Origin of the sequence: Paraburkholderia sp. UYCP14C, assembly GCF_004197395.1 — a bacterium.
In the GTDB taxonomy this organism is placed as follows: domain Bacteria; phylum Pseudomonadota; class Gammaproteobacteria; order Burkholderiales; family Burkholderiaceae; genus Paraburkholderia.
On record NZ_SELS01000055.1, the window covers coordinates 1 to 57,671 of the forward strand.

Annotated in this window: 46 protein-coding genes and 1 pseudogene (1 of these 47 running past the window's edge); 15 read left to right on the forward strand and 32 right to left on the reverse strand. The window is 66.2% G+C overall.

Features of this window, described 5'->3' with window-relative positions; genetic code table 11:
- Window positions 1-296: 296 nt before the first annotated feature.
- From EVC45_RS47090 to EVC45_RS34250, 12 genes and pseudogenes are all read right to left on the reverse strand, one after another.
- Entirely contained in the window at window positions 297-434 is a 138-nt protein-coding gene (locus EVC45_RS47090) for a hypothetical protein (protein ID WP_248295364.1), read from the reverse strand.
- A gap of 37 nt (window positions 435-471) precedes the next feature.
- A pseudogene (locus tag EVC45_RS34200) lies at window positions 472-2,850 on the reverse strand (ATP-binding protein).
- A 326-nt stretch (window positions 2,851-3,176) separates the two neighbouring features.
- The gene (locus EVC45_RS34205; protein WP_129962575.1) at window positions 3,177-4,343 is read right to left on the reverse strand and encodes a glycosyltransferase family 4 protein; all 1,167 of its coding nucleotides are present in this window, start codon (window positions 4,341-4,343) and stop codon (window positions 3,177-3,179) included.
- A 90-nt stretch (window positions 4,344-4,433) separates the two neighbouring features.
- Window positions 4,434-5,663, reverse strand: a complete 1,230-nt coding sequence (locus EVC45_RS34210; RefSeq protein ID WP_129962576.1) for a glycosyltransferase family 4 protein — start codon at window positions 5,661-5,663, stop codon at window positions 4,434-4,436.
- Complete coding sequence (locus tag EVC45_RS34215; RefSeq protein WP_129962577.1) at window positions 5,660-7,162, reverse strand: glucose-6-phosphate isomerase; 1,503 nt, start codon at window positions 7,160-7,162, stop codon at window positions 5,660-5,662. The genes EVC45_RS34210 and EVC45_RS34215 overlap by 4 nt, the downstream gene beginning before the upstream one ends.
- A gap of 3 nt (window positions 7,163-7,165) precedes the next feature.
- A complete protein-coding gene (locus EVC45_RS34220) occupies window positions 7,166-8,374 on the reverse strand; it encodes a glycosyltransferase family 4 protein (RefSeq protein WP_129962578.1) in 1,209 nt (402 codons plus the stop codon).
- A 49-nt stretch (window positions 8,375-8,423) separates the two neighbouring features.
- Window positions 8,424-9,347, reverse strand: coding sequence for a glycosyltransferase family 2 protein (locus EVC45_RS34225; protein WP_129962579.1), 924 nt, complete (start codon window positions 9,345-9,347; stop codon window positions 8,424-8,426).
- 56 nt (window positions 9,348-9,403) lie between these two features.
- The gene (locus EVC45_RS34230) at window positions 9,404-11,602 is read right to left on the reverse strand and encodes a polysaccharide biosynthesis tyrosine autokinase (protein WP_129962619.1); all 2,199 of its coding nucleotides are present in this window, start codon (window positions 11,600-11,602) and stop codon (window positions 9,404-9,406) included.
- A 136-nt stretch (window positions 11,603-11,738) separates the two neighbouring features.
- Window positions 11,739-12,944 carry a polysaccharide biosynthesis/export family protein gene (locus EVC45_RS34235; RefSeq protein WP_129962580.1) on the reverse strand — a complete coding sequence of 402 codons (1,206 nt, stop codon included), beginning with the start codon at window positions 12,942-12,944 and terminating at the stop codon, window positions 11,739-11,741.
- Entirely contained in the window at window positions 12,938-13,393 is a 456-nt protein-coding gene (locus EVC45_RS34240; protein WP_129962581.1) for a low molecular weight phosphotyrosine protein phosphatase, read from the reverse strand. Before EVC45_RS34240 ends, EVC45_RS34235 begins: the two co-directional genes overlap by 7 nt.
- Before the next feature lie 33 nt (window positions 13,394-13,426).
- Window positions 13,427-14,902, reverse strand: a complete 1,476-nt coding sequence (locus tag EVC45_RS34245; protein ID WP_129962582.1) for a UDP-glucose/GDP-mannose dehydrogenase family protein — start codon at window positions 14,900-14,902, stop codon at window positions 13,427-13,429.
- An 80-nt stretch (window positions 14,903-14,982) separates the two neighbouring features.
- Window positions 14,983-16,380: an undecaprenyl-phosphate glucose phosphotransferase gene (locus EVC45_RS34250; RefSeq protein WP_129962583.1), complete on the reverse strand. Its 1,398-nt coding sequence runs from the start codon at window positions 16,378-16,380 to the stop codon at window positions 14,983-14,985.
- Between the two features lie 608 nt (window positions 16,381-16,988).
- On the opposite strand from EVC45_RS34250, the gene EVC45_RS34255 reads away from it, so the two are divergent.
- On the forward strand, window positions 16,989-18,560 hold the full coding sequence (locus tag EVC45_RS34255) for a mannose-1-phosphate guanylyltransferase/mannose-6-phosphate isomerase (protein WP_373683105.1): 1,572 nt from the start codon (window positions 16,989-16,991) through the stop codon (window positions 18,558-18,560).
- A 69-nt stretch (window positions 18,561-18,629) separates the two neighbouring features.
- Here the strand turns inward: EVC45_RS34255 and EVC45_RS34260 are convergent, their stop codons facing one another.
- Complete coding sequence (locus EVC45_RS34260) at window positions 18,630-19,832, reverse strand: transposase (RefSeq protein WP_129962584.1); 1,203 nt, start codon at window positions 19,830-19,832, stop codon at window positions 18,630-18,632.
- A gap of 580 nt (window positions 19,833-20,412) precedes the next feature.
- Window positions 20,413-20,712 (reverse strand): YciI-like protein, encoded by a 300-nt coding sequence (locus EVC45_RS34265; RefSeq protein WP_129962585.1) that lies wholly within the window; start codon window positions 20,710-20,712, stop codon window positions 20,413-20,415.
- Window positions 20,713-21,163: 451 nt separating this feature from the next.
- Here EVC45_RS34265 and EVC45_RS34270 point away from each other — a divergent pair, with 451 nt between their 5' ends.
- The 3 genes from EVC45_RS34270 to EVC45_RS34280 all read left to right on the forward strand — a co-directional run bounded on the left by EVC45_RS34270 (window position 21,164) and on the right by EVC45_RS34280 (window position 23,124).
- The gene (locus EVC45_RS34270; RefSeq protein ID WP_129962586.1) at window positions 21,164-21,463 is read left to right on the forward strand and encodes a PsiF family protein; all 300 of its coding nucleotides are present in this window, start codon (window positions 21,164-21,166) and stop codon (window positions 21,461-21,463) included.
- Between the two features lie 236 nt (window positions 21,464-21,699).
- The gene (locus tag EVC45_RS34275; protein WP_129962587.1) at window positions 21,700-22,149 is read left to right on the forward strand and encodes a hypothetical protein; all 450 of its coding nucleotides are present in this window, start codon (window positions 21,700-21,702) and stop codon (window positions 22,147-22,149) included.
- A gap of 387 nt (window positions 22,150-22,536) precedes the next feature.
- Complete coding sequence (locus EVC45_RS34280) at window positions 22,537-23,124, forward strand: YSC84-related protein (protein WP_129962588.1); 588 nt, start codon at window positions 22,537-22,539, stop codon at window positions 23,122-23,124.
- Between the two features lie 245 nt (window positions 23,125-23,369).
- On the opposite strand, the gene EVC45_RS34285 is transcribed toward EVC45_RS34280, so the two are convergent.
- From EVC45_RS34285 to mltG, 10 genes are all read right to left on the reverse strand, one after another.
- Window positions 23,370-24,437: a glycosyltransferase family 4 protein gene (locus EVC45_RS34285; RefSeq protein WP_129962589.1), complete on the reverse strand. Its 1,068-nt coding sequence runs from the start codon at window positions 24,435-24,437 to the stop codon at window positions 23,370-23,372.
- Between the two features lie 224 nt (window positions 24,438-24,661).
- Entirely contained in the window at window positions 24,662-26,074 is a 1,413-nt protein-coding gene (otsA, locus tag EVC45_RS34290; RefSeq protein ID WP_129962590.1) for an alpha,alpha-trehalose-phosphate synthase (UDP-forming), read from the reverse strand.
- 202 nt (window positions 26,075-26,276) lie between these two features.
- On the reverse strand, window positions 26,277-27,500 hold the full coding sequence (locus EVC45_RS34295) for a mechanosensitive ion channel family protein (protein WP_129962591.1): 1,224 nt from the start codon (window positions 27,498-27,500) through the stop codon (window positions 26,277-26,279).
- A gap of 159 nt (window positions 27,501-27,659) precedes the next feature.
- A complete protein-coding gene (locus EVC45_RS34300) occupies window positions 27,660-28,016 on the reverse strand; it encodes a Rap1a/Tai family immunity protein (protein WP_090804794.1) in 357 nt (118 codons plus the stop codon).
- A 222-nt stretch (window positions 28,017-28,238) separates the two neighbouring features.
- Window positions 28,239-28,970, reverse strand: a complete 732-nt coding sequence (locus EVC45_RS34305) for an ankyrin repeat domain-containing protein (RefSeq protein ID WP_129962592.1) — start codon at window positions 28,968-28,970, stop codon at window positions 28,239-28,241.
- A gap of 52 nt (window positions 28,971-29,022) precedes the next feature.
- Complete coding sequence (locus tag EVC45_RS34310) at window positions 29,023-29,829, reverse strand: TatD family hydrolase (protein WP_129962593.1); 807 nt, start codon at window positions 29,827-29,829, stop codon at window positions 29,023-29,025.
- Between the two features lie 107 nt (window positions 29,830-29,936).
- The gene (locus EVC45_RS34315; protein ID WP_129962594.1) at window positions 29,937-30,452 is read right to left on the reverse strand and encodes a GNAT family N-acetyltransferase; all 516 of its coding nucleotides are present in this window, start codon (window positions 30,450-30,452) and stop codon (window positions 29,937-29,939) included.
- A gap of 49 nt (window positions 30,453-30,501) precedes the next feature.
- The gene (locus tag EVC45_RS34320; RefSeq protein ID WP_129962595.1) at window positions 30,502-31,545 is read right to left on the reverse strand and encodes a DNA polymerase III subunit delta'; all 1,044 of its coding nucleotides are present in this window, start codon (window positions 31,543-31,545) and stop codon (window positions 30,502-30,504) included.
- Window positions 31,546-31,640: 95 nt separating this feature from the next.
- Window positions 31,641-32,261, reverse strand: coding sequence for a dTMP kinase (gene tmk / locus EVC45_RS34325; RefSeq protein ID WP_129962596.1), 621 nt, complete (start codon window positions 32,259-32,261; stop codon window positions 31,641-31,643).
- Window positions 32,261-33,271, reverse strand: coding sequence for an endolytic transglycosylase MltG (gene mltG, locus EVC45_RS34330; protein ID WP_129962597.1), 1,011 nt, complete (start codon window positions 33,269-33,271; stop codon window positions 32,261-32,263). Before mltG ends, tmk begins: the two co-directional genes overlap by 1 nt.
- A 78-nt stretch (window positions 33,272-33,349) precedes the next feature.
- Here mltG and EVC45_RS34335 point away from each other — a divergent pair, with 78 nt between their 5' ends.
- Complete coding sequence (locus EVC45_RS34335; protein WP_129962598.1) at window positions 33,350-34,417, forward strand: folate-binding protein YgfZ; 1,068 nt, start codon at window positions 33,350-33,352, stop codon at window positions 34,415-34,417.
- 158 nt (window positions 34,418-34,575) lie between these two features.
- The gene (locus tag EVC45_RS34340; RefSeq protein WP_129962599.1) at window positions 34,576-35,448 is read left to right on the forward strand and encodes an NRDE family protein; all 873 of its coding nucleotides are present in this window, start codon (window positions 34,576-34,578) and stop codon (window positions 35,446-35,448) included.
- Between the two features lie 76 nt (window positions 35,449-35,524).
- On the opposite strand, the gene EVC45_RS34345 is transcribed toward EVC45_RS34340, so the two are convergent.
- From EVC45_RS34345 to EVC45_RS34360, 4 genes are all read right to left on the reverse strand, one after another.
- Entirely contained in the window at window positions 35,525-36,484 is a 960-nt protein-coding gene (locus EVC45_RS34345) for an alpha/beta hydrolase (protein WP_129962600.1), read from the reverse strand.
- A gap of 95 nt (window positions 36,485-36,579) precedes the next feature.
- Window positions 36,580-37,461 (reverse strand): SDR family oxidoreductase, encoded by an 882-nt coding sequence (locus tag EVC45_RS34350; protein ID WP_129962601.1) that lies wholly within the window; start codon window positions 37,459-37,461, stop codon window positions 36,580-36,582.
- A 52-nt stretch (window positions 37,462-37,513) separates the two neighbouring features.
- A complete protein-coding gene (locus EVC45_RS34355) occupies window positions 37,514-38,512 on the reverse strand; it encodes an NADP-dependent oxidoreductase (RefSeq protein ID WP_129962602.1) in 999 nt (332 codons plus the stop codon).
- Between the two features lie 83 nt (window positions 38,513-38,595).
- Window positions 38,596-39,081 carry a PaaI family thioesterase gene (locus EVC45_RS34360; protein ID WP_129962621.1) on the reverse strand — a complete coding sequence of 162 codons (486 nt, stop codon included), beginning with the start codon at window positions 39,079-39,081 and terminating at the stop codon, window positions 38,596-38,598.
- Window positions 39,082-39,317: 236 nt separating this feature from the next.
- On the opposite strand from EVC45_RS34360, the gene EVC45_RS34365 reads away from it, so the two are divergent.
- Complete coding sequence (locus tag EVC45_RS34365; RefSeq protein WP_129962603.1) at window positions 39,318-39,842, forward strand: LEA type 2 family protein; 525 nt, start codon at window positions 39,318-39,320, stop codon at window positions 39,840-39,842.
- A gap of 95 nt (window positions 39,843-39,937) precedes the next feature.
- Here the strand turns inward: EVC45_RS34365 and EVC45_RS34370 are convergent, their stop codons facing one another.
- The 3 genes from EVC45_RS34370 to EVC45_RS34380 form a co-directional block, all read right to left on the reverse strand.
- Window positions 39,938-41,116 (reverse strand): acetyl-CoA C-acyltransferase, encoded by a 1,179-nt coding sequence (locus tag EVC45_RS34370; protein ID WP_129962604.1) that lies wholly within the window; start codon window positions 41,114-41,116, stop codon window positions 39,938-39,940.
- A 147-nt stretch (window positions 41,117-41,263) separates the two neighbouring features.
- The gene (locus EVC45_RS34375; RefSeq protein ID WP_129962605.1) at window positions 41,264-43,354 is read right to left on the reverse strand and encodes a 3-hydroxyacyl-CoA dehydrogenase NAD-binding domain-containing protein; all 2,091 of its coding nucleotides are present in this window, start codon (window positions 43,352-43,354) and stop codon (window positions 41,264-41,266) included.
- A gap of 169 nt (window positions 43,355-43,523) precedes the next feature.
- The gene (locus tag EVC45_RS34380) at window positions 43,524-45,194 is read right to left on the reverse strand and encodes a 3-(methylthio)propionyl-CoA ligase (RefSeq protein WP_129962606.1); all 1,671 of its coding nucleotides are present in this window, start codon (window positions 45,192-45,194) and stop codon (window positions 43,524-43,526) included.
- 211 nt (window positions 45,195-45,405) lie between these two features.
- On the opposite strand from EVC45_RS34380, the gene EVC45_RS34385 reads away from it, so the two are divergent.
- The 5 genes from EVC45_RS34385 to EVC45_RS34405 all read left to right on the forward strand — a co-directional run bounded on the left by EVC45_RS34385 (window position 45,406) and on the right by EVC45_RS34405 (window position 49,254).
- Window positions 45,406-46,962: a YdiU family protein gene (locus EVC45_RS34385; protein WP_129962607.1), complete on the forward strand. Its 1,557-nt coding sequence runs from the start codon at window positions 45,406-45,408 to the stop codon at window positions 46,960-46,962.
- Between the two features lie 61 nt (window positions 46,963-47,023).
- On the forward strand, window positions 47,024-47,446 hold the full coding sequence (msrB, locus tag EVC45_RS34390) for a peptide-methionine (R)-S-oxide reductase MsrB (RefSeq protein ID WP_129962608.1): 423 nt from the start codon (window positions 47,024-47,026) through the stop codon (window positions 47,444-47,446).
- Between the two features lie 174 nt (window positions 47,447-47,620).
- Entirely contained in the window at window positions 47,621-48,151 is a 531-nt protein-coding gene (locus tag EVC45_RS34395; protein ID WP_085481354.1) for a septation protein A, read from the forward strand.
- Between the two features lies 1 nt (window position 48,152).
- Window positions 48,153-48,464, forward strand: coding sequence for a BolA family transcriptional regulator (locus EVC45_RS34400; RefSeq protein ID WP_129962609.1), 312 nt, complete (start codon window positions 48,153-48,155; stop codon window positions 48,462-48,464).
- 10 nt (window positions 48,465-48,474) lie between these two features.
- Window positions 48,475-49,254 carry a peptidylprolyl isomerase gene (locus tag EVC45_RS34405; RefSeq protein WP_129962610.1) on the forward strand — a complete coding sequence of 260 codons (780 nt, stop codon included), beginning with the start codon at window positions 48,475-48,477 and terminating at the stop codon, window positions 49,252-49,254.
- A 174-nt stretch (window positions 49,255-49,428) separates the two neighbouring features.
- Here EVC45_RS34405 and purL read toward each other — a convergent pair whose 3' ends face one another.
- Complete coding sequence (gene purL, locus EVC45_RS34410) at window positions 49,429-53,511, reverse strand: phosphoribosylformylglycinamidine synthase (protein WP_129962611.1); 4,083 nt, start codon at window positions 53,509-53,511, stop codon at window positions 49,429-49,431.
- 313 nt (window positions 53,512-53,824) lie between these two features.
- On the opposite strand from purL, the gene EVC45_RS34415 reads away from it, so the two are divergent.
- The 3 genes from EVC45_RS34415 to pgi all read left to right on the forward strand — a co-directional run.
- The gene (locus EVC45_RS34415) at window positions 53,825-55,120 is read left to right on the forward strand and encodes an FAD-dependent oxidoreductase (protein ID WP_129962612.1); all 1,296 of its coding nucleotides are present in this window, start codon (window positions 53,825-53,827) and stop codon (window positions 55,118-55,120) included.
- A 178-nt stretch (window positions 55,121-55,298) separates the two neighbouring features.
- The gene (locus EVC45_RS34420; RefSeq protein ID WP_129962613.1) at window positions 55,299-56,951 is read left to right on the forward strand and encodes an NAD(P)H-hydrate dehydratase; all 1,653 of its coding nucleotides are present in this window, start codon (window positions 55,299-55,301) and stop codon (window positions 56,949-56,951) included.
- A gap of 346 nt (window positions 56,952-57,297) precedes the next feature.
- On the forward strand, window positions 57,298-57,671 hold the 5' end (the start) of the coding sequence (gene pgi / locus EVC45_RS34425; RefSeq protein ID WP_129962614.1) for a glucose-6-phosphate isomerase. 1,249 nt of this gene lie beyond the right edge of the window; the window shows 374 of its 1,623 coding nt (coding positions 1-374); its start codon is at window positions 57,298-57,300; the stop codon falls past the right edge of the window.

Genomic DNA, 57,671 nt, shown 5'->3' on the forward strand with positions numbered 1-57,671 from the left:
CCGACGCATAATCCGCTCGTCCTGCCTGGGGGAATTTAGCCGCCCGCAAGTGGAGGAGTTTGAACTGCCCATCGGGGGGTGAGCGTCTTCAGACGGGCCGCCTCGTGCGCGATCCGCGTCGCCTGCTGCAGCCATTCGTCGCTGCGGGCGTTCGCGGCGTCGAGCGACGCCTGCAACGTGTCGCGATCGTGCGCGCACTGCTCGGCCTGCGCGCGCAGATCGGCGAGCGTCGCCTCCAGCGCGGTGCGCTCGCTGCTGGCCTGCTCAGCGAGTCGGACCGCCGCGTCGAGTTGCTGCTAGACGGTGTGCCGCGCGAGCGCATCGACACGCTGCGCTTCTGCGCCGGCGCGAAGCTTGCGGCGATAAACGATGCCGGTGGCGAATGCGCAGACGATACCGCCAACCCCTGCCGCCAGAAGATAACTTTCAAGCACGACCTGCTCCCATCGCTTCGTTCAATCCGTCGGGCCGTCAGCCCGCTACCGCATCCGCGTCACGCTCGCGCGCTGCCTCGGCGGACGCGTCGAGACTGTCCACCGCCCAGTCCTCGGGGAACGACACGACGGTCTGGAAGCGGCGATACTCCGCGCCGCGACGATCGTCGGTGAAACGCAATTCGATGCGGCCATGCTCGCGCCGCACGAAATCGCGCACGGCGTCCATGCCGACGCCGCGGCCCGAAATCTCGCTGACGCTCTGCGCGGTCGAGAAGCCCGAACGGAAGATCAACTCCGCAATCGCTTCGTCGCTGTGCGCGGCATCCGCGTCGATCCAGCCGCGTTCGATCGCGGCGGCACGGATTTTCGCGAGCGCGAGACCGCGGCCGTCGTCGCTGATGGTGATCTGCAGTGCGTGATGGTCGACGCCCACTTCCAGCTCGATCACGCCGGCCGCGTCCTTGCCGTTCGCGACACGCTCGGCGGCAGGCTCGATGCCGTGGTCGACCGAATTGCGCAGCAGGTGCGTGAACACATTGCGCAGCGTATGGCTGACCTCGCTGCGCACGCGGTAGCCGTTGTTGTCGATGCTGACGACCGGCGCTGCCTTGCCGAGTTCGGCCGCTAGAGACGGCAGCGATTCGAACACGCCCGCGAGCGCTTCGTAGATCGACTCGGTACCCAGCAGACGCAGCTCCCGCTGCAACGATTCGCGCATCGACACGAGTGCGTCCCGGTCGGCCGGATCGGCGCTTTCGAGCAGGTCCAACTGCTTCTGGATCAACTCGCGATCGACCATCAGGTAGCGATCCACCGCGCCGCTCTGGCCCGGGCCCTTGCGGCCGAGGCTCACCTCGTTGATCGTCGCGTAGGTTTCGAGCGCGGCCTTCACGCGCTGCAGATCCTCGATCAGAAGCTGCTGGTCCCACGTCTCGCTGTTGTCCGCACGGCGCAACGCGTCGTAGCGCTGCTCGGTTTCGTGGACGATGCCGGTCAGATGCTGAAGGCTGTAGGTGCGCGCATTGCCCTTGACGGTGTGCATGTTGCGGAACAGCTCGGCGACAGCTTCGTGGCTCGGCTCGTGATGCTGACGGATGATGCGTTCGTTCTCGCTGATGAAGCCCGTCGCGCTTTCGACGAAGTGATGGAACTTCTCCTGACTCACCGCGAGAATCTCGCCGATCATTTCCAGCCGGCGCTTCTGTTCGCCGGCCTCGGCCGCGAGCGCGCGCAGTTCGGTCACATCGCGCACGCACAGCATCAGACGCAGCACGACGTCGTGTTCGTCGGTGATGGCCGACCAGCTCAGGTCGAGCGTCTTCACGCGGCCATCGGCCATCGGCTTCGCGATCTCGTTGACGAGCAGGTGCTGATTGAACTCGAAGTTCATGCTGTCTTCACCGATACATGCCTGCAGCGCGGCTTCGATCTGCGAGAGCTCGTCGCTGTTGATATCGGTGCCGCCGAACACGAGATCGAGCAACGGACGGCCCGCGATCTCCTAGGTCTCGAAGATGGCTTCGAGATAGGCGGAGTACTCCGGATGCACGACCACGCCTTCGACCACCGTCAGAATGCCCTGCTGCATGTTTTGCAGCATCGCCTGGATATCGGCGGTCTTCTGCTTCAACTGCAGCGAGCTTTGCTGGATCTTCTCGATCATGCCGTTGAACGCGACGATCGAATGGCCGATCTCGTCCATGCGGCCGACCGGCACGCGGCGCGTGAAGTCCTGGCTCGCCGCGATCTCGCTCATCTCCACCTGCATGCGGCTCAGCGGACTGGTGATCTGGCGATACAGCAGCGCGCTGATCAACAGCAGCACGACGATGGCCGCGCCGGTCGCGGCGCCGATCGCCGTCGTCGTGGTGGCGAGCGCGCTGTTCAGGTCGTCGATCGCGGCGTCCTTCTGACGGTTCTTTTCGATCCGCAGCGTCTCGACGATGCCTTCGAGTTCGTCGCGGTATTGCGCGACGTTCGCGAACAGATACGCCTGCGCCAGATCGTTCTTGCCGTCGGCCTTCATCTTCGCGGTGTCGTTGACCGCGTTGAAATAATTCGCGAGGCTCTCGCGCGCCTGGCTCACGAGACCGGTTTGGGCCTGGCCTTGCGCGGCCTTAGCCTGCACGTCGAGCGCCGCCTGCAGCGACGCTTCCTTGCTCTTCAGCAGGTCTTGCGCCTGCGAGACCATGTTCGCGTCGGGCGCGTAGACGAGCGTCATCATCGCGAGCTGAACGTCCTTGAGCTGCGACACGAGGTCCGCCGACGCGAGCGCGCTCGGCACCACGCCTTGGGTCACCTGCCTGACGTTGGCGGCGCTGTTGCGGGTCTGAAGCACGGCGTATCCACCAATGGCGGATAGCGCGACGAGCATCAGAATGACGAGTAGCGTGATGCGGTGACGGATGGTCATCTGAGAATCCCCGAGGTCTGAAAATACAAGGTCCCCGCTTTGAGCGGGACGCCCGTGTGTTTTTGTGCTTTCGGGCGCGGGGATTATCGTCGCGAATGTGTGACGTAAACGTGACGGAAAGGACACCAGTCGCCACGTTTTGAGGATTTGAAAAATATCGCCGAAAAATTCCGGCTAAGGGCTGATCCGGGCTCAAGTTCAACAGAAACGTGCCGTTATTTACGGCCTATTTTTTCTGAAGCCCTGCGGCGGCATGAACACGAGGCCTGGACGCAAGGGTCCGTGCCTCGCTTTTTTTTATCCGATTGAAGCGCCGCCGTGGTGCCTCAATGCAGCGCGTCCCCCGCAATCGCCTCGGCATAGACCGCCGCGACCCGCTTCGCGATCACCGCATTATCGAAGTGCTCACGCGCATAGCGGCGGCATGCGTCCGCATCGGGCAGCTTCAGCGTGCCGTTCAGCGCGCCGGCGAGACCCGCGGCGATCGCCTGAGCGCCGGTCTCCGGCAACACCAGATCGGGCGACAGGCCCGCCACCGCCTCCGGCAATCCGCCGACCGGCGTCACCAGCACCGGCGTGCCGGATGCCAGCGATTCGACCGTGATGAGCCCGAAACCCTCCAGCGCGACGGTCGGCACGACGCTGATATTGGCCGCGCGATACAGCGCCGCCAGATGCTGATCGGGCACGAAGCCGAGCAGCTTCACGTTGTGCTCGAGCCCCGCGTCGGCGATGCGCGCCTGCAGTTCGCTTTCGAGCCGGCCCTTACCCGCGATCAGCAGCAGCACGTCGGGCGAGGTGCGTTTCACCAGCTTCACCGCATCGATCAGATCTTCGAGGCCCATGCGCCGCACCAGCCTTCGCACCGCCAGCACGATCGGCCGATCCTGCGGCAATTGCAGACGCAGACGTGCCTCGGCCTGCGTGATCGGCAGATTGAACTGCTCGACGTCGACGCAGCCCGGCACCACGCGCACGCGCTCCGGCGAGATGCCGTAGCGCGCCGTCAGAATCTTGCCGAACGCGTCGGACAGCACGATCAGCCGCGATGAACGCGCGTACACCGACTGCTCCAGATAACGCTTCGCGCGCTGGCCGAGCGAATCGGCGCCTTCGACGTGGCTCTCATCGGCCCACGGTCCCTGAAAATGCGACACCTGCGGAATGCCGCGCGTCACGTCGAGGCCCGGAAACGTATAGAGCGCGAAGTGCGACGAAATCACGTCGGGCCGCGACGCGCGGATTTCCTGCCGCAGCGCGCGGCGTGCCGCCATCAGCCGCAGCGGCAGCGATTGCGCGGCGGAGCCGAAGCCGTTGATCGCACCGTTGGTATCGGCCGCGACTTTCGGCGAGCCGGCGACCACGCCGCGCACCGCGACGCCCGCGCCGGGCAATGCGCCGACCAGTGAGTAATACATGCGGTCGAGGCCGCCCGCGCGTTCGGGAAACCAGTGCATCCCGATCTGCAGTGATTTGATTGAGCCAGTCGTCATGATGGTGTGCCCCTGTGTGGTGCTGCGTGTTGCTGTGTGTTGCTTGCGGTGAGTTGCCGTGTCGATGCGTGGATCGCGCGCTCAGCGCGTTCATTCCACGCTCTCTTGTCCGGCCAGATGGTTCAGCGTCAACGCATCGTTCTGCGCGACGACGCCGGCTTCCGTCTTGCTGCGGCGGCGGTTTTCCTGCTGCCCGGCCAGTTGCCGGTACAGCGCGATGTATTGCGCGGCCATGCGCGCCCAGCCGAAGCCGGTTGCCAGCTCGCTCGCGGCCTGGCCCATCGCGCGGCGCGCGGTGTCGTCGCCGGCAAGTTGCGCGACCGCGCCGGCGAGCGCCTGCGGGTCGTCGGGATCGTCGAGCACGATGCCGCACTCGGGCGTGATGATCTCGGCGCCGCCCGCGGTGCGCGCGGTCACGACGGGCAGCCCCGCGGCCATCGCTTCGAGCAGCGACAGACTCATCGCTTCGTAGCGCGACGGGAACACGAACGCGTCGACCGAATGCATCAGCACCGGCATTTCCTTCACGAGCCCGAGAAAATGCACGCGATGCGCGATGCCGAGCGCCTTCGCCTCGTCCGGATACGGACTGCCCGGCAAAAAGCCGGCCACCGCGATCTGCACGTGCTCGGGCAGATGCTTCAACGCGGCGAGCACGGTGCCGAGATTCTTGCGCGGCGTGCGCAGATCGCCGACGAACAGCAGCAGGAACGCAGCGCCCGGCAAGCCGAACTTCGCCCGATCGCCGCTCGCGGCCGCGAAGCCCTGGGTGTCGACGCCGTTGTAGATCACGTCCACGCGATTGCGCGGCGTGAGGCCGATCGCGCGGATTTCGTCGGCGACCTTCTGCGACACCGCGGTGATCACCTTCGAGCGCCGGTATGCCCAGCGCTCCAGCAACGCGTTGCAGCGCGTATAGACCGACTGGTAAGCGGACCACACGCCCTTCGTCAGGCCGAACGGGTAGTACTTGCTCGCGTACCAGCCGCTATGGACGAAATGCGAGGTATTGACGTCGGCGCGCATCCACGTGATGAAGCCGTTCACGTGCAGCACGTCGTAGTCGCGGCGATGCGCGCGCAGCCACAGCGCGCTCTTGAGTGCGAACACTTGCTGGCGCAGCAGATTGGTCGGCCACCAGCGGCCGATCTTCACCGGCGCCCAGCGCACGTGCGGATGCGCGAGCAGCTCCGGCGCCACGTGCGACGCGACCAGCGTCACGCGGATGTTCTCGTCGAGCGCCGCGCGCGCGATCTCGTGATTGACGCGCCCCTGGCCGTCGTTATGGCGCACTACATGCGTGACAATGGCGACTCTCAATCCGTGCCTCCGTGGGTAAATAGCGTGCGTCTGCGGTTCATTTTTTCGTAGTGGACCGCGGAAAGAATCGAAAAGGCGCTCATGAAGAGCAGCAGGCCGCCGGTGCCGACCAGCGAGTTCGTGAATACGAGCATCGCGAAGGTCGCGAGACACAGGCTCAGGCACGCGGAGACGAACTTGTCGTCGCGCAGCCTGAACGATGCGAGCACCGCGCGCATCAGCAGCCACACGATGCCGGACATGTACAGCAACGTGCCGGGCCAGCCGAGCACGAACGGAATGTTCATCACGCCGCTGTCGAAGTTGCCGTACTGGCCGAGCTGGCCGCCGTCGTTCGAGAGCTTCGTCGAGGTGCCGGTCGCGCCCATGCCCTCGCCCGACACGTCGGTAAACGCGGTCTTCGCGAAGGTCGCGTAGAACTCGTTACGGGCCGCGTAGCTCTGGTCGTCGTGCAGATTGACGATCGTGTTCAGCCGCGCCTGCATCCGCTCGGCCACCGGGCCGACCGCGAGCAGCGGCACGCAGAAGCCGGCCAGCAGCACCGCGCTCGCGACGATGCGCACGCGCACCTTGTTGTTCGACTTCACCAGTTGAATCAGCAGCGCGATGACCCAGCCGCCCCACGTCGAGCGCACGAGGCTGAGCGCAAACGAGAAGAAGCCGAGGCCGGCGGCGATCCAGCGCACGCGGTGCTGCGCGGCCATCACGTAAACCATCGCGCCCATCATCGCGAACGCGAACGGGCCCGACGAATTCATCGTGCTGAACACGCGCACGCCCATCGGCACCGGGTCGCCCTGCGAGTTCATCTGCGAGCCGAGCATCCACAGCGCGTCCCACGGCGGCATGATGAAAAACTGGATCAGGCCGTAGCCGCCCATCACCAGCATGCCCCAGATGAACGTGTTGATGATCGTGTCGCGGTACTGCGGATACTGGCGCGTGTGCGCCATGATGTGAAAGCCGATCAGGATCGGATAGAGCCAGTTCGCGAGGTCGTAGGTGGCCGCGAGCGGGCCGCTCGACATCACGCCGATCAGGAACGCGTAGACAAGGCCGAGCAGGATCAGCAGCACGGGCAAACCGCGCCGCTGCGCGAGCAGCCGGTAGTAGCGCAGCAGCGACAGCCCGCTGATCATCGTGACCGCGAGCGGCGCGACCTGGATCAGGCTGGTCGGCGTGAACGCGCCCTTCGACCAGTCGGCGAGACGCCGCACTTCAGGGCTCAGGAACCACAGCCACCACATGAAGCCGATGTAACGCGCCGGGCTCCTGAAGTACAGCCACAGGCCCGTCAGGATCGCGAGCACCGGAAACGCGAGCGTGAGCACCGTGCCCTGGTGCGCGACGATCAGCACCGCGGTGATCAGCCACAGCAACAGCGGCGGCAGCCATTCCCGCGGGCCCCCGGACAGCAGCCCGCTTGCGGCGTTTTTTGCGCGGCCGGCGTTGGCCGCGCCGTTCGGCGGCAGTGGGTTCGCGCGTGGAATCGTCGACATCGCTTACAGGCCTCCGCGCGATTCGCGCGCGGGTGCGCCGCGTTGAGCTTCACGCGGCTGCGTGGCGCGAGCCGGAGCGTGCGTGGCGGCTTGCGCGGGCGTAGCCGGGTAGGCGCTCGCGCTCGCCTGTCCCCGCGCGCTGAGCATCTCGCGGGTGATCCGCACGTGCTGCATCGCGTAGTGCTGCGTGGTCAGATCGCGCGCGAGCAGACCCGCTGCCGCTGCCTGCGCCTGGCGCAGCGCCTCGTGCGGAGCGGCGGCGAGCCGATCGACCGCGTCGCGCAGCGCCTGCGGATCGAACGGCGGCACGTAGGCGGCTTCGTCGGCGGGAAAATAATCGCGCAGCGCGCCGACGTCGGTCGCAATCATCGGCTTGCCGACCGCCGCCGCTTCGAGCATCACGGTGATGCCCGACGCGTGCGAGTTCGGCCGCAGCGGTACGACGATCACGTCGGCCCAGTCGTACAGTTCGTGCTGCTTCCTGATGCCCGAGAACAGCGCGATCTCCACATTCGACGCGCGCAGCGACGCCGGAATACGCCGCCGCGTCGCGAGCTTCACCGTGTAGCGCGGATCGTTGCCGAACGCCTTGATCAGCGTCTCCCAGTCGCGGTCGCGATCGTTGCCGATCGCCGCGATGCGCAGCGGCGTGCGCGGCGTCCACTGCGTCGGCGGGACGACCGGGAAGTCGCGGGTGTTCACGCCGTACAGCAGCGGCGTCGCGTCGCGCTGAAAATAGTCCCGGCACAATTCGGCGTTTTCGCTCGCGAGCGTGGTCAGCCGATCCGCGCGCGTCATCAGCTTGCGATACAGCCAGCTGCGCACGATGCCGTACGACGGCCACTTGTCGAGCAGCCACACGCTTTGCGCGAGCAGCAGCGGCGACGCGCCCGGCCCGCCCTTGCGCCCGCACAGCAGCAGCATCAGCGCGGCGGACAGCCACTCCTGCTCGGTATGCGTCCAGATCACGTCCGAGCGCAGCATCTCCGCGCGATTGCGCCACGTATGGATGAAATCGAAGCCGAGCGCGGCCTTCAGCGCGCGCCGCACGAGCCGCACGGGCCGGCTTTCGCGCGCGTCCTGCGAATAGCTCAGCGCGAATGCTTCGGACTGCGCATGGTGATAACCGTACAGGCAGCCGATATCGTCGCCCTTGCGATAAAAGCGCGGATCGGCGCCGTAAAACAGATGAACGTGAACCTTCGTACTCATGCGGGCACTCCGCTCTGCCGGTGGAAAGAGGCCTCGTGGCGCATACGCGTCACGACAACGCGCGCCGCGCTTCGTGCGCGCCGCCGCGCACCGCGCGCCAGCGCGACAGCTTCAGCGGCGCCTGTTTCGACAACAGCGCGAGCGCCGCGTGCGTGAGGCCCGGATAAAGCCGCGTGCCGACCAGCGTCCACCACCACCACGCGGTTTCACGGCGCAGCGGCGGCAACTGGTCGCGCAGGATCAGATGGAAGTTGAACGCTGCGTTGCGCAGCGCGGCCATCGTCTGCGCGTCGCGTTTGTCGTCGTCGAAACGTTCGGCGGGGAAATGATCGACCGCGACCTGCGGGTCGTAGACGAGCTTCCAGCCGGCGTTCTTGACCGCGAGGCTGAACGCCATGTCGTTGTGCACCTGCGCGCCCGCGCCGCGCAGACGCGCGTCGAAGCGGATCGTGCGCACCGCGTCGCGCCGGTAGCTCATGTTGGCGCCCTTCAGGATGTCGACCTCGCGCGCGGCACCGACGCCCAGATGATGATTGCCGATGATCCTGCCGTGCGCGGTTACCTTGCCGACCAGCGGCCGCTCGCCGTCGAGCACGCGGCCTTTTTCGTGCACCCAGTCGCGCCCGCCCAGCGCACCGAGGCGCGCATCGGCTTCGAACGCGGCCGCGATGCGCTCGACCCAGTCGGGGCGCGGCGCGGCGTCGTCGTCGGTGATCGCGATCACGTCGCCGCTCGCGGCGTCGAGCCCGCGATTCAGCGCCGCGACCTGGCCGGGTATGTCCACCGGCGCGATCACGAGCGGCAGCCGGCCGCGCGCGGATGGATCGCGTAGGCACGCATGGGTCGCGTCGTCATCGACGCGTGCGACCACGATCACTTCGTCGGGCGCGCGCGCTTGCCGCTCGAGCGCGGCGAGGCAGCGCGCGAGATCGGCCGGGCGGCGATAAGTCGGTACCAGTACGGTCACTTTCATCGTGATGTCCTCTATTCCTGTCGTGCACGAGCCGGTGCTGGAGTTCGTGGCCCGGCTCACGTGCTCAGGTATTCCTGGGTCGCCGCGTAGCCGCGGTCGTAGCCGACCCGCGCGCGCGCCGGCATGCCGTTGAAGATGCCGCCCTGCACGTGCACGCCGGCTGCGCGCAGGCGCTTCAGCGCATCGGCCAGCTCGACCTCGCTGTGCATGCCCGAGCGCATCACGAAGAACGTCGAGCCCGCGTACGCGCCGATGATCGACGCATCGGTCACCGCGAGCACCGGCGGCGTGTCGATCAGGATCACGTCGTAGCGTTTCGCGAGGCCGTCGAGGTACTGCGGCAGACGCGGCGACATCAGCAGCTCCGACGGATTCGGCGGACGGCGGCCGCACGAGATGAAGCTGAGGCCCTCGATGCTCGAACCGCGAATCGCGTCTTCCAGCGAGATCTGGCCGCTCAGCAACTCGGACAGCCCGTTCTCCTGCACGCCGCCCACCTGCCGTTCGAGCGCGCCGCGCCGCATGTCGCCGTCGATCAGCAGCACGCGCTTGCCCGAATGCGCGAGCAGCATCGCGAGGTTCACGCTGAGGAAGCTCTTGCCGACACCGGCCATCGGGCCCGTCAGCATCACGATGCGGTTGCGCGCATCCATCAGCGTGAACTGCATCGCGGTGCGCAGGCTGCGCAGACTTTCGATCGTCACGTCCTTCGGCCGCGCATTCGCGAGTACCGGACGCAGCCGTTCGCCGCCGCGCACGTAGCTGTTTTCGAGCTGCACCTGCTCGGCGCTTTGCGGCACGAGGCCGAACACCGGCAGATGGAACGCGCGCTCGACGTGATCGGGGTCGTCGATGCCCTTGAACAGATTGCGGCGCAGGAACACGAAACCGGCGCCCGCGATCAGCCCCAGAATCACGGCCGCCGAGATGATCAGCATCTTCTTCGGCTTGACCGGCGCGCCGGGGCGCAGCGCGGCGTCGACGATATGCACGTTGCCGCCCGTGCCCGCCTTCTGCACCGACAGCTCCTGCACGCGATTGAGCAGCAGCACGTAGATGTCTTCGGCGACCTTCGCGTCGCGCTGCAACTGCACGGCCTTCACTTCGGTCGCCGGCAGATCGCGGAAACGGTCCGCGTATTTGGTGCGCTGCGCCTGCAGCTCGGCCATCTGCTGACGCGCGGCGACGAGCGTCGGATGGTCGTCGCCGTAGCGCTCTTCGAGCTGCGTCATCTGCAGCCGCAACGCGGCGATCTGCTGCTCGTATTGCACGCTGCCTTCGAGGTAGACCTTCGCCTCGTCGCTCGCGTTGATCGAGCCGGACTGACGCTGATAGGCGGTCAGCGCGGCCTCCGCGCGTTCGAGGTCGGACTTCAGGCGCGGCTCCTCGCTCTTCAGGAAATCGAGCATCTTGCTCGCGTCGGCCTGCTTGTTCGACACGTGCTGGCGCAGATACGACTGCGCGAGCGCATTGGCGACGAGCGCCGCATGCTCCGGGCTCTTGTCCTCCAGCGAGATCTGGATCACGCCGGTCTGCTTGCCCTGCTCCTGCACCGTGATCGCCGACTGGAACGCGGTGATCGCGTCGAGGTCGTTCGAGCGCACGATCGTGAACTCCTGGCCGGGACGCGCGACCAGCTTGTTGACGAGCATCGTCACGCCGCCGCCCTGCACCTGCTGGCCGACCTGGCCGCGCAGCAGCAGCGAGCCGTTCGGCGCGAACAGCTCATAGTGCTCCGCGTCGATCACGCGCAGCAGCAGCTTCTCGCCTTCGAGCGACGGACTCACGTCGATCGAATCGACGTCGACGTTCTCCCCGCCCCATGCGTACGACGTGAGTCCCAGCCACGCTCGCGCGGGCTGGCCCGGCGTCGCGACGCGCGCGGCGATGTTGCCGAGCAGCGGGATCGTCTTCGGCGTGACGCTGAAGTTCAGCTTCAGCTGCTGCACGACCGGCCCGACCACGCCGCGGCTCTTGATGATTTCGATTTCCGCGTCGGTCTGCGGCGACGTCGAGCCGCTGGTGATCGCGGCGCCGGTCTGCGTCTGCGTGAGCGCCTGCGACATGCTGTCGGACTGCTCGACGCGCACGTGCGCATCGGCCGAATAAGTCGGCTTGGCGAGGTAGCAGTACGCGACCGCCATCGCGACGATGATCGCGGTAATCGCGAGCAGCCACCAGATGTCGTCGAGGATCACCTGCACCAGTTGTCCGAGGACGACGTCTTCTTCTTCGGTCTTGATCGGACCAGCCATGTGTGGAGAGAGTTGATTGCTCACTGTTCCATCCCGTGTCGTTGGCTTCGGCTTGCGCGTCAGCGGTACTTCTGCTTTCGTTGCTCGTCCCGCGTCGCCCGGACAACGGCGGCGCGGGACGCTACAGCTCAAACGCTCAGCGCGTCAGCTGCTTCAGATAGAACAGCGTCTGCACGGTCGGCAGCACCTGCTCCAGCACGCGATTGAACGTGGTCGACGCGGCGGTGCCCACGTACACGACGTCGAGCGGCTGCAACTGGAACTGCGAGGACAGCATGATCGAGTCCGGCTGCGTCATGTCGAGGCGGAACACCTCAGGCGTGGTCGGATGCTCGCGCATGCCGCGCATCACGTAGATCTGGCGCGGATTGGCGTCGGTGTTGAGGATGCCGCCCCCTTGCGTGAGCGCGTCGGCGATCGTCATGCGGCCGCGCACGATCGGCACCTGGATCGGCGTCTTCACTTCGCCCATCACGAAGATGCGGCTGTCGGTGCGGTCCGGCACGTTGACCACGTCGCCGTTCTGCAGCATCACGTCCTGCGTGGTGTCGCCCTGATCGAGCATGCGATCGGCGTCGAGCACGTAGAGCTTGTGGTTGCGCGTGAGGCGCACGCGCTGGATGTCGGCGTTCGGGTTGGTGCCGCCCGAGCGCGTGATCGCGTCGACCAGCGTCAGCGGCACGTCGCTCACCGCGAGCGGTCCCGGCTGCTTCACTTCGCCGGTGACCTGCACCTTCTGGCTGCGATACGACAGCACGCGGACATCGACCTGCGGATTGCGGATATAAGGCACGAGGCGCGAGGCGAGCTGATCGCGCACCTCGGTCGTGGTCTTGCCCGCGGCCTGGATGCGGCCGACGAACGGGAAGAAGATCGTGCCGTCGGCGGCGATGGTCTGGCCGTACGGATCGGCCTGGCCCGGCAGCGCCGCCGTATACGGCTGCTGCAACGCGCCCGCGATCGTCTGCGTGGTATTGCCGCCCGAGGACAAGGTACTGCCCTGCGGCGTGGTCAGCTCGGGGTGATCCCACACGGTGATGCCGAGGATGTCCTGCGGCGCGAGGTGGTACACGTAATGCGACGCATCCGGCAGCGCCGACGGCGGCAGCGGCTGGGTCTTGGCGGCGGCGGCTTGTGCCTGCGCCATGATCAGGTTGCCGTCGATCAGATGGACCGGATAGGTTTCGCTCGGCGCCTGATCGTTGTCTTTGAGCCTCGAGGTGTCGAGATAATTGCCCGGTGCGGTCGCGCAGGCCGACAGAAAGGACGTCAGCGCAAGGGTGGCGACGAGCTTCGCGCGCAAGCTCGCGAATGAGTTTTCGATGCGGGGTTTCTTCAGCATATTTTGTTCAGCCATCCCATGACCAGATGTTCGATGAGCACGAGACTCTCCCTGTATTCGTCTTCCGCGCCGCCGTGCGGATCGGCGACGTCGGAATCGGCTTCCCACTTGCCGAGCGGATAGACCTTGCCGCGCGCGGACGGATCGAGCGCCTCGACCTTGCTCACCTGAGCGCGCTCGCTCACCAGTACGAGATCGGCCGCGCGCACCAGCGAGCGGTCGAGGCGTCGCGCGTGGTGGATGCCGGCGGCGACGCCGCGCTCTTCGAGCAGGCGCCGCATCACCGGGTCCATGCCGTGGCCGTTCACCGCGCGAATGCCCGCCGAATGAAACGCGATCGGTGCGGTGCCCGGGCGCGGCGCGCGCGCCTGGCGCGCCTTGAACAGCATCTCGGCGGCCGGCGAGCGGCACACGTTGGCGTGGCACACGATCAGAACGTTGTCGAACATGGCGGATCTCTTTGCGCGGCGATCGCAGTGGCCTCAGCGGCCAGAAGTTGCCGCGGCGGCAACCGCCGCCCCGGCATGGGCCGCCCCGGCAGCATCGGCCGCCTGCATCGCGGCGTTCGCGCCGACTCGCGCCGGCGCATTGCGCAACGCGTGCCGCCGGCCGATCGCGTGATACTCGATGCCGAGTTCGAGCAGCACGTCCGGCTCGTACAGATTGCGGCCATCGAAAATCAGCGGCGTCTTCAGCATGCGTTTGAGCGCATCGAAATCCGGACTCTTGAAGACCTTCCATTCGGTCAGGATCACGAGCGCGTCGACGCCGCTCGCCGCTTCCATCTCTTCGTTGACGAACGACAGGCGCGCCTGCTGCTGCGGCACGTCCTTCAGATCGAGCGCGAACACGCGCTTCGCTTCGTCGATCGAGACCGGGTCGTAGGCCTTCACGCGCGCGCCGCGGCGCAGCAGCGCGGCGATCAGCTCGCGGCTCGGCGCCGCGCGCATGTCGTCGGTGTTCGGCTTGAACGCGAGACCCCACACGCCGAACGTGCGATCAGACAGATCCTCGCCGAGACGCGCGACGATCTTCTGCGCGAGGATCTGCTTCTGCGCGTCGTTGACCGCTTCCACCGCTTCGAGAACGCGCAGGTTCGCGTGGTGATCGGCGGCGGTGCGGATCAGCGCCTGCACGTCCTTCGGAAAGCACGAGCCGCCATAGCCGCAGCCCGCATACAGGAAGTCGTAGCCGATGCGCGGATCGGAACCGATTCCGCGGCGCACCGCCTCGATGTCCGCGCCGACGCGATCGGCCAGATTCGCGAGCTCGTTCATGTACGAGATGCGCGTCGCGAGCATCGCGTTGGCCGCGTACTTGGTGAATTCCGCGGAGCGCACGTCCATGTACAGCGTGCGCTCGCGATTGCGGTTGAACGGCGCATACAGGCGTTTCATCAGTTCGCGCGCCTTTTCGCCGGGCACGTCCTCGTCGCAGCCGAGCACGATCCGATCGGGCCGCGTGAAGTCTTCGACGGCCGCGCCCTCCTTCAGGAACTCCGGATTCGACACCACCGAAAACATCTGGTCGATGCCGCGCGCGGCCAGCTCGGCGGCCACCACTTCGCGCACGCGCGACGCGGTGCCGACCGGCACCGTCGATTTGTCGACGATCACCTTGAAGCCGTTCATATGGCGGCCGATGTTGCGCGCGGCCGCGAGCACGTACTGCAGGTCGGCGGAGCCGTCTTCATCGGCCGGCGTGCCGACCGCGATGAACTGGATGTCGCCGTGCGCGACCGCGGCCTCGACGTCGGTGGAGAACGTCAGGCGCTTCGCGCGGCGATTGCGCGCGATGATCTCCTGCAGACCCGGTTCGTGGATCGGCACGCCGCCGTTGTTGAGCACGTCGATCTTGCGTTGATCGACGTCGAGACAGAACACGTCGTGGCCGATGTCGGCCAGACAGGCGCCCGTCACGAGGCCGACATAGCCGCTACCGATGATCGTCAGGTTCATGGATTGCACCTCGGTAAGAGAGTTGATTCAGAAATACGCTCGCGCGATGCGTGGCATCGGCGCGGCCCGGCGCTTTGCGTTCAATAGGCGTTGCTGCCCGCGAAGCCCTTCCACAGCGTCAGCACGACGATCTTGAGGTCGAGCCAGAAGGTCCAGTGCTGCATGTAGTACAGATCAAGCTTCACGCGGCCCATCATCTTTTCGATGCGATCGGTTTCGCCGCGATAGCCGTTGATCTGCGCCCAGCCCGTGATGCCGGGCTTGATCCGGTAGCGGTGCATGTAGCCCTTCACCAGATCCTTGTAGATGTCGTCGTGTTCGAGCGCATGCGGACGGGGACCGACCACCGACATCTCGCCGCGCAGCACGTTGATGAATTGCGGCAGCTCGTCGAGGCTGGTGCGGCGCAGGAACGCGCCGACCGCGGTGATGCGCGGATCGCGCCGGGTCGCCTGGGTGATCTTGCCGGCCTCTTCCTTGTGGACCTTCATCGAGCGGAACTTGAAGATCTCGAACTCGCGGCCGTCGATGCCCTTGCGGCGCTGGCGGAACAACACCGGCCCCGGCGAGCTGAGCTTCACCATCAGCGCGATCGCGAGCATCAGCGGCGACAGCGCGAGCAACGCGCCGAGCGCGAACAGGCTGTCGAAGACGCGCTTGGGCAGCACGCGCAGATCGGTGATCGGCGAGGCGGCCAGATTGATCGCGGGCACGCCGAGCAGTTCGACCATCGGCTGATTGAACAGCGTCAGGCTGCCGACGTCGGGGATGAAGCGGATGTTCACGAAGTCGTTGCGCAGATCCATCACGAAGCGATGGATCGCCTTCTCCTTCGAGATCGGCAGCGCGAGCCACAACTCGCGGATCGCGCGCTGGCGCACGAGGTCGATCATGCGCTGGTAGTCGCGCTCGACCGGCACACCGGCGATCGCGTCCGCCGCGTCCGGGTCTTCATAGGGATTGATCGTGCCGCTCTCGTCGAACACGACGACGGGCGTGAAGCCGGCCTCGGGACGGCCCTGCATCTGCTCGATCAGGTAGCGGCCGTACGGCGCGCCGCCGACGATCGCGACCGCGCGCTGATTGAAGCCCTCGCGGCGCAGCCCGCGCAGGATCGAATAAACGATCACCTTCGTGACGACCAGCAGCACGATCGACGCGAGCGCCCAGTACACGAGCCACAACCGCGACAGGCTGTCGGCGCGGTGCACGCTGAAGCTGATCAGCACGCCGGTCACTTCGACCATCAGCCAGCCGCCGGTGACGCGCGACAGCAGATCGTAGAGCGGCTTGCCGCGCCATGACTGATAGATGCCGAGCGCCGGGAAGAACACCACCACGAGCAGGCAGCCGAACGCGAGCGACATGCTTTGCATGTCGTCGAGCCAGACCAGTGCGCCGCTGTGCACCGCCGCCGCCAGCACCGCGGCGAGCGCGACCATGGCGATGTCGATGATTCTCGCTAGAACGCTCAGCATGTGCCGCCCCTCTGTTGGTCAGTCAAGTGCGATCCGTCGGTTGGTTGAAATGGGTGTTGCAAGCGGGTTTTCATCATTTGCGCTTCATGTTTCCCGTCTGCCCAGCGGTTGAATGGAACTGAATGAGCCTGAATGACGCGACCTGAAAAACCGAGTCCGAATGAGTGAATACCCTTGTACATACCTCAATAAAGCGGTATTAAAATTCGCACGACAAGAGCGCAAAAAATCTCAAATTGTATCGGTCATTTTTTCGATATTTTTTATGCATTTTGGGCGGTAATTGTTGCCGCAAAGCGGGGCGATAACGGCTGCAAGACAGCCGATTCGAGCGCTTTCCCAAAGGAGCTTTCGCTTTCCCAACAGTTTCGTCGGCAAAGCACGGGCGTCATCCGTGCTGTCATTCTTACTCATCATTAAGCGAAAAAAATCCTTGCCGATTTTTTTCAGGTAATTTTTATTTTTTTAATAAATCGGCACGACTTTTTTCCCGCATTTCGAATAAATCCGCTGCGCCTTTTATCCGGATTGTATTTAACGCGCTTTTATTGATTTGCGACTTCGTGATAAAACTCGACGCATTCATCCAGCCTCGAGGAGAGTTCACCATGACAGCTCCGGCCCCGGTCACGCCTGCCGGCACCCGGCCCACCCCCGCCCAATCGTCCATGTCGTCAACCGCAACCAGCGTCAAGCTCAAGGTTCATCCCGTGATTCTCGCGGGCGGCTCGGGCACCCGCCTGTGGCCGATGTCGCGCGAGCAGCATCCGAAGCAGCTGATCGGCCTGCTCGGCGAAGAGTCGCTGCTGCAATCGACGACCCGCCGTCTCGACGGGCTCGAAGCCGGTTATCCGCTGGCCGGCCAACTGGTGGTCGTCGCCAATGAAGAACAGCGCTTCACCACGGCCGAACAATTGCGCACGAGCGGTAAACCTAGCCGGCTGATCCTCGAACCCGTGGGCCGCGACACCGCGCCCGCGTTGACGGTGGCCGCATTGTCCGTCGCCGCGCAGGACCAGGACGGCATCATGGTCGTGATGCCCGCCGATCACGCGGTGACCGACAGCGAAGGTTTTCACGCGGCGGTCGCCACCGGCGTTCAGCATGCGGCGGCCGGCCATATCGTCACGATGGGGATCGTGCCGACGCGTGCTGAAACCGGCTACGGCTATATCCGCATCGGCGCACCGCTCGGTGCTGACGATGCGCGCGATGCTGCGGATACCGAAGCATCGGCTCGCCTCGTCGCGCATCGCCTCGAGCGCTTCGTCGAGAAGCCGCATCTCGAGCTCGCGCAGCGCTATGTCGAATCACGCGAATACTGGTGGAACAGCGGCATTTTCATCGTGCGCGCATCGACCTGGCTCAAAGCGATCCGCCATTTTCAGCCGGCCATCTTCGACGCCTGCGAAGCGGCCTTCGCGGGCAGCACGGCGGACGGCGACTTCTTCCGGCTGCAACGCGATGGCTTCAGCGCGTCGCCGTCGAATTCGATCGACTACGCGGTGATGGAAAAGCTCGGCGCCGATCAGAGCGTCGCGTCCGGCGTGGTCGTGCCGCTGATGGCCGGCTGGTCCGACGTCGGTTCGTGGGACGCGATCTGGGACATCTCCGAGAAAGACGCGGATCGCAACGTGAGCCGCGGCCGCGTGATGTTCGAAGGCGCGAACTCGACCTTCGCGCATTCCGAAGGACGACTGATTGCCTGCGTCGGCACGCAGAATCTCGTCGTCGTCGAGACCGCCGATGCGATTCTCGTCGCCGACAAATCACGCGTGCAGGACGTCAAGAAGATCGTCAACCGGATTCGCGAGGATGGCGGGATCGAAGCGGCCAATCATCGCAAGGTGCACCGGCCGTGGGGCAACTACGATTCCGTCGACACCGGCGAGCGCTTCCAGGTCAAGCGTATCGTCGTGAAGCCGGGCGCGCGGCTGTCGCTGCAGATGCATCATCATCGCGCCGAGCACTGGATCGTCGTACGCGGCACTGCGCTCGTCACGCGCGGCGACGAGCGCTTCATCGTGTCCGAAAACGAGTCGGCTTATATTCCGCTCGGCACCACGCATCGCCTCGAAAACCCGGGCAAGATGCCGCTCGAAATGATCGAGGTGCAGTCGGGGTCGTACCTGGGCGAAGACGATATCGTGCGATTCGACGATACGTACGGACGGCAATGACCCGCGAGCGGTCGCAATGATGAAGCAGAAACCTGCGGCGGCGCGAAGCGGCCGCGGGGACCGCCGGGCTCACCCCACGTACGAGATAAGTTCCTTGTACGTTGCGGAGAAGCGCTCCGCGGTGCCGCTGTCGGTCGTCACCGTGGGCGTGCCTGCCACGCCCGCTGTCGCGGTGTCCGACGGATAGCGGCGCAGCGTCCCGCGCAATGCATTCAGTGATGGCTTCAGCGGACCGTGCAACGGCGCGCCGTGATTTGCCGGTTGATTTGCGGCGTGATTCGCGACGCCATTGATCGGCGCCGGTTCCGGCACCTGACGCACGCCCGCCAATGAGCGGCCCGCCGCGCGCTGCACAGGGTTTTCCGTTCCGGCCGCCGCCGAGCGCTCTACGGTTCCGTGCGCCAGCGTCGTCGCCGCCGCATCGGTCGCGCATTCGCGATCGATCCACTGACGTGCCCAGTCGAGCGCGAACTGCTGCGCGTGCTGCGCATCCGCGAAGCGCGGACCGACGAGGCCGGAGCGCTCGACGCGCTTGCCGTCCCTGATGATCTCCGCCCAGCCGCGATACATCGCATTCGGCACTTCCTCGACCACCACATAGACCAGATAACCGCGCGAATCGGCGACCTGCATGCCGCGCGGCGCGAGGCCGATCGTCAGCGACGGGCGCGGGTCGTCGGCCGCGACGGGCTCTTCCATGCCGGACGCCGGTTCGGCGTGGATTTCCGCCACCGTCACCGACCTCCCCGATGCGGACGTCGCGAACGCCGATGTCGCCGCCGGCGCAAGCCCCGACAATTGCCGCGTGATGTCGCCGATCGGATCGGCCGTGCGCCATTGGCTCAACGCGCTCGCGACACCCGGCGCCTGCCACGACTCGGGACTCTTCCACGACACGCCGCGCAGGCTATTGTCTTCGCGCGGGATCGGGGTTGGCGCAACCGGTGCCGCGGGTCTGGCCGTCACGGGCGGAGCCGGTTCGGGAATGTACGCGAACGTGCGCCCGCTCAGCGACAGCAGGCGGACCATCTCGAGCAGTGTGCCGTTCAGCTGCCACTCTTCGAAGCGGCGGCGGCACGTGGGACCGGACGGATAGCGGCCCGGCAGCTTCGACCATGGCTCGCCCGTGGTCAGAATCCACAGCACCGCATTCGTCACGATGCGCGGTTCGGCGCGCGGCCGGCCGCGCCGGTTCAGACGGACGGCCGGCTCGTCGGAGACGAGCGGCGCGAGCAACGCCCATTCGTCGTTGTTTAGTTCATCAAAAAACATTGGATTTTCTCCACGCGGCCTGGCCTGGCCGCGGCGTTGGGCCTGCCACGGATTCTCAGCGTTCCCGACCCGTGTGCGGCCCTCGGTTGCACAAATTTGTTTTGTCCGTTCGGCTAGCTGGAGCAGTCCGCCCACACGTGGTGCGGCTCTTCCCTATTGCGAAGCACAAAACGCGGTCTCACTCGTGCGTGGGAGAATTTGTGCACGAAGCATACCATCCCGCTCTTTGCATGAGTACAGTTGAGACAAGTGTTACGGATAGAAACAATCTTGTCCGTTTCGCTGCGTCGATTCTCGTATTGCCGTAACAGAAGCCACTGCTTATCCGGCATCGGATCTGTCTATTGCAAAGCACAATGCAGCCTGATTGCACAGAATGGGATTTAGAAATCCGATTGCCGATCCAGCATGCATTTCAATGCCCCTTGATAGCGAATGGGATCAGCGGTTTCGAGCATCGGCGAGAAGAGCGTGACGAGCATGCAGGGTGACATGGAGACAATGGGAGCCGCGCATGCGGCCACTGCGCATGCGCGGCGTTCGACGCGTGATGGAAACGTCGAAGTCGCTTCGAGGGACGTTACGGACGCACCGGCTTCGATGCCTGCTCGCCGACGACCGTGGTCCATTCGCGCACACGCCAACGCGTGACGAGTCCGGAGAGCACATACGGATCGGCCTTGGCAAAGGCTTCCGCGACCACCGCCGACGCACCGCTGAAGAGCAGCACCGCGCCGTCCGTCGGCTCGGCGAGCGCGCCGGCGAGCAGCAGCTCGCCTCGCTCGACGGCAGCCCATGCGAGTTTCAGATGCGCATCGCGGTACTCGCCGCGCCGCTCCAGATAGTCGGGTACCAGGTCGTACATCAACAGGTAATGCATCGTAAGTCTCCTCGCAAGGATCAAGGTTGACATGGAGAGCGGCATGCGTCGGAGCGCGCTCGAGCATAGCAACGGCCGCCGAATTTCATGCCTATTTTCTATTCAGTTGCATTCGCAGCAATGGAGAAATGCTGATTGCGTATTTTTCGTAAAACCCAAATATCGGACACCGCAATTTAATTTCAATAAGGTTGAAATAGTCGAGCCGATTAATCCGGATTGCATAACAAAATTCGCGCTCCCGTTGATTCGATTGTTTCAAACGCGATAGTACCGGTTGTTCCGCGCCAGTCAGGGAAAACGAGCGCAGTCCGCTGTCAACCGGAATGGATTTTGAGCCGTTCTGGCAGACGGCATTTGCCATAATGGATGCGCCGATGGGCCCATGGATGCCGTCGTCGCCCGCGCGCATGAACGACCAAAAACGTTTTCACCACCGATGGAGTGTCCCATGAAAATCCAATCCGCTATCGCTACGCTGGTGTTGGGTGCGGTACTCGTCTCGCCGGCGTTTGCGCAGAACAGCCAGCAGACCAAGATGGCCGACTGCAACAAGCAGGCGGGCGACAAGAAAGGAGACGAGCGCAAGGCGTTCATGCAAACCTGTCTTTCGTCGAAGCCGGCCGCCGCCGCGCCGATGAGCCAGCAGGACAAGATGAAGGCGTGCAACAAGCAGGCGGGCGACAAGAAGGGCGACGACCGCAAGGCGTTCATGAAGACCTGTCTGTCCTCCTCGGCGCCGGCGAACTAAGCGACAGGCGTAGCCATCCGTCACGCCGGCGCCCGGGGATCGACTCGGCGCCGGCGCATCGTCCCGCCCACGCGGCGCTCCGATCGAATTCCCCCGCTTCGCAGTCCACCCGCCGCAACGCGCCGTTTTCTTCTATGATGGCTGCGGAGACGGCCCACCCTCACCTATAGAACCAATCCAACTACGCGGGCCGCCATCTTGTCGTTGGTGCTACTGAGCATCGATCGGAGGCAAGGATGGTATCGAAGCACAAAAACCGCTGGTTAAGGCGGTGGCTGCTGGTCATCATATTCTGGGCCGTGCCCGTGGCGATCGTCGCGGTCAACGAAATCCGCGAGGAAATGTCGAATAACGCGGTCGATCTCGACCGCGCGCTGACCAGCTGGAATTTCACCGGCGCGCAGCGCGCCGCCGGCGCGCCCGCGCGTTGTCATGGCAAGCCCGACGAGGCGAAAGCCGCCGGCTGCCCGGCCGACGTGCTGGCCGCCAACGCGCCGCGCCAGCAGGACGCCATCAACGAATACAGCGTGCGCCGCTCGACGTTGTACGGCTATCTGTGGCACGCGTTCATCGGCTATTGGGTCGTGCCGGCGGCGATCCTGTTCGCGCTCGGCGTGATCATCGGCATGGTGCGCCGCGCGCTGCGGCGCCCTCCCACGGTCAAGAGTCCGGCGAATCACGGGTGAGCGGCGGCCGCGCCGCCGGGGCTCCGCTGCAATTTGCAGCGTCGAAGCAACACTATCGATTCCATATTGGTGGGCCGCCGCGCAGAGCGGAAATCGGTAAAAACCGGCGCATCGCGCGAGCGCGCCGAAGCGTCCCCAAAATCCCCGCGCCTCGGGCACTTGTCGGTTTCGCCCCCTCGTATCGTTGCTCGATGCGTGCTTCGAGGTCGCGCGAAAGGCCGGTCAAAGTTACTCGAAAACGCCCTGGCGATCGGCCTCAAACCCTTGTCCCATAAGGCTTTTCGCGTTAGCTCGCGGCACGCCTTTTGCTGCAGCCTGTGTTATAACTCGGAGGCAACCAGGCGACACCACGACGGTTGCGCCCCGGGTCCATGACGGAGAAAAACGATGCAAAGACGACACTTCATGTTGAAGACGACCGCTGCGCTTGCTTTCGGAGGCCTCGCACTCGCCGGGTGCACGACCACGGGCAACACGCCTGACAACGCGCATGTCGACGCCTCGAAACGACAGTCGATCGACGCGAGCGTCGATGGCACGATGTCCAGGCTGTTCACGACCGTGCCGGGCTCGCGCGAGCTGGTGTCGAAGGCGCGCGGCGTGCTGGTGTTCCCGTCGGTGCTGCAGGCGGGCTTTATCGTCGGCGGCCAGTATGGCGAAGGCGCATTGCGGGTGGGCGGCGCGACGGTCGGCTACTACAGCACCGTGTCGGGCTCGTTCGGCCTGACGGCGGGTGCGCAATCGAAGGCGCTCATCTTCCTGTTCATGACACAGGATTCGCTCGACAAATTCCGCAACGCCGACGGCTGGTCGGCCGGCGTCGATGCATCGGTCGCGCTCGTGAAGGTCGGCGCGAACGGCGCTGTCGACACGACCACGGCCACTGCGCCGGTGCAGGTTTTCGTGCTGACCAACGCGGGCCTGATGGGCGACGTGTCGCTGCAAGGCACGAAGGTGTCGCGGCTGAAGATCTGAGCGCGCCGAGCGGTATGCTTTTGCTGAACGCCTGCGCGTGCATCGCGACGCGCGCAGGTGCGGCATCCGGATCGCAACGCGGCCAAAGCCGCGCGAAGGGCTCTGCGTGAGTCGTCGCGCGGCTTTTCTTGTGGTCGGCTATCGATGCCCCCGCTCAAGCGCGAAAAAGCTCACGCGCGAAAAAAACGGCGCTGCGCATCGCGCACCGCCGTCCTTCGTTTCGACACTGGCCAACGATGCCCGCGTCAACCGCCCGACGAGTCCACCACCTTGAACCTCGAGCGCTTCTGCGCGCGAATCACCGACTGATACGCCTCCACATACTGACGCGCCATCCGGTGCGACGTGAAGCGCTCCTCGAAGCGCTGCCGCACGCCCGCGCGCGGCACCTTGTGCAGCCGGTTCACGGCCGCCACCGCACCGATCTCGTCCTCGACGATAAACCCGGTCAGGCCCTCTTCGAGCACTTCCGGCACCGAGCCGCGGTTGAACGCGATCACCGGCGTGCCGCACGCCATCGCCTCGATCATCACGAGACCGAACGGCTCCGGCCAGTCGATCGGGAACAGCAGCGCATGCGCGCCCGACAGAAACTCGGCCTTCTGATGGTCGGCAATCTCGCCGATGTACTCGACGTACGGCAGGTCGAGCAACGGCCGGATTTCGCGCTCGAAGTATTCGCGGTCGGCCGAATCGACCTTGGCGGCGATGCGGATCTGCATGCCGCAGCGGCCCGCGATGCGGATCGCCGTATCGACGCGCTTTTCCGGCGAAATCCGGCCGAGAAACGCGAGGTACTTCTGCTCGACCGGTTGCGGCGTGTAGAGCTGCTCCGGCAGGCCGTGATAGACGGTGGTGAGCCAGCGCGCCTGCGGCAGCGGATGACGCTGCGCGTTCGAAATCGAGATCACGGGCGCGGTGTTGAACGTATCGAACACCGGCTGCTGCTCGGGCAGATCGAGGCGGCCGTGCATCGTCGTGACGAACGGCGTGTCCTGCCGCTTGAATACCGAGAACGAGTAGTAGTCGAGGTGAAAATGCAGCACGTCGAAGTCTTCGGCCTGGCGGCGCACGAGTTCCATCAGCAGCATGTGCGGCGCGATGCGGTCGCGGATGCCCGGATCGAGCCGCAGCGCGCGCGGCCACACCGGTTCGAGCTTCGCGCTCGTGACGGAGTCGCCGCTCGCGAACAGCGTCACGTCGTGGCCCTGCTCGACCAGCGCTTCGGTGATGTAGGACACGACGCGCTCCGTGCCGCCGTAAAGCTTCGGCGGCACCGATTCGGTCAGCGGGGCGATCTGCGCAATCTTCATATTTGTGTCTCCATGAGCCGACGGCTGGCGCGCCAAACGCGATGCCCCCGGCGACGCCGAGTATGACAGCGCCATGACGGCGGATCAATGCACACGGCGCATAAGCGTCGGATACATCGTCGCTACGACGCATTATTCCCTGGCAGCGGCGCAAAAGCCGCAGGTCTTGCAATTGCTCGGCGCTGTTACAAACGGCTTACATCCGGTGACGCGAGCTCGCGCCGTTACTTGTGGCCGCCGCCCTCGCCCGACCCGCGCACGGGCATGCTGCGCAAATCCCTGAGGAAGCTGTCGCGCCACACGCCGAGATCGTTCTCGCGCAGCGCGGCCATGTTGATCTCGTGACGCCGCTGACGCGCATCGAGCGGCATCTGCAGTGCGCGCTGCAAGGCTTCGCACATGCCGATCGCATCGTGCGGATTGACGAGCAGCGCGCCGGAGAGCTCGGCCGCGGCGCCCGCGAAAATCGACAGCACGAGCACGCCGGGATCGTCGGGATTCTGCGCGGCGACGTACTCCTTCGCGACGAGGTTCATGCCGTCGTGCAGCGGCGTGACGAAGCCGATCTGCGACTCGCGGAACAGCGACATCAGCTTCCAGCGGTCGTACTGCTGGTTCAGATAGCGGATCGGCGTGTAATCGAGCCCCGAGTAGCGGCCGTTGATGCGCCCCGCTTCGTATTCGAGATCCTGGCGGATCTTCTGATAGGTGGCGACGTCCGAGCGCGTCGGCGGCGCGATCTGCACGAGCGTGACGTTGCCGCGCCACTCGGGCGAGCGTTCGAGCAGCAACTCGAACGCGCGAAAACGCTCGACCAGTCCCTTCGAATAATCGAGCCGGTCGACGCTCATGATCAGCTTGCGCCCCTCGAGACTCTGCTTCAGCTCGAGCACGTGCTGGCGGCTCTCGTAGCGCTTGGCCTGCTCGGCGATTTCGTCGGGGAACACGCCGATCCGGTACACGCCGGTGCGCAGCTTGCGCCCGAACGCCTCGACGATGCCGTCCGCGCTCGCCGTGCCGCGCGCGTGGCGCGTCACGTAGTCGTGGAACGCCTGCTGGTCGGTGGCGGTCTGGAAGCCGAGCAGGTCGTAGCACGACAGCGACTTCACGAGTTCCTCGTGCGGCGGAATGTTGAGCAGGATCTGCGGCGCGGGAAACGGAATATGCAGGAAGAAACCGATGCGGTTCGTCACGCCTTCGCTGCGCAGCGCCTCGGCGAACGGGATCAGATGGTAGTCGTGAATCCAGATGACGTCGTCGGGTTCGAGCAGCTTGACCAGCTTGTGCGCGAGCCACGCGTTGACGCGCCGGTAGCCCGCGTACTCCTCGCGCTCGTAGCGCGCGAGGTCGTTGCGGTAGTGAAATACCGGCCATAGCGTCGCGTTCGAGAAGCCGCGGTAGTACTGGTCGTAATCCTTGCGCGTCAAGCCGACGGTCGCGAAGGTCACCGCGCCGTCCTGCTCGAGCGTCGGCCCCGCGTTGGCGACCGTTTCGCTGACCACGTCGCCGCTCCAGCCGAACCAGACGCCGCCCGCATCCTTCAGCGCGCCGAATACGCCGACCGCGAGCCCGCCCGCCGATCCCTTGGTCTCCGTCGGCGTCGCAACGCGATTCGACACGACGATCAATCGACCCATAGTGCATGTCCTCCGTAGTTCTTGCGGTGCGCCGCGCCGCCTGAGCCGGCGTGGCGCGCCCGATGGCAGCAATCGGCGTGCCCGCGCATCGCTGGGCGTGAACGCGCCGGCCGCCGTGACTTGCCATTCGCGATTTCCAGCTGACCAATCAGCGCTTTGCGCTCACCTGTCGCCGCCCCGATTCGCGCTACGCCATCCGCAGCTAAGCCTGCTCTTTCGTCTTCTGCGCGACCTCGGCCGCTCCCGTGCGGCCAAGGCGGCTCGCCACCGGATCGGCTTCGGTATGCGCGGCGGTGCTGCCGGCAGGCGCCTGCCGGCTGCGCGGCAGCCAGTCGGCCGGACCGGCGCCGCTGGTCTCCAGTTCCGCCGACACCTCGGCACGCGCCCGCGGCAGGTATTCCGGGTAATGCTTATGAACGAAATCGAGCAGCCCTTCGCGCACGCGGCAGCGCAAGTCCCACGCGAGGCCGGAATCCGGCGCGCTGACGAGCGCGCGCAACTGCATCGCGCGCTCGGTGCAGTCCGTCACCTGCAGCACCTGCACGCGACGGTCCCACTCCGGCGCGTTCTCGACGATGCGCGCGAGCTCCTCGCGCAGCGGCGCGAGCGGCATCCGGTAATCGACGAACAGAAACACCGTGCCGATGATCTGCGAGCTGCTGCGCGTCCAGTTCAGAAACGGATTCTCGATGAACCATTGCAGCGGCACGATCAGCCGACGCTGGTCCCACAACCGCACCGACACGTAAGTGCCGGTGATTTCCTCGATGCGCCCCCACTCGTTCTGGATCACGACGACGTCGTCGAGGCGGATCGGTTGCGACAGCGCGATCTGCAAACCCGCGATCAGGTTGCCGAGCACCGGCCGCGCCGCGATACCGGCAATCAGACCGGCGACACCAGCCGACGCCAGCAGGCTCGCGCCGATCTGCCGCACATTGGGCAAGGTCATCAGCGCGCCGCCGACACCGATGATTACGATCACGATCATCACCGAGCGCGCGAGCACGCGCGCCTGCGTATGGATGCGGCGCGCCTGCAGGTTATCGGCGGCGTCGAGCGGATGGGCGCGGATGATCGCTTCGCCGATCGCCGCGGCCGAGCGCACCGACAGCCACGTCAGCGCGGCGATCAGTGCGATGCCGGTGACGTCGCGCACCGGTTCGATCAAGTTGAGGGTATCGGGCGCCTCGGACCAGACCCACGCGAACACGAGGATCACGAGGGCGAACAGCGAGGGCTTGTCGATGTAGCGCAGCACGACGCTCGTCACCGCGTGCGGCCGCGCGAGACGCATGACGATCCGCGCGCCGAAGCGGTGAATGCCGATCGCCACGATCGTCACGATGAGCGTCACGATCAACGCGCCGAGCCACGTATGCAGCGGCGCGGCGGCCACGCGGTAGAAGTCGTCGATAGTAGGCATAACGGGCATCTTCCTCCGGGCTCGATGAGCGGCGGCGCGCCTGCGGGACTACTGACATCCGGGAGCCTCGCCCCCAAGCGGAGCGATAAGCTCGTCACCCGGCGCGCGCGATGGCGCCTGGGCGTTACAACGGGTTCTTCGATGCCCGGCGGTAATCGCTCAGCCGCCGCTCTTGCAGGGAAACGCTTTGCCGAGTCCCAGCGAAATCGCGGTGCTCGCGTTGTAGCCCGCGGCGTTCGGGTTCTCGGCGATGTACTTGCGCACCGCATCGGTCAACTGCGCCGAGCGCGCATCCGGCGGCAGGCAGAAGTACTGGCCGACGCGCGGACCCGTGGTGCCGCCGATCGCGTCGATGGTGTTGAAGATGCCGTCGGCCGCGCCTTCGATATAGGCCGCGCAGGCACTACGCGAAGCCACATCAGTCTTGGTGCACAGCTTGTTGAGGTCGCCTCCCGTAAACGCGGCTGCCGAAAGCGGCAAGGCAAGCGCGCCGGCGAAAATCAAAGCCCGCAGCATGGTGTTCCTTTCCAGGGTTGTTTATCACGCGGTCTTTCTGCCGCGTCCGGACGGCGCGCCACGCGGCGCGCCGAAGTCGTCATTCTGCACTGTTTTACGCGCTGACAGCAGGCTCGCTGCCGCACGGGGCGGACAAAACGGCTGCAAAACGGGCTGCAGAGCGGCACGGCCTTGGCGAGCGCCGGACGCCTCGCGGGCACGGTGCGCCGCCTGCGCACAGCGTTACTGCTTCTGCTGCTGCGTCTGCTGCATGCGCGCCGTGAGCCCTTCGACGACGTCCGGCTCCTTGTAGGTCTTCGCGAAATCGAGCGCGGTCATGCCGATCTGGTTCTTCACCGACAGGTCCGCGCCGTTGTCCAGAAGCAGCTTGACGGTCGACACGTGGCCGCCGCGCGCGGCCATCATCAGCGGCGTGGTGCCGTTCGGCGAGCCCGCATCGACGTAGGCCGAGTGGTCGAGCAGCACCTTGACGATGTCGTCGTGGCCGTTCGCGGCCGCGTAGTGCAGCGGCGCCCAACCCTTCTTGTTGACCTCGGCGTCCTTCGCGATCAGCAGATTCACGAAGTTCAGGTCGCCGACCAGCGCCGCCATCATCATCGCGTTCTCGCCGGCCTTGTCCTGAATCTCGATATCGGTCTTCGGATTCGCGAGCAATGCGGCGCCGACCTTGTCGGATTTCTCGCGAGCGGCGATCACGAGCAGCGGCATGCCCTGATTGTCGACGCTGTTCGGGTCCATGCCCTTCGCGAGCAGCTTGTTGACGCCGTCGACGTCGTCGAACTTGACCCCCTTGATCAGCGTGTCGATCGGTGCCGCATGCGCGGGCACCGCGACCAGCGCCGCGCACGCGAGCGCGGCGGCGCACGCGAGACGGCGCGCCGGCGCGAGAGCCCGGGCGGCCGGCCCGGCGGACAGCGGTTGAAAATCAGCGGACGACGTCGAAATGTTTTTCATATGGTACTTTAGGAAATCTTCCTATCCCTTTGATGTTACTCGGCTTTGTAGTTCAGACTCCGGCCGGCGCGGCGACGGCCGGCGCGGCGATTCCGAACAGCCTGAAGAAGTTTTGCGTGGTTGCGGCGGCCAGCGCCTCGTCCGGCATCTCGCGTTGCTGCGCGATGAAGCGTCCGACATAACTGACGTACGCAGGTTCATTCGGTTTGCCACGATACGGCACCGGCGCGAGATACGGCGAGTCGGTTTCGATCAGCAAACGCTCGAGCGGCACGCGGCGCGCGACGTCCTGCACGTCGGTCGCGCTCTTGAACGTGACGATCCCCGACAGCGAAATGTAAAAATTCTGCGCGAGCGCCTGCTCGGCGATGGCCCACGGTTCGGTGAAGCAATGCATCACGCCGCCCGGCACGCCCGCGCGTTCCTCGGCCATGATGCGCAACGTATCTTCCGCAGACGAGCGCGTGTGGATGATCAGCGGCTTGTTGGTCGCATGCGCGGCGCGGATGTGGGTGCGAAAGCGCTCGCGCTGCCACTCCATGTCGGCGATCGAGCGGCCTTCGAGCCGGTAGTAGTCGAGCCCCGTCTCGCCGATCGCGACGACCTTCGGGTGTTCCGCCAGTTCGACCAGCTCGGCCACGCTCGGCTCGCGCATGTGCTCGTGATCGGGATGCACGCCGACCGACGCGTACACGTTGTCATGCCGGCTGGCGATGTCCAGCACCGACGGCAGCGTTTCGAGATCCACCGACACGCACAGCGCGTGCGAGACCGAATGGCTGCGCATGTTTTCGAGCACTTGCGGCAGACGGTCCGCGAGTCCTTCGAAGTTGATATGGCAGTGCGAATCGACAAACATGGTCAGGTCCTGCGAAAAAATGGGCGGCGGCCAGGCGATTGCGTGGCCGGGGCCGCCGGGAACAGCTTCGGACGGCTCGGACAGCTCAGCGCGCTTACACAGCTTGCTCAACCGGCATGCGCAAGGCGCTTGCCAAGAATCACCAGATCGCGCTCGACGCCGTCCAGCACCGCGACGCGCGGCAACGTACCCCACGTGTCGAAGCCGAAGCCGCGGAACAGCCGCACGCTCGCTTCATTGTGACCGAACACGAAGCCGAGCACCGTGTCGATGCCGAGACCGGGGGCCGCGTCGAGCGACGCGGCCAACAGTTGTTTGCCGAGGCCCTGACCGCGCGCGCTTTCGTCGAGATAGATGCTGACTTCGGCGGTGCGCTGATAGGCCGGCCGGCCGTAGAAATCGGAAAAGCTGAGCCACGCAATGATACGGCCCGGCTGCTTCGGATCCTCGACGACCCACAGCGGCCGCTTCTGCGGGCCGTGCGCATCGAACCACGCCTGCCTGCTCTCGACGCTGACTGGCTCGAGGTCCGCGGTGACCTGGCGCGACGGGACGGTCGAATTGTAGATGGCGACGATCGCGGGCAGATCGTCGAGCGTGGCGTCGCGGTAGGAAAGGCTCATGGTGGGTTGGCTTGAATGAGAAAAGACGAAAGGCTTCCTGACAGCAGGCTCACGCGAACAGCGCGCGATAGCCGATAAACAGTTCTTCGAACACGAGCCGCGCGTTCAGCGGATGGTTCTCGACGGCGCGCTGGCGCGTGACGGTGCGCAGAAAACGCGCAAACGCGTTGGCGTCGGCCTGCGCCGCGCAGCGCGTGAGCGCGGCCGACGCCTGCGGAAAATAGCGCGGCGCGCCGGCGGTGCGCAGCGCGAGCAGATCGTACATCCAGCGCTGCAGCCAGCCGAGCACGAGCGGCACCGGCAGCTTCTGCAGCGCTTCACCGCACGCGAATGCGTCGCACTCGGCGCCGGCCGCGAGCTGCTTGAGCGTCCAGTCGCGCAGCGGACGGTTCTCGTCGCTGGCGAGCGCGAGCGCGGCGAGCGGCGCGCCGCCCGCTTCGGCGAGCAGCGCGGGGGCGTCGGCGACGCCTTGCGCGGCGAGCCAGCGCGCAGCGGTGTCCGGCGCGGGCACGCTGATCGGCCACTGACGGCAGCGGCTGATGATGGTCGGCAGCAAACGGTCGATGCGCGCCGACACCATCAGGAACACGACGCCCGCGGGCGGCTCTTCGAGCGTCTTCAGCAACGCGTTGGCGGCCGCGACGTTGAGCGCCTCGGCCGGATACAGCACGACCACGCGCGCGCCGCCGCGATGGGAACCGACGCCGACGAAATCGAGCAGGCCGCGGATCTGTTCGATCTTGATCTCTTTGCTCGGCGTGCGGGTCTTCTTGCCTTCGTCGCCATCGGCTTTTTCGGTCTTGTCGTCGGCACCGCTCGCGGCGTTCGCGAGACCGGCTTCGGCGGCGAGCGCCTCCGGCACCACGATCCGGTAGTCGGGATGATTGCCCTGCACGAACCAGTTGCAGGCCACGCATGCGCCGCACGGCTCGCCGTTCGGCTGCGGCGCCTCGCACAGCAGCCCCTGCGCGAGGTGCTGCGCGAAGCGCAGCTTGCCGATACCCGCCTGGCCGTGCAGCAACAACGCGTGCGGCCAGTGGCCGCGCAGCTGCTGCAGGCGGTTCCAGTCATCGGCTTGCCACGGATAGATCATCGTTTGTCTTTTTGGATCAATTGGTTGTACGCGTTAATTCAGGTGTTGAACGAACTTCGCGCGCCACTATAAGATTTAGTTATATCGCCTTGGAATCAAAGACTTGCAATCAACTCTTCGAGTTGCTTCTGAATTCGCACGATGCTCTGCGAAGAGTCGATGATAGCGAATCGATACGGCGCTTCTTCCGCGCGGCGCATGTATTCGGCGCGCGTGCGCTCGAAAAACGCCGCCGACTCGCTCTCGAAACGATCCGGGTCGCGCGCCGCGCTGCGCCGCTCGTTGGCGATCGCGGGCGGCAGGTCGAACAGCACGGTCAAATCGGGCTGGAAACCGCCCTGCACCCAGCGCTCGAGCGTTTCCAGCTTGTCGCGCGGCAAGCCGCGGCCGCCGCCCTGATAGGCGAAAGTGGCGTCGGTGAACCGGTCGGACAACACCCAGTCGCCGCGGGCGAGCGCCGGCTCGATCACCTCGGCCAGATGCTGACGGCGCAGCGCGAACATCAACAGCGCCTCGGTTTCGAGGTCCATGTTCTGATGCAGCACGATCTCGCGGATCTGCTCGCCGAGCGGGGTGCCGCCCGGCTCGCGCGTCATCACGACCGAGCGGCCGCTCGCCGCGAGCTTCGCCTGGAGCCGTTCGCGGAACCAGCCCAGATGGGTGGTCTTGCCCGCGCCGTCGATGCCTTCAAACGTAATGAATTTGCCGCGCGCCATCATTGCCCTCGAATGTATTTGTCCACGGCCTTGTTGTGTTCGCCGAGGGTGTCAGAAAAGATGCTGCTGCCGTCGCCGCGCGACACGAAGTACAGCGCGCTGCTTTGCGCCGGGTTCATCGCCGCCTGCAGCGACGCGACGCTCGGCAGCGAGATCGGCGTCGGCGGCAGGCCCATCCGGGTGTAGGTATTGTAAGGAGTGTCGGTCTGCAGGTCTTTCTTCCTGATGTGGCCGGCGTAGCTGTCGCCCATCCCGTAGATGACCGTCGGGTCGGTCTGCAGCGGCATGCCCGCGCGCAGACGGTTGGCGAACACGGCGGCGACGAGTGCTCGGTCCGACGCCTTGCCGGTTTCCTTTTCGATGATCGACGCCATCGTCAGCGCGTCGTACGGGGACTTGTACGGCAGGTTCGGCGCGCGTGCGAGCCACGCTTCGTCGAGCCGCACACGCATCAGACGGTACGAGCGGCGATAGATGTCGAGATCGCTCGTGCCCTTGTCGAACAGATAGGTATCGGGGAAGAACAGCCCTTCGCCGTTGCCGATCGACGCCTCGGGCGCGCCGATCGCGCTCATCAGATCCGCGTCGCTCATGCCGAGCGTGTCGTGCTTCAGCGCGGGATTCGCGTCGAGTTCGGCGCGCATATGCTTGAAGGTCCAGCCTTCGATCACCGTCGCGACATATTCGTTGACGTCGCCGCGCGCGATTTTCTGCAGTACCTCGTAGGGTGTGATGCCGGTCTTGAACTCGTAATTGCCGGACTTCAGATCGCTTTGCAGCCCGAGCAGCCGCGTCATCGCGATGAACAGCTCGGGCTCGACCGGCACGCCGCCGCGATTGAGCTGCAGCGCGACGCTGCGCAGGCTGCTGTGCGGTTTGACGGTGACGTCGAGTTGCGCCGGGGTCAATTCGAGCGGGCGGGTGGCCCAGTAGTATCCAGCGGCGATGGCTGCCGCGGCCAGCACAACGACGAGCGCGCCGGCGGCGAAACATTTCTTGAAAAGGGTCATGCGAAACGTGACAGGGTTGGACTGAATATAATAACTGTTTGCCTTAGCCAAAGTCAGAATTGACTGTTCCCGGAATCCATGAACACACCGCTCGTGAACGCCCCAGGTAACGCTTCCGGTCTCGCTCCCGCCGTGGCGGCGCCCGCCGCCCTGCCCATCCTGCCGCGCCCGTCGGCCGAAGAATTCGCCGCCGTGCTCGAGCATGGCGCCTACATGCCGCTGCCGCAGTTCGGCGTGATCGACGTGACCGGCGACGACGCGGCGAGCTTCCTGCACGCCCAGTTGACCAATGACGTCCAGCATCTCGACGCCGCGAACGCGCGCCTCACCGGCTACTGCTCGGCCAAGGGCCGGCTGCTCGCCTCGTTCCTCAGCTGGCGCAGCGGCGACACGATCCGCCTGCTGGTGTCGAAAGACGTGCAGGCCGCGGTGCAAAAACGTCTGTCGATGTTCGTGCTGCGCGCGAAGGCGAAGCTCGTGGACGCGAGCGGCGAGCTCGCGGTGGTCGGCCTCGCGGGCGACGTGCGCCGCGCGCTATCCGGCGTGTTCGACGCGCTGCCGGACGGCGTGCACGTGCAGGTCGACGGCACGGCGGGCACGCTGATCCGCGTGCCGGACGCGTTGGAGCGGCTGCGCTATCTGTGGATCGGGCCGAAGGCGCAGGTCGATGCGCTGCTGGCGTCGCTCGACGCCAGGTTGAAGCGCGTGTCGCCGGCGGTGTGGGACTGGCTCGACATCCGCGCGGGCGAAGCGCGCATCACCCAGCCGGTCGTCGAGCAGTTCGTGCCGCAAATGGTCAACTTCGACGTGCTCGGCGCGGTCAACTTCCGCAAGGGCTGCTATCCTGGTCAGGAAGTGGTCGCGCGCAGCCAGTATCGCGGCACGATCAAGCGGCGCACGTCGCTCGCCAACGTCGCCGGCGAGCTGGACACGGTCCGCCCCGGCACCGAGCTGTTCCACTCGGACGACCCGGGCCAGCCGTGCGGCATGATCGTCAACGCGGCATCGGCACAAGGCGGCGGCGTCGATCTGCTGGTCGAGATCAAGCTCACGGCGCTCGAGGCCGGCAGCGTGCATCTCGGGGCGGCCGACGGTCCCGCGCTGCGATTCCTGACGCTGCCTTATGGGTTGCCGGCCGAGATCTGATAGTCGGACATGACAAAAAGCGGCGCAATCGGGCGCCGTTTTTTATTGGCTGCTTTATTCTCGGCTGATTTTTGCCGCCTTCTCTAGCTGCCTGACCTGCTGCCTGCCGTTCCTGCATCAGCCGGCCGCCCCATGCTCTGAACGGGAGATGCTCCCCGATGTGCCTGATCGTTTTCGACTGGCGACCTGATGCGGTCGATGGTCCGCTGTTCACGCTCGCCGCTAACCGCGACGAGTTCTTCCGCCGCACGGCCGAGCCGCTCGGCTGGTGGCGCGACGCGCCGAACGTGCTGGCAGGCCGTGACCTCGTAGGCGGCGGCACGTGGCTCGGGTTGTCGCGCGACGGCCGCTTCGCCGCGTTGACGAACTACCGCGCGCCCGGCGAAATGCGCGCCGATGCGCCGACCCGCGGCACGCTCGTCAGCGACTGGCTCACGAGCGCCGCGCGCGACGCCGACGGCCATCCGCACGAAACACCGCTCGCGTATCTGCAGCACGTCGCGCAAACCGGCGATATCTACAATGGCTTCAACCTGCTGGTCGGCGACTGGACCCGGCGCGAACTCGCGTGGTACTGCAATCGCGGCGCTGTCGATACAAACAGTGGCCCCGCGCTGCTCGCGCCGGGCACGCACGGCATTTCGAACGCGGTGCTCGACACCGCGTGGCCGAAGCTGGTCAGAAAGCGCGGCGAACTCGGCACGCTGCTCGCACGCGACCCGATGCCGCCGCTCGAACGCCTGATCGATCTGATGCGCGATCCGCGGCTCGCGCGCGACGACGAATTGCCGTCGACCGGTATTCCGCTCGAACGCGAACGCGCCCTATCGGCGGCGTTCATCGAATCGCCGGACAGCGGCTATGGCACGCGCAGCACCACCGCGCTGCGCGTCGCCGCCTACGGCGACGTGATCGGCGTCGCCGTCGCCGAGCGCAGCGACGACAACGGCTCGCACCGGATCGTGCGACCCGGCGATTTCGAGCGCAGCTTCGCGTTCAACGTCGAGCGCGACCGCATGAGCGTCGCGTGATCGTTTGATTACCGTTTGATCACCGTCCGGCCGGCGCATTCGCCGCCGGCCGTCCACCACTTCGCGACGACCGCCCTCACCCGATGCCGAACGCCGCGCGCAATGCCGCAGCGGCATCCGTATGCGCGTGCGCGACTTCGGGCACGAAGCCGCCCATCTTGAAGAATTCGTGGATCATGCCGGCGTAGCGTTCGAGCGTGACCGGATTGCCGAGCGCGCGCAGTTTCTGCGCATACGCATCGCCCTCGTCGCTGAGCGGATCGTATTCGGCGGTCGCAACCCACGCGGGTGCGACGCCGCGAAAATCCGGCGCGCCACGCGCGCCGTCGAGCGGCGCGAAACGCCAGTCGTCGCGATCGCCGGGCTCACGCAGGTACTGTTCGAAGAACCACTGGATCGTGTCGCCCGACAGCAGGAAGCCGTCGGCGAGGCGCGAGTGCGAGTCGGTCTGCTGATGGCCGGTCGTGCCCGGATAGATCAGCAATTGCAGCGCGAGCGCGATGCCGGCGTCGCGCGCGAGCACCGCACAGACCGTCGCGAGCGTGCCGCCCGCGCTATCGCCGCCCACCGCGAGCCGGGTGCCGTCGATGCCGAATTCGGCCGCATGCGCGTGCAGCCAGCCGAGCGCGTCGAACGCATCGTCGAGCGCGGTCGGAAACTTGTGCTCGGGCGCGAGCCGGTAATCGACCGACAGCACCGCGCAGCGGCCGTCGCGCGCGAACATCCGGCACAGCGCATCGTGCGTATCGACGCTGCCGACCGTGAAGCCGCCGCCGTGGTAGTACACGAACGCCGGCAGCGGCTCGGCCCAGTTCGGCTCGACCGGGAAGTACAGGCGCGCGCGGATCGTCGCGCCGTCGCGCGTCGGCACGCGCAGGTCCTCGACGGAGAACATCGGCGCGCTCGGGATCTCGAGGATCGGCGCGCTTTTCTCGTACGACGCGCGCGCCGCTTGCGCGCTCATCTGGTGATACTGCGGGCGTTTGGCCCGCGCGATCATGTCGAGCACCTGCTCGATGGTGGGATTCAGCGGCATGGTTTCGGTTACGTGGTGCGCTTCGCGCATCGGGTGGCACGGAGTGGCGCCAAAGGTTGGACAGGAGCCGGCGTACCGATCATGCAGCCACGCCGCTACTGCGCGTCTTTCACCTCGGGCTTCAGCGACATCGGATCGGACGGCTCGCGCAACTGCTCGATATCCTCGTGGCGCAGCTTCACGGTCGCCATGATGCCCGGATGCGTGATGATATAGAAACGCCGCGCGGCGATCGCCTCGAACGCGATGTCGGCGACGTCGTCGGCGCTCAGCTTGCCCGACTGCACCGCGCGCTGCAACTGCTTGCCCGCAGCGATCTGCGAGCGCGTCGGCCGGCTCGCGTTGCGCAACTCGTCGGGACGCGCGCGCTCGGCATCGGCGATGCCGGTCGGCACGAACGCGGGACACAGCAGCGAACAGCCGACTTCGCCGGCCGTACCAGCCTGCGCGAGCTTCAGGTCGTGATAGAGCGTCTCGGTCAGCGCCACCACCGCATGCTTCGACGCGTTGTAGATGCCCATCGCCGGCGGCGCCAGCAGCCCCGCCACCGACGCCGTGTTGACGATATGCGCAGGTTCCTTCTGCGCAAGCATGATCGGCGCGAACACGCGCACGCCGTGCGCGACGCCCATCACGTTGACGCCGAACACCCACGACCAGTCGTTGGCCGAGCTTTCCCACAGGAAGCCGCCGGTGCCGACGCCCGCGTTGTTGAACAGAAGGTGCACCCGGCCGTACGCGGCGAGCGCCGCCTGCGCGAGCGCCTCGACCTGCTCCGCATGCGAGACGTCGGTCGGCACACCGATCGCCTCGGCGCCGGCCTCGCGCAATCCGTCGACGGTTTGCGCGAGCTGGCCGGCGTCGACATCGGCGAGCACGAGCTTCATGCCGAGCGCCGCGCCCTTGTGCGCGAACGCGCGGCCGAAGCCGCTGCCCGCGCCGGTGATCACCGCCACCTTGCCTGCGAATTCGAACATCCTGTGACTCCCTGGTTGAGTGGCGGCTTGCCGTTGCATGACGACGTCGTGCTCAGATCAGCTTGACCAGTTGCTTGCCGAAGTTGCGGCCCTTCAGCAAGCCGATGAACGCATCGGGCGCGGCCTCGATCCCTTGCGCGACCGACTCGCGATATTGCAGCTTCTTCTGCGCGACGAGCGTGCCGAGTTGCTTGAGCGCCTCGGGCCACACGTCCATATGTTCGCTGACGATGAAGCCCTGCACGAGCAGCCGCTGCGTCAGCATCAGCGACGGATGCTTGAGCGGCAGCGGCTGGCCGTCGTAGCCCGCGATGAAGCCGCACAGCGCGATGCGCCCGAATGCGTTCATGCGCGCGAGCGTCGCGTCGAGCCCTTCGCCGCCGACGTTCTCGAAGCAGCCGTCGACACCGTCGGGCGTGACGGCCTTCAGGTCCTTGTACAGATTGCCGGCCTTGTAGTCGACGCAGGCGTCGAAGCCGAGCGTTTCGACCACATAGCGGCACTTTTCGGCGCCGCCCGCGATGCCGACCGCACGCGCGCCCGCCGCCTTCGCGAGCTGGCCGACCACGCTGCCCACCGCGCCGCTCGCCGCGCTGACGACCACCGTCTCGCCCGCCTTCGGCGCGATGATGCGGTTCAGTCCGTACCACGCGGTGACGCCCGGCATGCCGACCGGGCCGAGATACGCCGACAGCGGCACGTGCGTGTCGTCGACCTTCTGCATGCCCGCGCCGTTCGAGGTGCCGTACTCCTGCCAGCCGAACATCGCGACGACCTTGTCGCCGACCGCGAACTTCGGATTGCGTGTTTCGACGACCTCGCCGACCGTGCCACCGATCATCACTTCGTTCAGCGGCTGCGGCGCCGCGTACGACTTGCTGTCGTTCATGCGGCCGCGCATGTATGGATCGAGCGACAGGTAATGATTGCGCACCCGTACTTCGCCGTCGGCGAGCGGCGCGAGCGGCGTTTCGACGAGCTTGAAGTTATCGGGCGTGGCCTCGCCTTGGGGGCGCGAAACCAGCAGCAACTGGCGATTGATCTGGGCCATGACGTCGTCTCCTTGGGTTGTTCGGCGTACCTGCATCCGGGCGGATCCAGGTTTGATGTGCAATGGTTGGCTGCGACGGGGGTTCAGTCGCTCGGACCGGGCTTCGCCGCCGGGTCGCTGCGCAGACGCTGTCGCGTGACGTCGCGACCCACCGCGAGGCGGCGCATGTACTTGAAGGTACCGAGCGCTTTGGCGACGAAGTGGCCTTCGCTGTCGCGGATCTCGCCTTCGCAATAGGCCATTGTCGTCGAGCGATGCAGCACGCGGCCGGTTGCGCGCAACTCGCCGCGGCCCGGCTGCATGAAGTTGACCTTCATCTCGACGGTGACGACGCCGACGCCGTCGCCGGCGAGACTGCGCGCGGCCATCGCGAGGGCGACGTCGGCGAGCGTCATCGTGACGCCGCCGTGCGCGACGTCCCAGGTGTTCATATGTTCATGCTGCAACGGCAACAAGACTTCGCTGACGCCGTCGGCGGCGGACAGCAGTTGTGCGCCGAGACGGTCGACGAAGGGGCTTTCCGGCAACGAAGGGTTGCCTGTGGTGGCGCAAGGGGTTGGGTCGGTCATGGCGGTAGTCGGCGTGCGTACGAAGTGCGTGTTGATGCGGCTCATGCGTTGTGCATCCTGCCGGCGCCCGGCTCAGGGCCGGTCGCGCAGGCGCAGTCCATCGAAGCGATGCATTTTATCTCCGACCCGCGTGCGGGCTGGTTCAATCTGCCACCACCGGCAGGTTCGCCCGCTAGAATGCAGAACGAAGCCCGCCCGTTTTTGCCTTCTTGCCATCTTCTTGCGAGGTACCGGCCATGTCCTCGTTTGCGTCGTTCCGCCTTGCGCTGCTGTTCGCTCGCCGCTCGGCCCTGTCGCGGCTGTTCCTGCTTGCGTTCTGCGGCGTGCTCGCCGCCGCGGCGCTCGATGGTTGCGCGGGCTTCGGCAACGATGCGCTGCGCGTCAGCGTCGCCGGCATCGAGCCGCTGGCCGGCGAAGGCCTCGAGATGCGCTTCAATCTGAAGCTGCGCGTGCAGAATCCGAACAACAGCGACGTGAGCTTCAACGGTGTCTCGCTCGATCTCGAACTGAACGGCAAGCCGTTTGCTAGCGGCGTCAGCGACCAGAGCGGCACCGTGCCGCGCTTCGGCGAGACCGTCGTCAGCGTGCCGTTGACCGTGCCCGCGTTCGCCGCGGTTCGCCAGGCGCTCGGGCTGATGGGCGCCGCGCAGTCGGGCCAGGTCCCGTACCGGCTGCAAGGCAAGCTGGCGGCCGGCCTGACCGGCACGACACGCTTTACCGATCAGGGCACGTTGACGCTGCCGGGCATGGCGTCGCAGTAGGCACGAGCGCGGCGGACAAAAACAGGCGCCGCCGGTCCGCCGTTGCCACTCACGAACCCGCGGCGCCCGCTACTTCAGGCGCGTTCGCATCTGACTCACGCGATCTCGAACAGACCCGCCGCGCCCTGGCCGCCGCCGATGCACATCGTCACGACGACGAACTTCACGCCGCGCCGCTTGCCTTCGATCAGCGCATGGCCGACGAGCCGCGCACCCGACACGCCATACGGATGGCCCACCGCGATCGCGCCGCCGTTCACGTTCAGGCGGTCGTGCGGGATGCCGAGCTTGTCCGCGCAATAGAGCACCTGCACCGCGAACGCTTCGTTCAACTCCCACAGGCCGATGTCCTCGACCTTGAGGCCGGCCTTCTTCAATAGCTTCGGCGCCGCGAACACCGGGCCGATGCCCATTTCGTCCGGCTCGCAGCCAGCCACCGCGAAGCCGCGGAAGATGCCGAGCGGCTGCAGCCCTTCGCGTTCGGCCAGCGTCGCGTTCATCACGACGCAAGCCGATGCGCCGTCCGAAAACTGGCTCGCATTGCCCGCGGTGATCACGCCGCCCGGCAGCGCGGTGCGAATCTTCGACACGCCTTCGAGCGTCGTGTCGGCGCGAATGCCTTCGTCGCCGCTGACGGTCACTTCCTTCGTATAAAGACGGCCGGTGGCCTTGTCGGCGACGCCGGCGAGCACCGTCAACGGCACGATCTCGTCCTTGAACCTGCCGGCTTCGAGCGCGGCCGCCGCGCGCTGCTGCGAGCGTGCGCCGTATTCGTCCTGACGTTCCTTCGAGATCGAGTAGCGCTTCGCGACGTTCTCTGCGGTCTGCAGCATCGACCAGTAAATTTCCGGCTTGTGCTCGACGAGCCAGCCGTCGGTCATCATGTGGCGGTTCATCTCGTTCTGCACGCACGAGATCGACTCGACGCCACCCGCGACGTACACGTCACCCTCACCGGCGATCACGCGTTGCGACGCGAGCGCGATCGTCTGCAATCCCGACGAGCAGAAACGGTTCACGGTCATGCCCGGCACGCTGACCGGCAGGCCCGCGCGCAACGCGATCTGCCGCGCGATATTGCCGCCGGTCGCGCCTTCCGGATTCGCGCAACCCATGATCACGTCTTCGACGCGCGCCGGATCGAGCTTCGCGCGCTCGACCGCGGCCTGCGTCACGTGGCCGCCGAGCGTCGCGCCGTGCGTCATGTTGAAACCGCCGCGCCACGATTTGGCGAGGCCCGTGCGGGCGGTGGATACGATTACGGCGTCAGTCATGCGTGTCTCCAGATGCAATGTCGAGGGCGGCGCGCCGGCTCATTGCCGCGCGCCCAAGAGCGCGTCGCCGCACCGCCTCTGTCGTTTGATGCGAGCGATGCGAGAGCAACCCGCACCGCTCAGTCCGTGCGCTGAACCCAGCCGTGCTCAGCCGTTGAAGCCGCGCCCAACGGCCGCCAGCTTCGCGATGCTCGGCGCGAGCTGCCACGCGTCACCGTTCGCCCGCGCCGCATAGCGGCGGATCGCACGCTCGACGTTGTAGAGCCCGACCGTGTCCGCGTACAGCATCGGGCCGCCGCGATAGAGCGGGAAGCCATAGCCGGTCAGATAGACCATGTCGATATCCGACGCCTTCGACGCGATGCCTTCCTCGAGAATCTTCGCGCCTTCGTTGACGAGCGCGAACACCAGACGCTCGACGATTTCCTCGTCGCTGATCTTGCGGCGCTCGGCGTTGGTTTCCTTCGAGTACTCGCCGATCATTTCGTTGACCACGCCCGACGGATACGCGGTGCGATCGCCCGCCTTGTAGTCGTACCAGCCGCCGCCGGTCTTCTGACCGAAGCGGCCCATCTCGCACAGACGGTCGGCGATCTTCGAATAGTGCATGTCCGGGCGTTCGAGATAACGACGCTTGCGGATCGCCCAGCCGATGTCGTTGCCGGCGAGGTCGCTCATGCGGAACGGACCCATCGCGAAGCCGAACTTCTCGATCGCCTTGTCGACCTGCGCGGGCAATGCGCCTTCTTCGAGCATGAAAAGCGCCTGACGGACGTACTGTTCGATCATGCGGTTGCCGATGAAACCGTCACACACGCCCGATACCACCGCGGTCTTCTTGATCTTCTTCGCGAGCTTCATCACGGTGGCGAGCACGTCTTTCGAGGTCTCCTTGCCACGCACGACTTCGAGCAGCTTCATCACGTTGGCCGGGCTGAAGAAATGCATGCCGACCACATCCTGCGGACGCTTCGTGAACGCGGCGATCTTGTCGACGTCGAGCGTCGACGTGTTCGACGCGAGGATCGCGCCGGGCTTCGCGACTTCGTCGAGCTGGCGGAACACCTGCTCCTTCACGCCGAGCTCTTCGAACACGGCTTCGACGATCATGTCGGCGTGCTTCAGGTCGTCGTAGGACAGCGTCGGGCTCAGCAGCGCGAGGCGCTGTTCCATCACCTCGGGCTTCAGCTTGCCTTTCTTGACGGTCGCCTCGTAGTTCTTGCGGATCGTCGCGACACCACGGTCGAGCGCTTCCTGCTTCGTTTCGAGCAGCGTGACCGGAATGCCCGCGTTGAGGAAATTCATTGCGATACCGCCGCCCATCGTGCCGGCGCCGATCACGGCTACCTGATTGATTCCGCGCACGGGTGTATCGGACGGCACGTCGGGAATCTTGCTCGCCGCCCGCTCGCCGAAGAACGCGTGACGCAGCGCGCGGCTCTCCGGCGTCTGCACGAGCGCGATGAAGCATTCGCGTTCGAAGGCGAGTCCCTTGTCGAAGCCGTCCTTCACACCGGCTTCCACCGCGTCGATGCATTTATGCGGCGCCGGATAATCCTTCGCGATGGCCGCGACGCTATTGCGCGCGAACTGGATGAAACCGGCCGCGTTCGGATGTTCGATCTTGCGCTCGCGCACCTTCGGATGCGCGCCTGATTGCGCTCCGACCTTGCGCGCGAATGCGAGCGCGGCTTCGGCCAGTTCGGCGGGACTCGCGACCAGCTGGTCGAACAGCCCCGAGTCGGCGAGCATTTCGGAAAGCACCGGCGCGCCCGACACGATCATGTTCAGCGACGCTTCGAGACCGATGGCGCGCGGCAGACGCTGCGTGCCGCCCGCGCCCGGCAGGATGCCGAGCTTCACTTCGGGCAGCGCGATCTGCGCGCCGGCCGCGGCGACGCGGTAATGCGCGCCGAGCGCCAGCTCGAGGCCGCCGCCCATCGCGACGCTGTGGATCGCCGCGACGACCGGCTTCGCGCTGCCTTCGACCGCCTTGATGACGGTCGCGAGCGTCGGCTCCTGGGTCGCCTTCGGCGTATTGAATTCGGTGATGTCGGCGCCGCCCGAAAAGGCCTTGCCTGCGCCCGTCAGCACGATGGCCTTGACGGCCGGATCGTTCTGCGCGCGCTCGAGCCCTTCGACGATACCCGCTCGCGTCGACAGCCCGAGCCCGTTGACGGGCGGATTGTTCAGCGTGAGGACGGCCACGCCGTCATGAGTTGTGTAGTCCACTGCCATCTGCGTGCCTCCGTGCGATCCATGCAATGAGGCGGCGCCTGATGCGCCGCCTGTCCGGTCCGTCGAGCCTGCTTATTGTCAGGCTTTTTCAAACGACGGTTCCGGGGTCAGCAGGCAGAATACACTTAAAAAGAACGAACGTTCAATTTATTATCGAGCAGGGTTTGCCCTAGGCCTCGGGTGTCAGCGGACAGTTGCGGCTGTCTTCGAGCGCGGACGGCAACACGTGGTCGCGGAACTGGTCGCGCAGCTTCAGCTTCTGCAGCTTGCCGGTCGCCGTGTGCGGCAGTTCGTCGACGAACACGACGTCGTCGGGAATCCACCACTTCGCGACCTTGCCGTCGTAGAACGCGAGCAGTTCGTCGCGCGTGACGTCGTGTCCCGTGCGCTTGACGACGACGAGCAAAGGCCGCTCGGTCCATTTCGGGTGCGCGCACGCGATGCACGCGGCCTCCGCGACCGCCGGATGAGCGATCGCGACGTTCTCGACGTCGATCGAACTGATCCATTCGCCGCCCGACTTGATCACGTCTTTCGAGCGGTCGGTGATGTGCAGGAAACTGTCGGGGTCGATCGTCGCGACGTCGCCGGTCGGGAACCAGCCGTCGACGAGCGGCGACTCTTCCTTGCGGAAATACCGGTCGATGACCCACGGTCCGCGCACGTGCAATTCGCCGAACGCGACGCCATCCCACGGCAGTTCGCGGCCATCGTCGCCGACGATCTTCATGTCGACGCCGAAGATCACATGGCCCTGCTTTTCGAGCAGCTTGCGCCGATCGGCAAGCGGCCGCTGACTCTGCTCCCAGTTCAGCTTCGACAGCGTGCCGAGCGGCGACATCTCTGTCATGCCCCATGCATGGATCACCTGCACGCCGTAATCGTCCTCGATGATTCGCAGCATCGCCGGCGGACAGGCGGAACCGCCGATCACCGTGCGTTCGAGCGACGAAAACTTCGCGCCCGTCTCGCGCAGGTAGTTCAGCAGTCCGAGCCACACGGTCGGCACGCCCGCCGAGCACGTGACGCGTTCGCTTTCTATCAGTTCGTACAGCGACTTGCCGTCGAGGTCCTTGCCGGGGAACACCAGCTTCGCGCCGGTCAGCGGCGCCGCATGCGCGAGGCCCCATGCGTTGACATGAAACATCGGCACGACGGGCAGCGCCGAGTCGCGCGCCGACAGGCTCATCGCGTCGGGCAACGCCGCGCCGAACGCGTGCAGCACCGTCGAGCGATGCGTATACAGCGCGCCTTTCGGGTTGCCGGTGGTGCCCGACGTGTAGCAGAGATACGACGCCTGGCGCTCGTCGAGCGCGGGCCAGTCGAAGCGGCCGTCCTGCCCGTCCATCAGCGTTTCGTAGCAAAGCACCGAGGTCTGCATCGGCGGCCGATGCGCTTCATCGCACAGCGCGATCCAGCCGCGCACGCGCGGGCACTGCGGCGCGAGGGTGTCGACCAGCGCGGCGAACGTCGTGTCGAACAGCACGTACGCGTCGTCGGCGTGATTGACGATGTAGGCGATCTGGTCGGGGAAAAGCCGCGGGTTGATCGTGTGGCACACGGCGCCGAAGCCGGTGGTGCCGTAATACGCTTCGAGATGCCGGTAGCCGTTCCACGCCAGCGTCGCGACCCGCTCGCCCGGTTCGACGCCGAGCGCGATCAGCGCCTGTGCGAGCTGTTTCGCACGCTTCTCACAATCGCGGTAGGTATAGCGATGCAGGTCGCCTTCGATGCGCCGCGACACGATCTCGGTGCTGCCGAAATGCCGCGCGGCATGCGCGAGCAGCGATGACACGGTGAGCGGCACGTCCATCATCTGGCCCAGCAGCGGCGTCGTCATAAGGCGGGGTCTCCTCGGCTTGTTAGTGTCGTTGGGTTGCGGTCGGGTTGGCCAAAAACGTGGTCGTGAAACGGGTAACGCGCCGAACAGCGCGAGGCGGAAGAAACGTGGCGGCGTCGAACGCAGCAGCATGGTCCGAACGATGAAGGCGGCCGCCCTGCAGCGCCGCGGGCGCGGACTTACAATATCGGCTAATCCAGAGGCGCTCAACATGTCGTTTTCCCCAAGCTTTGCAGGGCTATCCGCAGCTTTGACGGATCTTTCCAACACACTCGCCACTCCCCCAGCCAACGCGTTCGCGCGGCTCGGCGGCACGTTCCTCACGCGCCTGCCCGCCGCGCCGCTCGATGCGCCCTACCTCGTCGGCTTCTCGGCCGAGACCGCCGCGCGGCTCGGACTGCCCGAGGGCATCGAACGTGATCCGGGCTTCATCCAGCTGTTCTGCGGCAACGCGACGCGCGACTGGCCGGCCGACGCGCTGCCTTATGCGTCGGTGTACTCGGGACATCAGTTCGGCGTGTGGGCCGGCCAGCTCGGCGACGGGCGCGCGCTCACCGTTGGCGAGCTCGAACACGACGGCGAGCGCAACGAGCTGCAGCTCAAAGGCGCGGGCCGCACGCCCTATTCGCGCATGGGCGACGGCCGCGCGGTGCTGCGCTCGTCGATCCGCGAATATCTGTGCTCGGAGGCGATGCATCATCTCGGCATTCCGACCACGCGCGCGTTGTGCGTGATCGGCTCGGACCAGCCGGTGCGGCGCGAGACGATCGAAACCGCCGCGGTGGTCACGCGCGTCGCGCCGAGCTTCGTGCGCTTCGGCCACTTCGAGCACTTCTACGCGAACGATCGCGTCGACGCGTTGCGCGCGCTGGCCGATCACGTGATCGAGCGTTTCTTCCCGCATTGCAAGGAGGCCGACGATCCGTATCTGGCGCTGCTCGCCGAAGCGGTGCGCTCCACCGCGGATCTGATGGTCGACTGGCAGGCGGTCGGTTTCTGTCACGGTGTGATGAATACCGACAACATGTCGATCCTGGGCCTGACGATCGACTACGGCCCGTTCGGCTTCATGGATGGCTTCGACGCCGGCCACATCTGCAATCACTCCGATACGCAGGGCCGTTATGCGTACCGGCTGCAACCGCAGATTGGGTACTGGAATCTCTTCTGCCTCGCGCAGGGACTGCTGCCGCTGCTCGGCGAGAAGCACGACGAGAGCGTGCGCGCCGAGAAGGCGGTCGAAGATGCGCAGCACGTGCTCGCCGGCTTCAAGGAGCGCTTCGCGCCGGCGCTCGAAAACCGCATGCGCGCGAAGCTCGGCCTCGAACAGCCGCGCGACGGCGACGACGTGCTGGTGAACCGGCTGTTCGAAGCGATGCACGCGAACCGCGCCGATTTCACGCTGACGTTCCGCAACCTCGCGCGCGTGTCGAAACACGATGCGAGCGGCGACGCGCCGGTGCGCGACCTGTTCCTCGATCGCGCCGCCTTCGACGCATGGGCGAACGACTATCGCGCGCGGCTCGCCGACGAGTCACGCGACGACGCCGCGCGCGCCATTGCAATGAACCGCGTGAACCCCAAATTCGTACTTCGCAACCATCTGGCGGAAACGGCGATCCAACGCGCGAAAGAGAAGGATTTCTCCGAGGTGGAACGGCTCGCGGCCGTGCTGCGTCGCCCGTTCGACGAGCAGCCCGAATACGCGGCGTATGCGGGCCTGCCGCCCGACTGGGCAAGCTCGCTGGAAGTGAGCTGTTCGTCGTGACGCGCCGGCGCCGCTGAATCGCCCGACCGCCCCCCATAAAACACCGAGACAGGAACCGACCATGAGCAACCCCGACGATCTCAAGCATGACGCTCCCGCCGTGCAGAAAAGCGACGCCGAGTGGCGCGCGCAGCTGTCCGACATCGAATATCAGGTGACGCGCCACGCGGCGACCGAGCGCCCGTTCACGGGAAGATATAGCGATCACTGGGAACGCGGCGTCTACGATTGCGTGTGCTGCGGCACGCCGCTGTTCGAATCGGACACCAAGTTCGACGCCGGCTGCGGCTGGCCGAGCTACTTCCGGCCGATCAACGGCGAGGTGATCGCCGAGAAGACCGACCGCTCGCACGGCATGCTGCGCATCGAGGTGCAGTGCAAGAACTGCGGCGCGCATCTGGGCCACGTGTTCGAGGACGGACCGGCGCCGACCGGCCTGCGTTACTGCATCAATTCGGCTGCGTTACAATTCGAGCCCAAGTAACGCAGCGCGGCAGCACCCCTGCCCGCTCCGGCGCCGCAGCGCGAACCGCGAGCGGCGCCCTTCCTATGCGGCTGTCCCGCCCGCCAGCGGGCACCGCGCAGCTTGCACGCCGGGCGGGCGAGCTTCAATGTTCCACTCACCGTTCGACTCACACACCGACTTCCCGACCAGATAATGAAATTCCTGTTCGATCTGTTCCCGATCATCCTGTTCTTCGTCGCCTTCAAGATCTGGGGCATTTTCACGGCGACGGCAGTGGCGATCGTCGCCACGCTGGTGCAGATCGCGTGGGTGGCGTTCCGCCACCGCAAGGTCGACCCGATGCTGTGGGTGAGCCTGGGTGTCGTCGTGGTATTCGGCGGCGCGACGCTCGTGCTGCACAACGACACCTTCATCAAATGGAAACCGACCGTGCTGTACTGGGCGTTTTCGGTCGCGCTGATCGTGTCGCAACTCGGCTTCAACAAGAACCTGATCGAAGCGATGATGGGCAAGCAGATCACGCTGCCGCACGCGATCTGGGGCAAGCTGAACCTGATCTGGGCGGTGTTTTTCGTGCTGCTCGGCCTGTTGAACCTGTTCGTCGCGTATCACTACACGACCGATCAGTGGGTCAATTTCAAGCTGTTCGGCGCGACCGGGTGCCTGCTCGTGTTCATCGTCGGACAGAGCCTGTGGCTGTCGAAATACATGAAAGAGGAATGACATGAGCGATCTGTTCATGCACGCCACCACCGCCGAGCGCGCCGCGCTGATCGAGACGCGCCTCGCGGCCGCGCTCGCGCCCGTCGAGTCGATCCAGATCACCGACGACAGCGCGCAGCACGCGGGCCATGCCGGCGCCTCCGCCGGCGGCCATTTCAGCGTCACGATCGTGGCCGTCGCATTCGCCGGCAAGCCCCGCGTGGCGCGGCATCGCATGGTGTATGATGCGCTGGCCGATGCCATGCAGCGCGGCATTCATGCCCTTGCCATCACGGCGTATACGCCCGAAGAATTTGCTTTGTTGCCCCGCTAGGAACCTTTCGATGACCTTGAAGAAAACCCGCCTCTGGGTATTGCTGGCTGCGTTCGCGGCCGCACCTGCATTCGCACAGAACATCGCCGTCGTGAACGGTACGCCGATTCCGAAGTCGCGCGCCGATGCGTTGATCCAGCAACTGGTTCACCAGGGCCAGCAGGACACGCCGCAGCTGCAGCAGGCCGTGCGCGAAGAGCTGGTGAATCGCGAAATCCTGATGCAGGAAGCCATCCGTCGCGGGCTGCCGAACCAGCCGGACGTCAAGGCGCAAATCGCCGTCGCAACGCAAACCGTGGTGCTGCGCGCGCTGATCGAAGACTTCGTGAAGAACAACCAGCCGACCGACGCGGAAATCAACGCGCGCTACAACGCGCTCGTCAAGGATGCGGGCGGCAAGGAATATCACCTGCACCATATCCTCGTCGACAACGAGCAGCAGGCGAAGGACCTGATCGCGAAGATCAAGGCCGGCGCAAGCTTCGAAGATCTCGCGAAGCAGTACTCGAAGGACCCGGGATCGGGCAAGAACGGCGGCGACCTCGACTGGTCGGATCCGAAGGCCTACGTGCCTGAATTCGCCGATGCGGCCACGCATCTGCAGAAAGGCCAGATGACCGACACGCCGGTGCATACGCAATTCGGCTGGCACATCATCCGTGTCGACGACGTCCGCGCCATCACGCCGCCGCCGCTCGAGCAGGTGCGCGCGCAGATCGTGCAGCAGATCCAGCAGGAAAAGCTGCAGGCGTTCGAAGAGAATCTGCGCAAGAACGCGAAGATTCAGTAAGCGTTAGCGGGCGGATTGTCTTCGGATAGTCCGCCTCGCGTTGAAGAACGCCCGAATGCAAAAAGCCGCCCGTGTGGGCGGCTTTTTTGTTGTTGCGAGGTTTGCTCCGCGGCAGCGTACTGACACCGCGAGGAAACCGAGGCCGCCGCACGCAGGCGACAGCCTCTCGACTCATCAACCGAGCCAGCGGCGCGCGTTCTGGAACACGCGCATCCACGGGCTCGCGTCCGTGCCGATCTCGCCCCAGCCTTGCGGATGCCAGCTCATCTGCACCGCGCGATGCACGCGCTCCGTATGCGGCATCAGCACCGTGAAGCGGCCGTCGGCCGTCGTGACCGACGTGATGCCCTCGGGCGAACCGTTCGGGTTGAACGGATACTGCTCGGTCGCCTGACCACGGTGATCGACGTAGCGCATCGCCACCGCCACCTTCGACTTGTCACCCTGCTGCGAGAAGTCCGCAAAACCTTCGCCGTGCGCGACCGCGACCGGAATGCGCGAGCCTTCCATGCCGGCGAAGAAGATCGACGGCGATGCCTGCACCTCGACGAGCGAGAAGCGCGCCTCGAACTTCTCCGACTTGTTGCGCGTGAACTTCGGCCACGCTTCGGCGCCGGGGATCATCGACGCGAGGCTGCTCATCATCTGGCAGCCGTTGCAGATGCCGAGCGCGAACGTATCTTCACGCCCGAAGAACGCGGCGAACATATCGGCCAGTTGAGCGTTGAAGCGGATCGTCTTCGCCCAGCCCTCGCCGGCACCCAGCGTGTCGCCGTACGAGAAGCCGCCGCAGGCCACCGCGCCCGCGAAATCGGCGAGATTCGCGCGACCCTCGAGCAGGTCGCTCATGTGCACGTCGTGCGCGTCGAAGCCGGCGCGATCGAATGCATAGGCCGTCTCCAGATGCGAGTTCACGCCCTGCTCGCGCAGGATCGCGACGCGCGGACGCGCGCCCTTGCCGACGAACGGTGCAGCGATGTCCTCCGCCGGATCGAAGCTCAGCACCGGCGTGATGCCCGGATCGGCCGCGTCGAGCAGCGCGTCGTATTCGGCGTCGGCGCACGCGGGGTTGTCGCGCAGACGCGCGATGCGCCAGCTCACCTCGCTCCACGTGCGATGCAGCTCGGCACGCGGCGCTTCGTAGACCTTTTTCGCGTCGCGATAGATCTCGATCGTGTCGCGCTCATTGGTCTTGCCGATCACGTGCGAGCACGCCGACAGACCGTGCTCGCGCAGCGCGGCGAGCACCGCGTCGCGATCGGCCGCGCGCACCTGCACGACGGCGCCGAGCTCTTCGTTGAAGAGCGCGCGCAGCGTGCGGTCTTCGCGGCGGCCGCTGGTCTGCTTCGCCCAGTCCTTCGCGTCGCCGTAATCGGATTCGTGGTGTGCGTCGAGCACGAGCATGTCGACGTTCAGCGACACACCCGCGTGACCCGCGAACGCCATTTCGCAGACCGTCGCCCACAGGCCGCCGTCCGAGCGGTCGTGGTACGCGAGCAGCTTGCCGTCGCTATTGAGCGCCTGGATCGCGTTGAAGAAGCGTTTCAGATCTTCCGGATCGTCGACGTCCGGCACCGTGTCGCCGACCTGCTGCGTGACCTGCGCGAGGATGCTGCCGCCCAGACGGTGCTTGCCGCGGCCGAGATCGATCGCGATCAGCACCGACTCGCCGACATCGCTCACGCGCTGCAGTTGCGGCGTCAGATGGCGACGCACGTCTTCGACCGGCGCGAACGCGGAGATGATCAGCGACACCGGCGCGACCACTTCCTTCGCGACGCCGTTCTCTTCCCAGCGCGTGCGCATCGACAGCGAATCCTTGCCGACCGGAATGCCGATACCGAGCGCCGGGCACAGTTCCATGCCGATCGCCTTCACGGTGTCGTAGAGCGCCGCGTCTTCGCCCGGCGCGCCGCACGCGGCCATCCAGTTGGCCGACAGCTTCAGCTTGTCGAGCGACGCGATCGGCGCCGCCGCGATGTTGGTGATCGCCTCGCCGACCGCCATGCGGCCCGAGGCCGGCGCATTGATGACGGCGAGCGGCGTGCGCTCGGACATCGTCATCGCTTCGCCGGTAAAGCCCGCGTAATCCATCGTCGTAATCGCGACGTCGGCCACCGGCACCTGCCACGGACCGACCATTTGGTCGCGCGCGGTCGTACCGCCGACCGAGCGGTCGCCGATCGTGATCAGGAACGACTTGCTCGCGACCGTCGGATGACGCAGCACGCGCTGCGCGACGTCCTCCAGCGCGAGGCCGGTCACGTCGACCGGTTCGAGCTTGCGCTCGACGCGCTTCACGTCCCGGTGCATGCGCGGCGCCTTGCCGAGCAGCACTTCCATCGGCATATCGACCGGCTGGTGCGCGGCTTCGTTCTGCTCGGAGTCGATCAGCTTCAGCTGACGCTCGGCGGTGGCCGTGCCGATCACGGCGAACGGGCAGCGCTCGCGCTTGCACATCGCTTCGAACGCCGGCAGATCGGCCGGCGCGATTGCGAGCACGTAGCGCTCCTGCGCTTCGTTCGACCAGATTTCGCGCGGCGACAGGCCGCTTTCTTCGAGCTGGATCTTGCGCAGGTCGAACAGTGCGCCCTTGCCCGCGCCGTCCACCACTTCGGGGAACGCGTTCGACAGACCGCCCGCGCCGACGTCGTGAATGCTGAGGATCGGGTTCTTGTCGCCGAGCTGCCAGCACGCGTTGATCACTTCCTGCGCGCGCCGCTCGATTTCCGGGTTGCCGCGCTGCACCGAGTCGAAGTCGAGTTCAGCGGTGTTGGTGCCGGTCGCCATCGAACTCGCGGCGCCGCCGCCCATGCCGATGCGCATGCCCGGGCCGCCGATCTGGATCAGCAGCGAGCCCTCCGGCAGATCGTGCTTGTGGGTGTGCTGATCGGAGATATTGCCGATGCCGCCCGCGATCATGATCGGCTTGTGATAGCCGCGCACGACGCCTGAGACGTTCTGCTCGTAGGCACGGAAGTAGCCGCCCAGGTTCGGCCGGCCGAATTCGTTGTTGAACGCGGCGCCGCCGAGCGGGCCGTCGATCATGATCTGCAGCGGCGACGCGATGCGGTCCGGGCGGCCGTACGCGCCGTGCTGGTCGGCCGGATTGCGTTGCGCGAGCGGCTGCGCGGTGTCGCGCGCGTTTTCCCACGTCTCGACGCCGTCCGGCAGTTCGAGGTTCGACACCGTGAAGCCCGCGAGACCCGCCTTCGGACGCGCGCCGCGGCCGGTCGCGCCTTCGTCGCGGATTTCGCCGCCCGCGCCGGTCGCGGCGCCCGGGAACGGTGAGATCGCGGTCGGGTGATTGTGCGTTTCGACCTTCATCAGCGTGTGCGTGAGCTCGACGCCGCGCCGATAGTGTTCGGGCAGTTCGTTGGCGCCGAGCTCGGCCGGGGTGCGCGGGAACCAGCGCTCGGCCATGCCGCCGACCATGATCGCCGAGTTGTCCGAATACGCGACGATCGTGCCCTGCGGGTTCAGCTTCTCGGTATTGCGGATCATGTTGAACAGCGAGATGTCCTGCTTCTCGCCGTCGATCGTCCAGTCCGCGTTGAAGATCTTGTGGCGGCAGTGCTCGCTGTTGGCCTGCGCGAACATCATCAGCTCGACGTCGGTCGGATTGCGGCCGAGCTTCGTGAACGCGTCGACCAGGTAGTCGATCTCGTCGTCGGCGAGCGCGAGGCCGAGTTCCGTGTTGGCGGCTTCGAGCGCGGCACGGCCGCTCGCGAGCACGTCGACGGTTTGCAGCGGCTTGGCCGGCAGTTCGTCGAACAGATGCAGCGCATGGTCGCGCGACGGCGCGACGCTCTCGGTCATGCGGTCGTGCAGTGCGGCGGCGACGGCCGCGCGCGCTTCGTCGGACAGCGACTTCTTGCCGCCGAGCAGGCCGCTCTTGAGCGTGACCGAGTACTCGACGCCGCGCTCGATGCGGCGCACCTGCGTGAGACCGCAATGATGCGCGATGTCGGTTGCCTTGCTGGCCCACGGCGACACGGTGCCGAAGCGCGGCACGACGAGGAAGGTCTCGACCGCGCCACGTTCCTTGCCTTCTTCGAACGGATCGCCGTAGTGCATCAGCGCCTCGATCTTCGCGCTGTCTTCAGCGGACAGTTCGGTCTGGGCATTGACGAAGTGCAGATACTGCCCGCGCACCCCGGTGATGTTCGGGTCGATGCGCGTGAGCGTGTCGAGCAGGCGGGTTTGACGGAAATCGGAAAGGGCCGAAGCGCCGGGGAAACACGAGAAGTGGGCCATGGGACTTGACGTTGCGTCGCTGATCGATGCCGGAGAGCCGCGCATGCAGGCGACGTGAGGCGGAAAGGAAGTCCGAGATTATACCCCGGGAACGGGCTTCCAGCGGGCTGCGGGGTGCGCGGGCGGCGGCCTGCTCCCGCCCGCGCGAGAGGTCGCCGAGGCGCCCGTCACGTCGCCGCGCGGGTGTTTTGACTGCTATCATTCGCGTTTCACCAGATCGGCGCACGTGGCCCGGGTTTGAACCGGCAGCGCGCCGCATGTCACAGCCAACGGGAATGCGCGCGAGCCGCCCGTCGGCACATCGAATCAGAGCATGGATGTCATCGTCATTGGCGGCGGGATAGCGGGCGTCGCCACCGCTTATCACCTGCGCGCGGCCGGCCACCGGGTATGCGTCGTCGAGCGACACGCGACGGTCGCGCAAGGCGCTACCTACGGACAAGGCGGCACCGTGCTGCCGACGCCACTCGACGTGTGGTTCGGCCCGACCTTCATGGCGAGCCGCTACAACGCGAAAAATGGCGTGATCAGCAAGACCGGCTTCAACGGCGCCGCGCGGCAGTTCATCAGGCAGATCGCAGAGTGGCAGCAACCCGAGGCGTTCACGCGCCAGTACGCGCTGTTGCGGCCGCTGATCGAATCCTCGCGCGAGGCGATGGCCGACGTCGAAGCCCGCTTCGGCCTCGAATTCGAACAGGCGAGCGGCCTGCTGTACCTCGTGCGCAGCGCGCACGAATGGGAGCTGAGCGCGGCCGCGCTCGACCTGCTGCGCCGCTTCGAGGTCCCGCATCACGTGATGACCCCGGCCGAATGCGCGGCGTTCGAGCATGCGGTCCCGACCGATCCCGAATTCGCCGGTGGCGTGCTGTTCGAGCACGAGCGCACCGCGAACTGTCCGCTTTTCACCAAGCTCGTCAAACAGGTGCTCGATGCGCAGGGCGGCGTGCAGTTCATGCAGAACTGCGAGGTGACCGGCATCCGGCTCGAGAACCAGCGCGCGGCGGTCGAACTGGCGCCGCGCGACGGCGCGCCCCGCTCGCGCGACATCGACGTGGTCCAGGCCGACGCGGTCGTGGTCGCGGCCGGTTACGGCAGCCTCGCGCTGCTCGAGCGCGCGGGGCTCAGGCTGCCGCTGCATCCGCTGCGGCTGCATTCGCTGGTCGCGCCGATCGCGCACGAGGAATGCGCGCCGCACGTCGCGATCGTCGATGCGGTCAAGCGTATCGGCATCAGCCGCATGAACCATCGGCTGCGGATCGCGGGTGGCGCGGTGCTGCAAAGCGCCAGCCAGATCGACAAGCCGCTCGGCGAAGCACTGACCAAGGAGGCGCTCGCGCTGCTCGGCCAGGCGACGCATGACTGGATTCCGGGCGCCGCGCGCATTTCGGCGGCGCTGCCGTGGGAAGGCGTGAAACTGCTGTCGCCGGACGGCTTGCCGGTGATCGGCAACGCGCTGCATCCGCGCCTCTTCGTCAATGTCGGGCACGGCCCCGCCGGCTGGGGCCTCGCCTGCGGCGCGGGCAAGCTGGTTGCCGATCTGCTGTCGGGACAGACGCCGACGTTGCCGCATGACACGCTCGCGGCATTGCGGCCGGAGCGGTTCCAGTAAGGTTTCGCGCTCTGCGCACGAGTATGGCGGGCGCTCAGCCCGCTATCGACACCCCCGCGTCGATCGCACCACTGCCCCCGCATGCACCGAAACAGCCGCACGCCGCGCGCCTATCGGCACTAACATAGCGATTCCCAAGTCTGCCCGCCGTGCCGTGGGCGCACCGCCAGGTTTCGCCATGACAGACGCAGAAAACTCGCTGCCCATCCTTTTCGATCCGCTGACTACCCCACTCAGCGACTCGCAGCCGCGCGCGCTGCCGCTGCTGACGCTGACCGACTTGCGGATCGCCGAATCCCACGCCGCCGCGGCCTTGCCCGAGCACACGCTGATGGCGCGCGCCGGTCACGCCGCCGCGCGCTGGCTGCTCGAACGGATCGCAGCGGATCCGTCGGTGACGAAATCGCAGCAGCGCGCATGGCTGATCGCCGGGCCCGGCAACAATGGCGGCGATGCGCTGGTGGTCGCGACGGAACTGCACAAGGCCGGCATCGCCGTCGAGGTCTGCATGCCGGTCGAAGTGAAGCCCGCCGACGCGCGCTGGGCACTCGACACCGCGCGCGCCGCCGGCGTGCCGATCAGCGCGGCGCCGCCCGCCTCGCTCGACGGCCATCACTGGCTCGTCGACGGCATGTTCGGGATCGGCCTCACGCGGCCGCTCGACGGCGTGTTCGCGACGCTCGCGCGGCAACTGTCGCAGCGCACGAAGACGCGCCCGACACAAGGCGCGGTGCTCGCGCTCGATGTCCCCAGCGGGCTCGACAGCGACACCGGCGCGGTGATCGGCGGCAACGGCGCGGCGGCAGTCCATGCGACACACACGATCACGTTTATCGGCGCGAAGCCGGGACTTTTCACCGCGCAGGGCCGCGATCTCGCCGGCCGGGTGACGGTCGCACCGATCGGGCTCGCCGCAGGGATCAACCGCGGCGCCAGCCAGGACGCCGCCACCGGCGCCCCTCGCGCGCCGATCCAGCTCAGCGCCCCCGAGCTCTTCGGCCCGTTCCTGCCCGCGCGCGATTTCGCGACCAACAAGGGCACCTTCGGCAGCCTCGCGGTGGTCGGCGGCGACACCGGCATGTGCGGCGCGCCGATTCTCGCGGCGCGCGCGGCGCTCTACTCGGGCGCGGGCAAGGTCCACGTCGCGCTGCTCGGCGAAGGCGCCCCGCCTTACGATCCGCCGCACCCCGAGCTGATGCTGCATCCGCTCGACACGCTGCCGCTCGATTCGATGGACGCGCTCGCGATCGGCTGCGGTATGGGGCACGGCGAACGCGCGACGCGCGTACTGCACGACGTGCTGCGTCTCGACGTGCCCAAGCTGTTCGACGCCGACGCGCTGAACCTGATCGCCAAAGATCCCGCGCTCGCCGCCGAGGTGACCGCGCGCGGCGTGCAAGGCGATCCGTGCATCCTAACTCCGCATCCGCTCGAAGCGGCGCGTCTGCTGGGGAGCGATGCGGCGAGCGTGCAGCGCGACCGTCTCGCGGCCGCGCGAGCGCTCGCTGCGCGTTTTGCGAGCGTGGTCGTGCTGAAGGGCGTCGGCACGATCGTCGCCGCGCCCGATGGCCGCCTCGCACTGAACCCGACCGGCAACGCCGCGCTCGCGACGGGCGGCACCGGCGACGTGCTCGGCGGCATCATCGGCGCGCTGCTCGCGCAGCACCTGCCTCGCTTCGAGGCGGCGCTCGCGGGCGTCTATCTGCACGGCCTCGCCGCCGATACGCTGAGCGCGCAGGGCCACGGCCCCGCGGGTCTGACGGCCGGCGAGCTGGCACCGATGGTGCGTACCTTGCTTAACCGGCTGTTCTATTCGGCGACGCCCGCGTGACGCGCGCGATCGGTCCGACTGCCCGCCGCGCGACGCGCCGCTTCACACCGATGACACGTCCCCATCCCGATCGTTGCGGGCGCGCGCAACGCCCTGCTGCCCGTCGCGCATCCCCGCTATACTGACTGCCTGCGCCGCGCGTCGGATCGATCGCGGGTCGCGGCGATACTCCAGCGGGCGCATGCGCCGCCCCGCGTTTTCGCGAAGTTCATCCGCTTCGCGAAGTATCGCCGGCACCCTCTCCCGAACCGGGCCGCGTGGCATCGCTCTGACTGCATCGCCGCATCATTCTCGGCCGCGCTTCATGCGCGCGCCTCCCTTCGTGCCCCTTGGTTAGACGGACGCTATGACCCAGAACTCGCTCCCCTCCTGGTCCTCGCTGCAGACGCATTACGACACGATTCGCGATGCGCATCTGCGCGACTGGTTCGCCCCCGAGAACGACCCCGCTCCCACGCGCGCCGAACGTTTCACGTTCGCGGGCGGCGGTCTCGCAGCCGATTTCTCGAAACACCGCATCACCGACGAAACCCTGAAGCTGCTCGTGCAACTCGCGCGCGAAGCCGGCGTCGAAAAGCGCCGCGACGCGATGTTCGCGGGCGAGGTCGTCAACCCGACCGAAGGCCGCGCCGCGCTGCACACGGCATTGCGCGCAACCGACCCGAACGCGCCGTTCTTCGCCGAGGTGCAGGCCGAGCGCAAGAAAATGGCCGCGTTCGC

What these genes read in the sequence shown, in the direction of transcription:
- EVC45_RS34245 (WP_129962582.1), bottom strand. Translation starts at nt 14,902, where the DNA reads ATGAACCTGACGATCATCGGTAGCGGCTATGTCGGCCTCGTGACGGGC.
- EVC45_RS34300 (WP_090804794.1), bottom strand. Translation starts at nt 28,016, where the DNA reads ATGCTGCGGGCTTTGATTTTCGCCGGCGCGCTTGCCTTGCCGCTTTCG.
- tmk (WP_129962596.1), bottom strand. Translation starts at nt 32,261, where the DNA reads ATGGCGCGCGGCAAATTCATTACGTTTGAAGGCATCGACGGCGCGGGC.
- EVC45_RS34370 (WP_129962604.1), bottom strand. Translation starts at nt 41,116, where the DNA reads ATGACTGACGCCGTAATCGTATCCACCGCCCGCACGGGCCTCGCCAAA.
- EVC45_RS34260 (WP_129962584.1), bottom strand. Translation starts at nt 19,832, where the DNA reads ATGTTTTTTGATGAACTAAACAACGACGAATGGGCGTTGCTCGCGCCG.
- EVC45_RS34385 (WP_129962607.1), top strand. Translation starts at nt 45,406, where the DNA reads ATGTCGTTTTCCCCAAGCTTTGCAGGGCTATCCGCAGCTTTGACGGAT.
- EVC45_RS34255 (WP_373683105.1), top strand. Translation starts at nt 16,989, where the DNA reads ATGACAGCTCCGGCCCCGGTCACGCCTGCCGGCACCCGGCCCACCCCC.
- EVC45_RS34215 (WP_129962577.1), bottom strand. Translation starts at nt 7,162, where the DNA reads ATGTCGACGATTCCACGCGCGAACCCACTGCCGCCGAACGGCGCGGCC.
- purL (WP_129962611.1), bottom strand. Translation starts at nt 53,511, where the DNA reads ATGGCCCACTTCTCGTGTTTCCCCGGCGCTTCGGCCCTTTCCGATTTC.
- EVC45_RS34205 (WP_129962575.1), bottom strand. Translation starts at nt 4,343, where the DNA reads ATGACGACTGGCTCAATCAAATCACTGCAGATCGGGATGCACTGGTTT.
- EVC45_RS34305 (WP_129962592.1), bottom strand. Translation starts at nt 28,970, where the DNA reads ATGAAAAACATTTCGACGTCGTCCGCTGATTTTCAACCGCTGTCCGCC.
- EVC45_RS34220 (WP_129962578.1), bottom strand. Translation starts at nt 8,374, where the DNA reads ATGAGTACGAAGGTTCACGTTCATCTGTTTTACGGCGCCGATCCGCGC.
- EVC45_RS34415 (WP_129962612.1), top strand. Translation starts at nt 53,825, where the DNA reads ATGGATGTCATCGTCATTGGCGGCGGGATAGCGGGCGTCGCCACCGCT.
- EVC45_RS34270 (WP_129962586.1), top strand. Translation starts at nt 21,164, where the DNA reads ATGAAAATCCAATCCGCTATCGCTACGCTGGTGTTGGGTGCGGTACTC.
- EVC45_RS34335 (WP_129962598.1), top strand. Translation starts at nt 33,350, where the DNA reads ATGAACACACCGCTCGTGAACGCCCCAGGTAACGCTTCCGGTCTCGCT.
- EVC45_RS34320 (WP_129962595.1), bottom strand. Translation starts at nt 31,545, where the DNA reads ATGATCTATCCGTGGCAAGCCGATGACTGGAACCGCCTGCAGCAGCTG.
- EVC45_RS34230 (WP_129962619.1), bottom strand. Translation starts at nt 11,602, where the DNA reads ATGGCTGGTCCGATCAAGACCGAAGAAGAAGACGTCGTCCTCGGACAA.
- EVC45_RS34365 (WP_129962603.1), top strand. Translation starts at nt 39,318, where the DNA reads ATGTCCTCGTTTGCGTCGTTCCGCCTTGCGCTGCTGTTCGCTCGCCGC.
- mltG (WP_129962597.1), bottom strand. Translation starts at nt 33,271, where the DNA reads ATGACCCTTTTCAAGAAATGTTTCGCCGCCGGCGCGCTCGTCGTTGTG.
- EVC45_RS34380 (WP_129962606.1), bottom strand. Translation starts at nt 45,194, where the DNA reads ATGACGACGCCGCTGCTGGGCCAGATGATGGACGTGCCGCTCACCGTG.
- EVC45_RS34315 (WP_129962594.1), bottom strand. Translation starts at nt 30,452, where the DNA reads ATGAGCCTTTCCTACCGCGACGCCACGCTCGACGATCTGCCCGCGATC.
- EVC45_RS34355 (WP_129962602.1), bottom strand. Translation starts at nt 38,512, where the DNA reads ATGGCCCAGATCAATCGCCAGTTGCTGCTGGTTTCGCGCCCCCAAGGC.
- EVC45_RS34310 (WP_129962593.1), bottom strand. Translation starts at nt 29,829, where the DNA reads ATGTTTGTCGATTCGCACTGCCATATCAACTTCGAAGGACTCGCGGAC.
- EVC45_RS34275 (WP_129962587.1), top strand. Translation starts at nt 21,700, where the DNA reads ATGGTATCGAAGCACAAAAACCGCTGGTTAAGGCGGTGGCTGCTGGTC.
- EVC45_RS34240 (WP_129962581.1), bottom strand. Translation starts at nt 13,393, where the DNA reads ATGTTCGACAACGTTCTGATCGTGTGCCACGCCAACGTGTGCCGCTCG.
- otsA (WP_129962590.1), bottom strand. Translation starts at nt 26,074, where the DNA reads ATGGGTCGATTGATCGTCGTGTCGAATCGCGTTGCGACGCCGACGGAG.
- EVC45_RS34265 (WP_129962585.1), bottom strand. Translation starts at nt 20,712, where the DNA reads ATGCATTACCTGTTGATGTACGACCTGGTACCCGACTATCTGGAGCGG.
- msrB (WP_129962608.1), top strand. Translation starts at nt 47,024, where the DNA reads ATGAGCAACCCCGACGATCTCAAGCATGACGCTCCCGCCGTGCAGAAA.
- EVC45_RS34400 (WP_129962609.1), top strand. Translation starts at nt 48,153, where the DNA reads ATGAGCGATCTGTTCATGCACGCCACCACCGCCGAGCGCGCCGCGCTG.
- EVC45_RS34395 (WP_085481354.1), top strand. Translation starts at nt 47,621, where the DNA reads ATGAAATTCCTGTTCGATCTGTTCCCGATCATCCTGTTCTTCGTCGCC.
- EVC45_RS34350 (WP_129962601.1), bottom strand. Translation starts at nt 37,461, where the DNA reads ATGTTCGAATTCGCAGGCAAGGTGGCGGTGATCACCGGCGCGGGCAGC.
- EVC45_RS34250 (WP_129962583.1), bottom strand. Translation starts at nt 16,380, where the DNA reads ATGCTGAGCGTTCTAGCGAGAATCATCGACATCGCCATGGTCGCGCTC.
- EVC45_RS34420 (WP_129962613.1), top strand. Translation starts at nt 55,299, where the DNA reads ATGACAGACGCAGAAAACTCGCTGCCCATCCTTTTCGATCCGCTGACT.
- EVC45_RS34280 (WP_129962588.1), top strand. Translation starts at nt 22,537, where the DNA reads ATGCAAAGACGACACTTCATGTTGAAGACGACCGCTGCGCTTGCTTTC.
- EVC45_RS34340 (WP_129962599.1), top strand. Translation starts at nt 34,576, where the DNA reads ATGTGCCTGATCGTTTTCGACTGGCGACCTGATGCGGTCGATGGTCCG.
- EVC45_RS34295 (WP_129962591.1), bottom strand. Translation starts at nt 27,500, where the DNA reads ATGCCTACTATCGACGACTTCTACCGCGTGGCCGCCGCGCCGCTGCAT.
- EVC45_RS34285 (WP_129962589.1), bottom strand. Translation starts at nt 24,437, where the DNA reads ATGAAGATTGCGCAGATCGCCCCGCTGACCGAATCGGTGCCGCCGAAG.
- EVC45_RS34405 (WP_129962610.1), top strand. Translation starts at nt 48,475, where the DNA reads ATGACCTTGAAGAAAACCCGCCTCTGGGTATTGCTGGCTGCGTTCGCG.
- EVC45_RS34235 (WP_129962580.1), bottom strand. Translation starts at nt 12,944, where the DNA reads ATGCTGAAGAAACCCCGCATCGAAAACTCATTCGCGAGCTTGCGCGCG.
- EVC45_RS34225 (WP_129962579.1), bottom strand. Translation starts at nt 9,347, where the DNA reads ATGAAAGTGACCGTACTGGTACCGACTTATCGCCGCCCGGCCGATCTC.
- EVC45_RS34345 (WP_129962600.1), bottom strand. Translation starts at nt 36,484, where the DNA reads ATGCCGCTGAATCCCACCATCGAGCAGGTGCTCGACATGATCGCGCGG.
- EVC45_RS34375 (WP_129962605.1), bottom strand. Translation starts at nt 43,354, where the DNA reads ATGGCAGTGGACTACACAACTCATGACGGCGTGGCCGTCCTCACGCTG.
- EVC45_RS34360 (WP_129962621.1), bottom strand. Translation starts at nt 39,081, where the DNA reads ATGACCGACCCAACCCCTTGCGCCACCACAGGCAACCCTTCGTTGCCG.